Genomic DNA, 57,671 nt, shown 5'->3' with positions numbered 1-57,671 from the left:
GCCGGATCTCGTCAAGCTCGGAGAATTCGCCGGCAAGTACGGTTACGTCATGAACGGCGGCACCTCGGCAAAGGCGCTCTCGGTCTACGAACTGCAGGCCAAGGAGTTCACCGGCTATTGGTCCGGCCAGCAATCGATCGACGATGCGCTGGCCAATACCGAAAAGGGCATGGCCGAATTGCTGAAATGAGCGAAATGCACCGGCGGCAGGACTGCCGCCGGTGCATTTCGGCGAGATCGACAGCCATGCGATTGAGACGCCCCCGGGCGTCCGACCCATCGCGGAGCCGTCGATGATCATAGGAAAGCCAGATACAGATTGGTCCGATGACGAAAGCCCAGCAACGCCCCCTTATCCAGGAATTCAGGCTTCTCGCCACGCCGGTGGTGCTGTTTCTCCTGGTCTTTCTCGGCTTTCCCGCGATCGTCAACCTGATCTATTCGGTCTCCGACGTCTCGTTCGAGACGTTGCGCCAGCCCGAATTGTCCGGCCTCAAGAACTTCGCCGCCGTGTGGAGCGACAGCGCCTTCTGGCAGGCAAGCTGGTTCTCGTTCCGCTTCGGCCTTCTGACCGCCGTGCTCGAATGCACGCTCGGGCTTTTCCTCGCCATCTTCCTGTCGCCGCTGATCGAGCGACGCAGCTGGCTGATGGCAATCCTGATGCTGCCGTTGATGGTGGCGCCGGCGCTGGTCGGCCTGATGTACCGGCTGGTGCTGCACGAATTCGTCGGCCCCGTACCCTACTATCTCTGGACCTATTTCGGTGCGAGCCTGTCGTTTCTCGGCCCCGGTTCCGCCTTCTGGACGCTCGTCGTCGTCGAGACCCTGCAGTGGACGCCCTTTGCGCTATTGCTGTTCTACATGGCCTACCAGGCAATCCCATCCGAGATCGCCGAAGCCTCGGCCATGGACGGCGCCAAGAGCCACCATCGGCTGTGGTACATCGAGCTGCCCTTGATGCTGCCGACGATCGTCGTCGCCCTGCTCATCCGTTTCATCGACGGCTTCCGCGTGTTTGACAACGTCTATGTGCTGACCGGCAGCGGCCCGGGCGGCTCGACAGCATCGCTGTCAATCTACATCTACGAGGCGTTCTTCAAGCAGGGCGCCATCGGCAAGGCGGTCGCCGCCTCAGTGATCCTGTTCGTCGTTTCCTTTGCCGTGCTCTACGGCCTTAATTTCATTGCCAGCCGGCGAAAGGGAGCCATCCGATGATCACCGCTCTTCGTTGGTTGGCGTTTGCGACCGCCGCATTCGCCATGAACTTCCCGATCCTGGTGACGCTTTCGACCTCGCTCAAGAGCACCCGCGAGCTGTCGACCAATCCGGGCCTTTGGGTCCAGGCGCCGACGCTCGACAACTATCTCGCGGTCTTCCAGGTGACGGACCGGTTGAACATCTTCCTCTATCTGTTCAACAGCCTCTCGGTCGCTCTGATCGGCACCGTGCTGGCCGTGGCGCTCGCCCTTCCCGCGGCTTACGCGATTGCCCGTGGCCGGCTCGGCGAGCGAACGCTGCTGCCGTTCATCGTCAATCTGCGCGCCGTTCCGCTCATCATCTTCGCGATCCCGCTCTACATGATGTTTCAGTGGCTGGCGCTGCTCGACACCCGCCTCGGCCTCGGGCTGATCCTGACCATCGTCAACCTGCCTCTGGCGCTCGTCATCCTCGTCAACGCCATCCACGACCTGCCGGCCGAACTCGACGAGGCAGCCCTCATGGATGGCGCCAGCCGGACGCAGATCCTTTTCAGGGTGATTGCCCCCGTCTGCCGACCGGCCATCGTCACCAGCCTGATCTTCGGCTTCATCACGGCCTGGAACGAGTTCCTGTTCGGCCTGATGCTGACGACCTCCAAGGCCGTGCCGATCACCGTCGGCGCCTCGTTCTTCTTCGCCGCCAGCGGCGGCGGCGTTCAATGGGGCATGGCGTCCGCCGTCATGATCGTCGGCGCACTCCCGCCTGTTCTGCTCGGCCTCATCATGTATCGCCAGATCAGCGGCTCGATGACAGCAGGCGCGGTCAAGGGCTGACCCCATATTTCGGAGAGAACCATGGCTACGATTTCGCTGAAAAAGGCCGGCAAGCAGTACGGCAATCTGGAGATCATCCGGGAACTCGATCTCGACCTTGCCGACGGCGAATTCGTCGTCATCGTCGGTCCGTCAGGCTGCGGAAAATCCACGCTGCTGCGGATGATCGCCGGGTTGGAAGAAACCACCTCCGGTCAGATCTTCATCGACGGCCGCGACGTAACCGCGGCCTCACCGGTCGAGCGCAAGCTTGCCATGGTGTTCCAATCCTACGCGCTCTACCCGCACATGACGGTTCGCCGCAACATGGGTTTCGGGCTCAAGCTTGCCAAGCTGCCTGCCGACCGGATCAAGGCTAAGGTCGAGGCTGCGGCCGAGACATTGAAGCTCACGCACCTGCTCGAACGCTACCCCAAGGAGCTATCCGGCGGCCAGCGTCAGCGCGTGGCGATCGGGCGAGCCATCGTTCGCGAACCGGTCGGCTTTCTCTTCGACGAGCCGCTCTCCAACCTCGACGCGGCACTGCGCGTCGACATGCGGCTCGAAATCGCCAAGCTGCATCGCACCCTCGGCGCGACGATGATCTACGTCACCCATGACCAGGTGGAGGCAATGACGCTTGCCGACAGGATCGTGGTGATGAAGGACGGCCGCATCATGCAGCAGGGCAGCCCGCAGGCGCTCTATCAGACCCCGGCAAACCTGTTCGTCGCCCAGTTCATCGGCAGTCCGAAGATGAACCTTCTGCCCTGCCGGCGCAGCGCAGATGGGCTCGATCTATCCGGCGAAGGCAGCATTCGATTGCCGCTGTCCGGCCCGGCAGCGCCGGCGCACCTCGGCGCCCGGCCCGAGCATCTCTCGCTGGTCTCGCCCGACAGCGGCGATTGCCGGGGCACCATCGAGGTTAGCGAATATCTCGGCGGCAACACCAGTGTCTTCGTGCGCGCCGGCAAACTCGGGCTGATCAATGTCAGCGCGCCCGCCGACACGCCCTATCGCATCGGCGAGACCGTCGGCATCCGGATCGATGCGGCGAGTTCATCGCTGTTCGACGACGCAGGCGCAGCGATCGCAGCGAACCGATAAGGCTCGCTGCGTGATCTGCCTTACGCGCCCCAGGTCGTTTCGAGCACCCGGATCCAGTTGCCGTGGCAGATTTTCGCCAGCGATGCCTCGTCGTAGCCGCGCTCCAGGAGCAGGTCGACCAGTAGCTGCAGGTCGGCTGCGTCTCGCATCGCCGCGGGGATCGTGGTGCCGTCGAAGTCCGAGCCGAGCGCGACATGATCGATGCCGATGCGGTTGGCGATGTAGTCGATATGGTCAGCCAAAAGGTCAAGGCTGGTATCCGGGTTCTTGATGCCGTCCGAACGCAGGAACAAGACACCGAAATTGATGCCGGCGAGACCGCCCGTATCCTTGATCGCGTCGAGCTGGCGATCCGTGAGGTTGCGGCTGTGCGGGCAGAGCGCATGCACATTGGAATGGGAGGCGACCAGCGGCGCGTTGGAAAGAGACGCAATGTCCCAGAAGCCCTGTTCGTTCATGTGCGACAGGTCGACCATGATGCGCAGCTCATTGCAGGCCCGGATCAGATCCTTGCCGCTTTCAGTGAGGCCCGGACCGATATCCGGCGACGACGGGAAACGGAACGGCACCCCATAAGCAAAGATGTTCGGCCGGCTCCAGACCGGGCCAAGCGTGCGCAGGCCGGCGGCGTGCAGCACGTAAAGCGCATCAAGATCGGCGGCTAATGCTTCCACACCTTCGATGTGCAGCACCGACGCGAACACGCCGTCGGCGATCGCCTGACGGATATCGGCTGCCGAGCGGCAGATCTTCAAACGGTCGCCTGCCTGCCGCTCCAGACGCATGAGCAGGCTCGCCATGCCGAGCGTGCTCTTTAGCGCATCCTGTTGATCCGGCGTTGCGAAATCGCCATTGGCATCCTTCTGCATGTTGGGCGACGCGACATAGACGGCGCAAAGACCGCCGGCGAGCCCGCCATTCTCCGCCTTGACGAGATCGATATGGCCGCTGCCGCCGCCGTCTATGAAGCCGGCCTCTGCATCTGCCTGCTGCGAGTGCCACAAGCGCGACAGCACATCATTATGCCCATCGAAGACCGGAATTTTCGCCTGTGTTGTCAACTGGGGATCGCCTTTCAATCTTTTTGCCGACCATGGCGGCCGGCTGCGCACGACTCAGCTCGCCGCCGCGCGCGACCATAATCACCTGACAGCCCTAGGGGAAAGTCGTCCATCGGCGCAAATGCAAACCATGCATAGGCCCTGCCGAAATCGGAATTGGTAGCACCAAGCCATGTTGTGCTTAATCCGGGCCCTAACAAGGGAACACGGCTGACGGTGAGGTGAAGTCAAAAAACCTCACAACGGCCGTTCGCATGACGTTAAGTCCGAGAAGGGGATATTTCCGATGATTTCCAGACGCAACCTGTTGATCGGCGGCGCTGCCGTACCGTTTCTGTCCTATGTCAGCCTGGTGCCGGCCCTCGCCGAAACACCGAAGGACATACTGGTTGTCGCTCAACAGCTCGACAACATGACGAGCCTCGATCCACATGAGAGCTTCGAGGCGGTCGGCAGCGAAATCTGCGGCAATATCTACCAGAAGCTGGTTCACCCCAACCTGGACGACGCCAACAAGGTCGATCCGATCCTGGCCGAATCCTGGGAAGCGGATGCCGACAGCAAGGTCTTCACCTTCAAGCTTCGCACCGGCGCCACCTTTGCCAGCGGCGCGCCGGTGACGGCGGAAGATGCGGCCTTCTCGCTGCAGCGCGCCATCAAGATGAACAAGGGCCCGGCTTTCATCGTCGCCCAGTTCGGCTTCACGCCCGAAAATGTCGAGGAGCGCATCGTCGCCGTCGACGGCTCGACCCTTCGGCTCACGCTCGAGCAGCCGGCATCGCTTGCCTTCCTGCTCTACTGCCTCTCGGCCAACGTCGGCAGCATCGTCGAAAAGAAGGTCGCGCTCAAAAACGAAGTCGATGGCGACCTCGGCAACGCCTGGCTGCAGAAGAACACCGCCGGTTCGGGCGAGTTCGCGCTGCAGTCCTGGAAGCCGAGCGAGAGCGTCGCGCTGACGGTCAATCCGAACGGCCCCTACAAGGGCAACATCAAGCGCATCATCCTGCGCCACGTCGCCGACCCGTCGTCGCAGCTCCTGATGCTGCAGAAGGGCGACGTCGACATCGCCCGCAACCTCAGCTCCGAACAGCTGCGCACCCTGCAGGGCGACGAGAACTACACGCTCGTTCGCAAGGGCGTCGCCTCGCTCGTGCTGATCTCGCTCAACCAGAAGCAGGCGAACCTCGCAAAGCCTGAGGTCTGGCAGGCCATCAAGCATGCACTCGACTACAAGGGCATGCAGGAAAACATCGTGCCCCTCACCCACAAGATCCACCAGAGCTTCCTGCCCGAAGGCTATCCGGGCGTTGTCAACGATACGCCGTTCGTAAAGGACGTGGCCAAGGCCAAGGCGCTGATGGCCGAGGCTGGCCTCGAAGCCGGTTTCGAGATCGTCATGGATCATTATTCGGCACAGCCCTATCCGGATCTGGCGCAGGCGATCCAGGCAAACCTCGCCGAAATCGGCATCCGCGTGCAGCTGCAGGCGGCCGAAAACCGCCAGGTGCTGACCAAGATGCGCGCCCGCGAGCACCAGATGGCGCTCTCGGCCTGGGGATCGGACTATTTCGACCCGCACGCCAATGCCGACGTGTTCAACATCAACCCCGACAATTCCGATGACGCCAAGTCGCGGCCCTTCCTGTGGCGCTCGTCCTGGCAGGATGCCGAGATGGCGAAGAAGGCCGAGGCCGCCCGCGACGAGAAGGACCCGGCAAAGCGCATCGCGCTTTACGAGGAGCTGCAGCGCGCCCATATGGCGCACAGCCCCTTCGCCTTCATGCTGCAGACAACGACCACGGCCGCCTGCCGCAAGGCCGTTGCCGGCATCCGGCTCGGCACGCTGTCGGACTCCCACTCCTATGCAGAGGCGTCCAAGGCTTGAACAAGCGTATCAGAAGCTTTTCCGCCACGTTGAGCAGCGTCTTCCTGACGCTGCTCGGCCTGACGATCGTCACGTTCATGATCGGGCGCGTCATGCCGGTCGACCCGGTGATCGCCGCGGTCGGCGACAACGCCTCCGAAGCCGTCATCACCCGCGCCCGCATCGAGATGGGTCTGGACCAGCCGCTGATCATGCAGTTCATCCGCTATCTCTGGCAGTTGCTGCACGGCGATCTCGGCATGTCGATCCTGACGCGCAACCCTGTCTCGACCGATATCGCCCGGTTCTTCCCAGCGACGCTGGAGTTGGCAACGGCGGCGCTGCTTTTGTCGGCTGTCATCGGCATTCCGCTCGGCGTCTGGGCTGCCGTCCGGCAGGGCAAGCTCGTCGACCAGGCGATCCGCGTCGTCTGCCTTGCCGGTCACTCCGTTCCGGTCTTCATGCTGTCGCTGATCTCGCTCTTGATCTTCTACGCCACGCTTGGCCTGGCGCCGGGACCCGGCCGTCAGGATATAATCTTCGACGGCATGATCGATCCGGTCACCGGCCTTTTGACAATCGACACGCTGATATCAGGCGACTGGGATGCCTTCCGTGACGCCGTCGCGCATATGGCGCAGCCGGTCTGTATCCTCGCCTATTTCAGCATGGCCTATATCACCCGCATGACCCGGGCCTTCGTGGTCGATGCGCTGAAGGGCGAGTTCGTCATCACGGCGCGCGCCAAGGGGTTGTCGGCTTCGACAGTCATCTGGAGCCACGCCTTCCCGACGGTTGCCGTACAACTGGTGACGGTGCTGGCGCTGACCTATGCCGGGCTTCTCGAAGGTGCCGTCGTCACCGAAACGGTGTTCAGCTGGCCGGGCCTCGGCCAGTATCTAACGGTGTCGCTGATGAACGCCGACATGAACCCGGTGGTCGGAGCAACGCTGCTGATCGGCCTCATCTATGTCGGCCTCAACCTCATCGCCGACCTTCTCTATCGTGTACTGGATCCCCGCGTCCGATGATGCTTACGACCTTTCGAAACTGGGCGCTCGACGAAACGCCCGCCTCGCGCACCCAGGCCTCCTGGGGCCATCGCTACCACATCTGGCTGAAGCTCAAGTCCAACCCGCTGGCGATGATCGGACTGACGATCATCCTCGTCTTCGCCCTGCTCGCCGTGCTTGCGCCGGTGCTCGCGCCGCACGACCCGGCAATCCAGGATCTGGCAAACCGGCTGGCTGCTCCGAGTGCGGCGCATTGGCTCGGCACAGACGAACTCGGCCGTGACATCTTCTCGCGCATCCTCTACGGCGGCCGCGTGACGCTCGGCATGGTCGTCGCGGTGGTTGTCCTGGTTGCACCGATCGGCCTTGCCGTCGGCTGCATCGCCGGCTATTTCGGCGGCATCGTCGATACGGTGCTCATGCGGGTAACCGACGTGTTCCTCGCCTTCCCGCGGCTCATTCTGGCACTTGCCTTCGTCGCGGCGCTGAAGCCGGGCGTCGAAAGCGCGGTTCTCGCCATCGCGCTCACCGCCTGGCCGCCCTATGCCCGCCTTGCCCGCGCCGAGACCATGACCGTGCGCCGCAGCGATTTCATCGCCGCCTGCCGGCTGACCGGTGCTTCGCCCTGGCGCATCATCATGCGCCATGCAGCGCCGCTCTGCGTGCCGAGCCTGATCGTGCGCATCACGCTCGACATGAGCTCGATCATCATCACCGCCGCAAGCCTCGGCTTCCTCGGCATGGGCGCACAGCCGCCGTCGCCGGAATGGGGCGCGATGATCGCCACGGCCAAGCGCTTCATCTTCGAGCAATGGTGGGTCGCAACCGTCCCTGGCATCGCGATCTTCCTGGTGTCGCTGGCCTTCAACTTCCTCGGCGACGGATTGCGCGATGTGCTCGATCCGAAGGGGGACTGAGCCATGCTGGTCGATATCCAGAACCTTCGCATCGCCTTCGAGAACCGCTCGTCCCGGTTCGAGGCGGTCCGCGGCATATCGCTGTCGCTCGGTGCGGAGAAACTCGGCATCGTCGGTGAATCCGGCTCGGGCAAGAGCCTGACGGCGCGGGCGCTGATGAAGCTGCTGCCTTCCAATGCCGCCATCACAGCCGATCGGCTTTCCTTCAACGGCATCGACGTGCTGAGCGCTTCGGAAAAACAGATGCGCCAGATCCGCGGCAAGCGGGCCGGCTTCATTCTGCAGGATCCGAAGTACTCGCTGAACCCGGTGATGAACATCGGCCGGCAGGTGGCGGAAGCCTGGCGCGCCCACAAGGGCGGCAGCAAGAGGCAAGCGCTGGAAGCAGCGATCCATCTTCTCGACCAGGTCAAGATCCGCAACCCGCGCGATGTCGCCGCCGCCTACCCGCACGAGGTCTCGGGCGGCATGGGCCAGCGGGTGATGATCGCAATGATGCTGGCGCCTGATCCGGAACTCCTGATCGCCGACGAACCGACGAGTGCGCTCGACGCGACCGTGCAGGCAGAAATCCTGCGGCTGATCGAGGAGCTGGTCTCCGAGCGCAACATGGGCCTCATTCTGATCAGCCACGACCTGCCGCTCGTTTCGCATTTCTGCGATCGCGTCGCGGTGATGTATTCCGGGCGGGTCATGGAAGAACTGAAAGCCTCGGACCTGCTGAACGCCCGTCACCCCTACACGAAGGGGCTCCTCAACTGCATGCCTTCCCTTACGCATCCCAGGGACCGGCTGCCTGTTCTCAACCGCGATGCATCGTGGCTCACCGCATGATCGACGTTGAAAATCTCCGCATCAAATTCGGCGACCGCGAGGTCGTCAAAGGTGTGTCGTTTTCGGTGAGGAAGGGCGACAGCTTCGGCATCGTCGGCGAAAGCGGCTCGGGCAAGTCCACGATCCTCAGGGCAATGGCCGGACTCAACGAAAGTTGGGAAGGCCGCATCGCCTTTGGTGGAGAGGCGGCTGCGCTGAAGCGTCCGTCGGGATTCTTCCGCCGGGTGCAGATGGTATTCCAGGACCCTTACGGCTCTTTGCACCCGCGCCAGACGATCGACCGCATTCTCAGCGAATTGCCGCTGGTGCACCGCATGGACAACATCGACAAGCGCATCGTCCAGGCGCTTTCCGACGTGGCGCTGCCGCAGGCGGCCCGGTTCCGGTTTCCCCACCAGCTTTCCGGCGGCCAGCGCCAGCGGGTGGCGATCGCCCGGGCGCTGATCGCCGATCCGCAGGTGCTGCTGCTCGACGAACCGACGAGCGCGCTCGACGTTTCGGTGCAGGCGGAAATCCTCAACCTTTTGTCCGACCTTCGCGAAGCGCGAAACCTCACCTACATTCTCGTCAGCCACAACCTCGCCGTGATCGCCCATCTCTGTGGTCAGGTCGGCGTCATGCTGAATGGCGAAATGGTGGAGCAACTGAGTGCACAGGACCTTCGAGCGGGCAAGACAAGCCATGCCCATACGACGGAACTGCGTATGCTGAGCGTCGGGCTGGAAGAGCCCGCCTGACCTCGTCCCTGTCGTGACAACAAACACAATGGAAGACAACATGCCGGTACATTTCGATTGGCACGCCGCATCCGCCACCGCCGAAGGTTTCGCCAAGCAGTGGGCCGAGAACGAACCGGGCGGCGCCATCGTCGGTTTCGATGAGAGCGGCATCCGCTTTTCGCATGCGCGCGGCGTCGAAAGCCTGGCGACGCTCGCGCCGTTCTCGGCCGAAAGCGTCGTTCGCTATGCCTCGGTCACCAAGCATTTCTTCTGCGCAATGGTTCTCGGCCATGACGACATCATCAAGCTCGACGACCGGCTTGGGCAACATCTGCCCGAACTTGCCTCGCCGCTTGCCGACGTGACGGTCGGCCAGGCGCTCGACATGAGCGGCGGCCTGCCGGACACGCGCGAATGCCTGTCGCTGCTCGGCCTTTCCGTCTACACGGAAACCCAGGCCGCACCGCTCCTGGCGTTTCTCGCGCGTTTGCGCCGGCTGAATTTCGATGCCGGCAGCGAAGTCTCCTACTCCAACAGCGGCTATCGCCTCGTCGAGGCGGCACTGGAGCGTAAGGGCCTTGTCTTCGACGACTTCATCCAGTGTGACGTTGCCGGACCACTTGGGGTCACGTTCAAGGCGCCCGATGTCTGGAACGATCCGGTCGTGGGTCTGGTGCCGGGCTATTGGCATAACGGCGAGCGCTGGCAGCTGTCCGCCGCCGGCCTGCATATTTCCGCCTCCGGCAGCCTGACGGGAAGCGCCAACGCGCTGGTTGCCTGGCTGCAGGCATTGATGAGAAGACAAGGCCGTTACGAAGGTGTGCTGGAGAGGCTGCGGGCAACGCGTTTCCTGGCGGACGGACGGCCAAGCGGCTACAGCCTTGGGCTGCGCCTGTCGGCGCTCGGCGAGCGCAGCTTCGTCGGCCATGGCGGTTCGCATCCAGGCTACAAGACCTACCTCCTGCTCGATCCGGAAAGCCGGTCAGGCTTCGTCGTCGTCTCCAACCGCGAGGACACGAACGGCAACAAGATCGCGCTCGAAAGTATGGCGGCGCTCACCGGCTTGCCGCTGCCGAAACCGGCGACCGGCATTCCCGACGGCCTCTATGCCACGGAGCAAGGTCCGTGGTGGCTCGAGATCAAGGGCAGCGCCTGCACCTATCTCGATGCCGATGACACGCTCTACGATGACGGCGACGACTGGGTTTCCTCGCGCTCGGCCTCCTCGCCGATGCGGTTGCGACTGGAGGGGTCGGCGCTCGTCGGCGAGGCGGGCCATGCAGCGCGGCGCTTCCTGCCCGTCACCAAGGAACACGCGGTGCCGGCATCGTTTGCTGGAACGTGGCAATCCCCGGAGGGGGCCGAGTTCGAGATCCGCGATGGGGCGGTGCTGATGGGGGTTGGTCCGGTGCGCCATGCGATGCCGCTGACGGCGCTCGGCAACGGCCGCTTCCTTTTCACGCTCCATGACGGGCCGTGGACGAAACGTGTCTGCCTTCATGCCCTCGGCGACAACAGGGTGGAACTCGTGCTCAGCCGCGCGCGGATGATGGAATACCGCCGTCGGGCCTGATTTTTCTTGAAGCCGGTCGAACTGTGCCTAAAAGGGGGTCAGGTTGCCGCTGCAAGGCGGTAAGTGACGCTTTTCAGGAGTGCATGCTTTGGAAATCAAGTGGCTCGAAGACTTTCTGGCGCTGGCGAGCACGCTCAATTTTTCAAAGGCAGCCGACGAACGGCACGTCACCCAATCCGCCTTCAGCCGCCGGATCAAGCAGCTAGAGGCCTGGGTTGGCGCGAGCCTCGTCGACCGCGCCACCTACCCCTCGCGGCTGACCGAGGCGGGTCAGAAATTCGTGCCGGTGGCGCAGGAGACCCTCAAGCACCTCTACCAATCCCGGCGCAACCTGCAGAAGGAAGAAGGCTCCGACGCCAAGACGATCAAGGTGACCGCGCTCCACACGCTCTCCTTCACCTTCTTTCCCGACTGGATGAACCGGATCAACAAAAAGGCCGGCCCGGTCTTCTCGCGGCTGCGCCCGGATTCCGGCAGCATGGAGGAGAACCTCAATTCGCTGGTCGACGGCTCATGCGATTTCCTCCTGACCTATGCCCACACCCAGGTGCCGCTGCTCCTGGATCCACAGGCGTTCGAACACCGCTCGCTCGGCCACGAAAAGATCATTCCGGTTTCGGCACCTGATGAAGCCGGGGCGGCCGCGCACCTGCTGGAAGGCGGCGCAAAGCCCTTCCCCCATATCAGCTACGAGAAATCGTCTTTCTTCGGCCAGCTGCTGGGGGAGTTGGTCGGCGCTGACCTGCCGCCTTTTCAGCGTGTGCATGAAGGCAGCATGTCTGTCGGCCTGAAGGCGATGGCGCAGGCCGGCTGGGGCATCGCCTGGGTGCCGGAAAGCCTGATGACCACGGAGCTTGCGACCGGGGCGCTGGTGCGTGCCGCCGACCCACGCTGGGATATCAGCGTGGAAATCCGGCTCTACCGCGCCAAGGACAACCGGCGCCCCGTCGTCGGGCGCATCTGGCAATCGCAGGAGGCGGTTGCCTAAAGCATCTTCGGGAAAGGTGCGACGCGGTTTTCGTCAGGAAGCGCTTCAGGCTCGTATGCCACCGACCAGCGCTCACACAAACCGGCCGCTAGATCGCGGTGCGGCGAGCATTCTCCAGGTAGAGTTCACGCAATCGCTTGACCATCGGCCCGGGCATGCCGTCGCCGACAGGCTTGCCGTCGATGCGCGTCACCGAAACGATAAAGTTCGACGCGCTCGTCAGGCAGGCCTCGCGGGCGCCGAGCGCCTCATCGAGCGAGAACGGCCGTTCCTCGATCGTAAGCCCCTGCTCCCGCGCCAGTTCCAATGCGGCAAGTCGCGTGCAGCCGGGCAGCGTCGCATTGCTGTTGCCGCGGGTAACGATTCTGCCGTCGTCGGTGACGATATAGGCAGTCGAAGATGCGCCTTCGGTCACAAAGCCGTCCTCGATCATCCAGGCTTCGTCGCAGCCTTCGGCCTTGGCGATACGCTTCGCCATCACCTGCGGCAAGAGACACACGCTCTTGATATCGCGTCGCGCCCAGCGCTGGTCGGCGACCGACTTGACGGAAACACCCCTGTCGACCGCCGCCACATGCTCAAGAGTCTTGACCTGGGTGAAGAGGAGCAGCGTCGGCTTGATCTCGCCTGAAAACAGGAAGTTGCGATCCTCGGCGCCCCGTGTCAGCTGCAGATAGACCACGCCCTCGACGAGGTTGTTTTCGCGCACCAGTCGGCGCTCGATCTCGACGATCTCGGAAACGGACACCGGAAGCGGCACGTCGATCTCGCGGGCGGAGCGTTCGAGCCGCGCCATGTGCAGCGCGCTGTCGATGAGCTTGCCTTCAAGCACGGCGGTCACTTCATAGATCCCGTCGCCGAACAGGAAACCGCGGTCGAAAATCGAGAGATGCGCCGCGTTCTCGGAAACGAACTCGCCGTTCAGATAAACGATACGGCCGGTCGGGTTGGGCATGGTAACTCCGTCTGAGGGAAAAGAATTCAGGAGGCTTTGTGGACAGCGAGCCGGTCGAGCGAGATCGCTTCCACCGAACTGGCCTTGCCGGTGGCGGCATTGAAGCCGCTCGTGGATTGCGCCGCGACCAGCGAATTGAGGATCGCCTCTTCGGTCGCCTCGATCGTCGCTTCGAACAGCGGCGACATCAGGTCGTTCGGGAGGTCAGGATAGCTGGCGATCGCTGCGCGCCGTTCGCGGGTGCGACGGACGGTTTCCGCAGTCGAGAATGCCAGCGCATAGTCGCCGGAACCGTTGCTGAGGGCGGCACCGGTGCGGGCAAGGCCGCCGAAGGCGCGCTCGGCCAGACGCTTGAGGTTGCGCGACGACAACGGCGCGTCGGTGGCAACGACGATGACGATGGAACCGTCTCGGTCATGGCCGGAAGGCGCATCGTAGGGCTGGCCGCAGATGAGCAGGCGGCCGCCATAATTGGACTGTACCAGCACGCCGACGGTGAAGGTTTCGCCTGCGGTCTTGACGCGGCGCGAACTGGTGCCGATCCCGCCCTTGAGACCGAAGGCGACCGTGCCGGTGCCGGCGCCGACGGCACCCTCCTCGACCGGGCCGGGCGTTGCGGCGGCAAGCGCCTTGCCGATCTCATCGATCGTCGGGCGACCGGCGCGGATATCGTTCAGCCTGGAATCATTGGTCTCGCCGACGACCGCGTTGAGCGACACGACCTTTTCGTTGCCCGGCTGGGCCAGCGTAAAGCGGTTGATCGCCTCGATCGCCCGCCCGGTCGCCAGCGTGTTGGTGAGAACGACAGGGGTTTCGAGCTCGCCCAACTCGGCGATCTGGGTCGAACCGACGAACTTGCCGAAGCCGTTCAGCACCGCGAGCGCCGCCGGCACCTTGTCCTGGAACAGATTGCCCGGGTGGGGAAGGATGGCGGTGGCACCAGTGCGGATCCTGTCGCCCTCGATGACGGTCGCGTGGCCAACGGCAACGCCGGCAACATCGGTGATCGCGTTCAACGAACCGGTCTCGTAAACGCCGGGGTGGAATCCGAGATCGCGAAGCCTTTGACGCGTGTTTGCCGACATGTAGCCTTTTCCCCGTGCTGCCAGGTGGCGATCCGCCGCAAACGACCGTCGCCCTATTTGGCTGGAAGCTACTCTTCCCCGCGACAAAACGGCATCTCAAAAATGGAATAGTTCTATGAGAAGTCCGCAAGACGGTGGGATACGTCTTTGCTCATCGTGGCCGCAGACCTCCGACGCCCCGACAAAGCAGGTCTAGTTTGTCGGCAGCTTGCGGCTCTTCCAGGCCATTTCCGGCACGATGCCGCCGATCGCGTAGCTGAACGAGATAACCTCGACCGTCTCGAGATCGACCTCGCACTTGAAGTTAACGTCGTACCAGTTGCCCTTGCTGCGATAGGCGCCGCCGCTCGCATCGATCTGATCTTTGCCGATAAACCCGCCTGATGGCCCGAAGGGCACGAGCATATCCGGAAAATCCTTTGGCCGCTGGTGGCGGATCTGCTCCAGGGCTTCGATGCTGCAGAGCTGGAGGATACGCTTCTTGACCGGCAGCTGGCTCATCGCCTGCTTGACGCGCGGATCGGCTATCGATTTGGCCGAGAAAAGCTCCTCGGCCTCGACGAACCTGTCGGACGGCAATTTCGCCTTTGCCTCGGCCCTGCCTTCGGCTTCTTCGCTTTTTTCCTTGCCATCGGCGGGTTTGCGCACCGGCACCGGATCGGATTTCGGCAGCGCCTTGTTGGCATCCGCCTCGGCAGCCGGCTTCTTTTCAGCAGCGTTTTTCTCGCCGTTGGCGGTGCTCGACAGGACGGCAAGCTGCTGCGGCGCGCGCTCTTCGGTCTGCGGCTGCTTCTGCGCCTTCGCCTCGTCTTTTTCCAGCTTCTCCGCGGCATTAGCCGCGGCCGCCTTCTTCGGCTCGTTCACCACATCCTTCTTCTCGGCTTTCGCAGTCGGCGGAAGCTGAGCGACCTTGGCCTCCTGCTTGGTCTTGGCGGCGGCCGATTCGAAGGCCTGCGGCTGTTGACGGGCAGGCGCCGGCTGTGGCTTCGGCTGTTCCTTCTTCGGCTGAGCCTCCTGCTTGGGTTTCTCCTCCTGCTTCGGCTGTGGCGGAGACACGATCTCGACGCTGATGCTCTGTTCGCCCTGCGGCTTGGGCGTTTCATGCGGCAAGCGAAACAGCACGAGGAAGATCACGAGCAGGTGCAGCGCGACCGAGGTCGGCGTGCCCCATCTGATCTTCTCCCACCACTTTTCGGAAAACAGCTGCATCGCCTACGAGATAATGGACCACATGGGCGGAAGCTAGGTGCTTGAGCACGTCTCAACAAGGGGGCGCACTATGTCTTGGCCAAGGTCCGCATTGCGACGAGCGAAGAAACGTTCGTCACCCGAAGAGCCGATGCAGGCTAATCCGAGCTGACCGCGCAGCCAATGGGTTGTGAATGGCTGATGGGGCGACGGCTCCAAGCCACCGCGGTCATTCCGCTGACGCTGAAAGGCGAGAAATTTCTTCCCGCAACGGCAGAAATTCCGCACGAACATCTCTATTCTATATTTTCTATAGATTTAAAACATAACTTAGTTGCGGCCTTGAGTTTGACGGGCGGCGCGACGGACGAACATCACGGCCAGGAGCCTCTTCATGCAGCGAAATTCTATCGGAAGCAGATTTTTCACAAAGGCATTTGCGGTAACGGCAGCCCTGACCGCCGCCCTGATCGCCTCTTCAGCACTTGCGGGCGAAACCCTCGACAAGATCAAGGCGCGCGGGCTCATCAAGGTGGGCGTCGGCACGACTCCGGGCTACTTCACGCCCGATAGCAGCGGCCGCTGGCAGGGTTTCTTCGTCGATTTCGGTCGGGCGCTGGCGGTCACCGTCTTCAACGATGCCGAGAAGGTCGAGTTCACCAACTCTTCGCCGCAGCAGCGACTGCCCGCCCTGCAATCGGGTGAGTTCGACATTCTGCTCTCCGGCGTCACCCAGACGGTGACCAGAGCGTTCAAGCTCGGCTTCCATTTCGGTCCGGTGGTCTTCTACGACGGCCAGGGCCTGCTGGTGCGCAAGGATCTCGGCGTCGCCAAGGGCGAGGAGCTCGACGGCGCAACGATCGGTGTGCAGAGCGGCACGACCGGCGAACTGAACATCGCCGATTTCTTCCGCAAGACCGGTAAGGCCTTCACGCCTGTGACGATCGAGGAAACGGGCGAATTCCTGAAGGCACTCGATTCCGGCCGTGTCGACGCGCTCACCCAGGACGCCACCGACCTTGCCGCCAAACGCACGCAGCTATCGAAGCCGGATGACTACGTCCTTCTGCCCGAGCGCCTGTCGAAGGAGCCGCTGGCACCGGCCATCCGCGCCGGCGACGACCAATGGCTGGAGATCGTCAACTGGACCGTCTACGCCACGATCCAGGCGGAAGAATTCGGCATCACCCAGAAGAACGTCGACAGTTTCCTCACCAGCGAGGATCCGGGCATCAAGCGCTTCCTCGGCGTCGATCCATCACTCGGCGAAGCCATCGGGCTTGATCCGAAGTTCGCCTATAACATCGTCAAGGCGGTCGGAAACTACGGCGAGATCTTCGACCGCAACGTCGGCAAAGGCACGCCGCTCAACTTCGACCGCGGCTACAACCAGCCCTGGACCGCCGGCGGCCTTCTCTATTCGCCGCCGTTCCGTTGAGCCTTTGCCGGTACCTGCGATGACATCCACTTTTCGACCGGGCCCACAAGGGCCCGGATTGCCCTCCCGCTTAAGCACCTGGCTCGGCCCCTTGCCCTTTGGGCAGATCTTCCTGTTTGCCGGCGTGCTTGCGATCTTCGCGCTTTTCGGCTCCAACACCGTCGACAGCATGCAACGCACGGGTCTCTCTCCGGGTTTCGGTTTCCTCTTCCATCAGGCGAATTTCGAAATCGGCGAGACGGTACTGCCCTATTCGGCGGGAGACACCTACGCCCGCGCGCTTGCGGCGGGCCTTGCCAACACCATCAAGGTCGCCATCGTCGGCTGCGTACTCGCGACTGTTCTCGGCGTTGCGCTCGGCATCGCCCGGTTGTCGGGCAACCTGCTGCTGGCAACTTTCGTGCACACCTATGTCGAGTTGCTGCGCAACACGCCGCTGCTGCTGCAGCTCTTCCTCTGGAGCGCGATCATCCACGCGCTGCCGCCGCCACGCGGCGCCTATGTCTTCCTCGAAAGCGTCTATCTCAGCAATCGCGGCGTCCATGTCCCGTCCGTTTCGCTGCAAGGGCTATCCTGGGCGATCTGGCTGCCCGCAATCCTGCTGACAGCCTATGCTTCGCTGTCGCTTGCCCGGCGTCTTCTGACAGGTTCCACCTTCTATATACCGAAGGCCGCCATGACCGTGCTCGGTTCGCTTGTCGTCTGCTACCTCGCGCTCACCTCTTTCGGCCTTGCCGCCACCATCGATTTGCCGGCCAAAGGCGGCTTCAACATCAAAGGCGGCCTCTCGCTGACGCCGGAATTCTTCGCGCTTTTGATCGGCCTGGTCGTCAACGCATCCGCCTCGATTTCCGATATCGTCCGCAGCGGCATCCAATCGGTGAAATCGGGCCAATGGGAAGCGGCACGTGCGCTGGGCTTGAAACCCGCGCAGATCATGCGCCTCGTCGTCCTGCCGCAGGCGTTGCGTGTCATCACGCCACTGATGATCTCCAGCTTTCTCGACCTCACGAAGAACTCCAGCCTCGCCGTCGCGATCGGCTATCCCGATATCGTCAGCGTCGCCAATACCACCGCGAACACCACCGGCCAGGCACTCGAAGCGATCTGCATCATCGCCGCCGTCTATCTCACACTGAGCCTTTCGGTCTCCGCACTGATGAACCTCTATAACCGGCGCATCGTCCTGCGCGGGGAGGCACGGCGATGAGCCACATCGAATTGCCGCCACCGGTCGCGCCGGATTGGCATCGCTGGCGGAGCGGTCTTTTCGGCGGCTGGGGCAACAGCCTCATCACGCTTGCCGCTCTCGGCGCCTTTGCCTGGCTATTCCATCCGCTCTTGCGCTGGGCGGTCATCGACGCCGTCTGGACGGGAACGGCAAAGGATTGCGCGGTTGACGGCGCCGGTGCCTGCTGGGCCTTCATCGGCGCCAAGCTGCGTTTCATCCTCTTCGCGTTCTTTCCACCGGACCTGCAATGGCGCCCCGCCCTGGTCGTTGCAACGGTGCTCGCTTTGCTGGTGCTATCCGCGCTTCCTCGCTTCTGGAGTTTCAGGCTGGTGCCGCTGTGGATCGCGGCCCTCGTCTTGAGCTGGCTGCTGATGGCGGGCACGCTGACGCCGCCTCAGGTATCGACCAACAACTGGGGCGGACTGCCGATCACACTGGTCGTCTCGATCGCCGGCCTGGCCTTTGCGTTCCCGATCGCGCTTTTACTGGCGCTTGCCCGGCAATCGAACATGGGCGTCGTCCGAACGCTGGCGATCACATTCATCGAGACGCTGCGCGGCGTACCGATGATCGCCGTGCTTTATGTCGCCATGCTGATCGTTCCGCTCGCCTTGCCGAGTGGTGCCGCCATCGACAAGCTGTTGCGCGCGCAGATCGGCGTGACGCTGTTCTTCTCGGCCTATCTCGCCGAAGTCATTCGCGCCGGGCTGCAGGTTGTGCCCTGGGGACAGCGGGAAGCAGCGCTTTCCCTTGGCCTTGGCTATATCCAGACGATCCGCCTCATCGTCCTCCCCCAGGCGCTTCGCGCCGTCATCCCGGCGATCGTCAATCTTTCGATCGGCATCGTTCTCAACACATCGCTGCTGGCGGTGATCGGCATCTACGACCTCCTGAATGCGGCCAAGACCTCGGCCACGGATCCGACATGGCTCGGCTTCCATACCGAGGCCTATGTCTTTGCCGCGGCCGTCTATTTCGTCATCTGTTTCACCGGCTCGCGCTACAGCATCTGGCTCGAGAAACGCCTGAATGCCGCCACCCGGCATTGAAGTGGCCGCTCACGCCGCCTTGCGCGAGACGTCCTGACGGGCCAAGAGTGGCCGCAACGGAATCGGATGCCGGACGGGCGCATGAAACGAAGCGAAATCGCGATCATCGGCGGCGGGCCGAGCGGGCTGATGGCGGCGGAGATCCTGTCTCTGCAGAACCATTCGGTGACGGTTTACGACAGCATGCCGACCGTTGCGCGCAAGTTTCTGCTGGCCGGAAAATCGGGTCTCAACATCACCCATTCCGAAGATTTCCAGCGCTTTGCCGATCGCTTCGGAGCCTCATCGGAGCGATTGCGCGCGGCACTCGACGCCTTCACGCCCGCGGATGTGTGCGCCTGGGCGGAGGGTCTCGGGACGGAAACCTTTGTCGGCTCGTCCGGCCGCGTATTTCCAAAGGCGATGAAGGCGTCGCCGCTGCTGCGCGCCTGGATCAGGCGGCTGGATGCGCAGGGCGTCCGGATCCTGACACGGCATCGATGGACGGGCTTTGACGGCCGAGCACTGGTCTTCGACACACCGGATGGGCGTAAGGTCGTGCACAGCGATGCCACGCTTCTAGCGCTCGGCGGCGCCAGCTATCCGCGGCTGGGGTCCGATGCCGGCTGGCTGGCGGTTTTGAATGACGTGGGTGCCGACGTCGCCGAGTTCCGCCCCGCCAATTGCGGTTTCGATGTCGACTGGAGCGCTCCGTTTAGCGAACGTTTTGGCGGCGAAGCGCTGAAATCCGTAACCGCCACTTCAAAGGCGGGGACGATCCCCGGCGAATTCGTCATCACCCGTCACGGCATCGAGGGCAGCCTCGTCTATGCCCATGCGGCACATTTGCGCGACCCCCTGCAGACGCAGGGGACTGCTGCGTTGCAGATCGATCTCGTCCCCGGACGAACCGGCGACCGGCTGGCCAAGGACCTTGCGCGCCAGGACAGCAAGATGAGCTTTTCCAATCGCCTGCGCAAAGGCGCTGGGCTCGCGGGGGTCAAGTCGGCACTGCTGCGCGAGATTGCCCCCGAGGCGCCACGCGCCGATCCGAAGGCGCTTGCCGAACTCATCAAGTCACTGCCAATTGCCGTTCTTCGTCCCCGCCCCATCGCCGAGGCGATTTCATCGGCAGGCGGTGTGCGTTGGAGCACCATGGATGACGCCTACATGCTGAAGGCGCTGCCGGGCATTTTCGTCGCCGGCGAGATGATCGACTGGGAAGCGCCGACCGGCGGCTATCTGCTCACCGCCTGTTTCGCCACCGGCCGCGCCGCGGCGCGCGGCATCAACGCATGGCTGCGCCGGTAGGTGTCGCATTCACAAGGCGGCATCGATGGCGCCCCGGCCAAGGAAAGCGAAACGCAAGACGCCGGCACACTTACAGCGCCGCGCGTCTATCTAGACGCGCAAAGGTCGCTGTAACACTTTGAGCTGCTGCATAATTTTGTCCTTAAATCGATTCCGATTTAAGGAATTATGCAGTAGGTACCGGCGTCCGTGCATTTCACCGTTTGCGGCTTGCGCCTGACCTCAGCTGTCGTTGAGCACGAGGCCCTTGGTCAGTTCCAGCGCCTGCCGCTCGAACAGCCCCCGGTAGATGCCGCCGTCGAGGCGGATCAGCGCCTCGTGCGTGCCCTCCTCGGCGATGCGGCCGTGGCTGAACACCAGCAACCGGTCGAGCGCGCGCACGGTCGACAGCCGGTGCGCGATCACCAGGGTTGTGCGCCCCAACATCAACCGCTCCATCGCCTGCTGGATCAGTACTTCCGATTCCGAATCGAGGCTCGAGGTCGCCTCGTCCAGAATGAGGATCGGTGCATCTGCCAGGAAGGCCCGGGCGATGGCGATGCGCTGGCGCTCGCCGCCCGAAAGCTTGACCCCACGTTCGCCGACCAGCGTGCCGTAACCTTTCGGCAGCGCGGTGATGAAGTCGTGGGCGCTCGCAAGCTTTGCCGCCTTCTCGATCTCCGCTTGCGTGGCCGTCGGCCTGGCATAGGCGATGTTCTCCGCAAGCGACCGGTGGAACAGGATCGGCTCCTGCTGGACGATCGCGATCTGCTGGCGCAGCGAAGCCTGGGCAACGCCGGCGATATCCTGACCGTCGATCCGGATCTGGCCGGACTTCAGGTCGTGCAGGCGCTGGATCAGCTTGACGAAGGTCGTCTTGCCCGAGCCGGAGTGTCCAACAAGACCGACACGTTCCCCCGCCGGTATCGTCACCGAGAACCGATCGTAGAGCGGCTTGCGATGCGCGCCGTAGTGGAAGGTCACATCGTTGAATTCGACGCGGCCATCGGTGATGCGGATCGGCTTTGCATCGGCCTTGTCTTCGATACCGAGCGGCTGGGCGTGGATGTCCACCAGCTCTTCCATATCGTTGACGGATCGCTGCAGGTTGCGGATGTGCATGCCCACTTCACGCAGGTAACCCTGCAGGATGAAGAAGGAGGTCAGCACGAAGGTGATATCGCCCGCAGTTGCCTGTCCGCGCGACCAGAGGAACAGCGCAAAGCCGATGACCGCCGCCCGCAGTACGAGCAACAGCGCGCCCTGCGTCGTTCCGTTCACCGTTCCGCGGACCCAGGTCCGGCCCGTGCGGTCCCGCCATTTGGCCAGCACCTTGACCAGCCGGGCATCCTCGCGCTTTTCCGCCCCGAAGCCCTTCACGACGTTGTTGCAGCTGACGGCATCGGCAAGCGAACCGCCGAGCTTGGTGTCCCAGCTGTTGGCCAGGCGCGCCATAGGCGCGACGTAGCCCAGCGACAACGTGACCGTTGCAGCGATGAAGATGAGCGAGCCCACGCCGATGATGACACCCATCATCGGCCAGTACCACGCCATCAGAGTGGTCGAGCCGACCAGCATGATGACCGACGGAAACAGCGCGATCAGCAGCGTATCGTTCAACAGATCCAGCGCCCACATGCCGCGCGTCACCTTACGCACCGTCGAGCCGGCAAAGCTGTTGGCATGCCAATCAGACGAGAACCGCTGAATGCGGAAGAAGGCCGCCGAGGCGATGTCGGACATCATCTTGAGCGTCAGATCGACGACACCCATGAAGGTAAAATGCCGGAAAATGATGGCACCGAGCGACAGGGCCGTCATCATCCAGAATGCTGCAAGTGCCGCATCCCAGGCCACCTGGTCCGAGGCAGCACCGGTCACGACCGCGTCGACAAGCCGACCGGAGTAAAGCGGCGTCAAGACATCCGCGAGCGTCGAAAACAGAACGGCGCCGAGGATGAAGCAAAGGCGAAGCGGCTGGCGCTTCCAATGGACCCAGGTGAAACCGAGAACGCTGCGGAACGCACCGCCGCGCAAGGCGAAACGAGTAAAAGCCATAACGATTGCCCAATGCCAAAAGCACTGGCCTCAAAATTCTAATCAATGAAACATGCCGAGAAAGGGAAACGGTTTTCCTATCGGCATCAATGGATTGGTAGCTTCCGCATCAAGGGAAGACCAAAGTCAGCGAAACAGGTCCTGACTTGAACAGCTAAAGAGCGCGAATGCTCTCAAGCGTCTACTTCAGAACTGCACGCCGCCCCGTAGGGAGAAAGAATAAGCTGGCATCTGAAACCTCCCTGATCTGTTGCCGGAAGTCGGGTTATAGGCGAATCGCCCGCAACCGCCAAGCGAGGAAATCTAGCCATGCCGCCAAAGCACAACCGGTGCGGCTCGTTTGCAACAGTGTACAGGCCGCGTCAGGGTTTACGGCGACACGGTCTTCATAGCAGAGTAAACCGTCGGCCGATGGCGGGATCAACCCGCGGGATGACGGCAACGAGGGAGGGACCGCGCGCGCATGCTTCCCAAAGGGAGCAGGCGCTGGTCGTGGTGGCGTGAAGTGTTGAAGGTCCGGTTCGTCATTCTTGCGGCATTGCGGCTGCTGGCTCTTGCCTGCGTCACCATGCTCGTGTCCGCTGCGCAGGCGGCCGAAAAACAGGATCTGGTGGTCGTCACCTCGTATCCGCCGTCGTTCTTCGAGCCGTTTCGGCAGGCGTTCGAGACCGCGAACCCTGATATCCGCATGTCGATCGTTCAGCGCAACACGGCAAGCGCGACGCGCTTCGTCATGGAAAAAGCCGATGTCCCGGCCGACATATTCTGGGCCTCGGCCGCCGATGCTTTCGAGCTGTTGAAGCGCAGCGGCGATCTGCGCCCGATTGCGCCGCGCCACACCGGGGCTGCCGAAAAAGTCTTCGGCTATCCGGTCAACGATCCCGAGGGCTATTACCTGGGCTTTGCTCTCTCCGGATACGGCTTCGTCTACAATCAGTCCTATCTCGCTCAGAACAAGCTGCCGGTGCCACGAGACTGGCAGGACCTGCTGAAGCCCGTCTATTCCGGTCAGATCGGCATCACCACCCCCTCGCGGTCGGGCACGACGCATCTGATCGTCGAAGCCTTGCTGCAGACCTATGGATGGGAAAAAGGCTGGGCGATGCTGTCCCAGCTCGGCGGCAATCTGTCGACCGTCACGGCCCGCAGTTTCGGTGTTGCATCCGGTGTCGCCCAAAGGCGCTTCAGCATCGGCATCACCATCGACTTCCTCGCCAATGCGCCTGATTTCGCCGATGCGGGCAACGTGTTCATCCTGCCGCCCGACACCGTGTTCGTACCGGCCAGCATCGCGATCCTCTCACGGGCGCGCAATGTTCGAGCTGCCGAGCGGTTCATCGATTTCGTTCTGTCGGAAGACGGCCAGAGGGTGCTGTTGCTGCCGGCCGTGGCCCGCATTCCCCTCAACCCGGCGCTCAACAAGGGCCTGCTACCGCAGGAAAGCGGTGACGGCCTGTTGAAATACAGCGGTTTCGACGCGGCGCTGTCGGCACGACGTTATGGTCTCGTCAACCTGATCTTCGACGACTATATCGTGCGCCGCCGGGCGACGCTTGCCCGGCTTTGGAAGAGGGTAGCGGACCTGGAAGCAACCGAGATCGAGGATGCGCAGCAGCGCAGCATGCTTGCGAGAGCCCGGCGTCTGCTGGGCACGCCGCCGCTTTCGGCAAGCGACGTCGAAAACGCGGACGAATCCCTCAAGGCCGAGTGGCCGCGCAGCATTGCCCGCTCGCCGGCGCATACCGCGCTGACGCAGAGGTTGCGCGCCACGATCGAGCGGAATCTGGCGACAGCCGAAATGCTTCTGTCCTCCGTCGGACGACCGGCGGCAAACCTGCAGCCATGGCGGCAATAATGAACCCAGCCATGGCCCCTGCTTCCGCCGCGCGCCGCTGGCGGTTCGGCATCGGTGCGCGGCTCGTCCTGGCCTTCGTCGCGATCGTCGGGCTCGCCGTCGGCGCCTGCCTTGTCGGCTGGCTGTCCTATGAGCGGCTGTCCGGCGAACTGTCGCGGATCGCGGAAGACCAGATGCCGCAACTCGCTTTCGCCTCCCGGCTGTCGAAGGCGGGCGCCGACATCGGTTCGGTTACGACGGTTCTCGCCGGTGCCGAGACGCGTTCCGAGTATAACGAGATCCGCAGCAGCTACGCGGCTCGCCTCACCACGTTGCGCTCGCTACTTGGGGAAGGCGGCGCGAAGTCGGATGCGACCGATCTGCTGCCGCTGGCAGAAGCGATCGGCGAGAACCTCGACAAGATCGACCTTGCTGCCGGCAAGCGCTTCACCCTTCGCGAGGCGATGCGCTCCGACATCGACGAACTGCGGTGGGTCCAGGCAGACCTGCTTGAGGAGGCAGACCCGCTCGTCGACGACATTCGCTTCAACATCGAAGCCGAGACGCGCAACGGGCACGAGGCGGCAGCGCTCGCGGAACAACAAAAGAGCGAGGCGTTGCTGACGGCCGTATCGCAGGCGAACCTGGCGACGGGGCTGATCGGCCGGCTCGTCAACGCCGCCACGCAAGAGGAAATCCAGGAAACCAACGCCTTCCTCGGCGACAGTGCCGACGAACTCGCAAGCCGCATTGCCAGTCTCGAAAACTGGCCGGACAGCATCACCGTTCGGCAACTGGCGCGCCGTATTCTCGACCAGTCAGACGTGCTGACGGGCATCCCCAATCGCAAGCGCTCGGAAATGATCGAGGCGGCAAAACTCTCCGAGCTCGCCAGCCAGAACGGCCGCCTGGTGGACGACCTCGGACGCCGGATCGAAACCGAAGTGGTGGCGATAGAGGCCAGCGCCGCCGCAGCTGCACAGCGCGCTGCCGCCGCGATCGAAACCGGACGCAGCCTGCTCGTCGCCATCGCCATTCTTTCGGTGCTGCTCGCAACCGCGATCGGCTTCTTCTACGTCTACCGCAATCTTCTGGCGCGCATCCGGCTTCTGTCGGCAGCGGCGGGCGCGATCAGCAGCGGGCGCCCGGCAACCGCGATCCCCTCACCCGAAGCAGATGAACTCGGCGATCTTGCCCATGCCCTGGTCCTGTTCCGCCAGACGCGCGACGAGTTGATACAGTCGGCAAAGCTCGCGGCTCTCGGGCAGATGGCAGCCGGCATCGGCCACGAACTCAACCAACCGCTGGCAGCCCTTCGGGCACACATCCACAGTGCCACGACCCTGATCGGGCGTAGCAAAGGCGAGCAGGCGTTGCTCAATCTCGACAAGATGAAGGGATTGACCGGACGCATGGCCGACCAGATCAGCCATATCCGTCGCTTTGCGCGCCGGCCCGACGCGCAGTTGCGGCCCGTCGACCTTGCAGCCGCCGTGCGCGACGCGCTCAGCCTGCTAGAGCACCGCTTCGAGGAAGAAGCTGTCGAGATGCAACTGCGCCTGCAGGGGGACGCCACCGTCATGGTAATGGCCGAGCCGGTGCGGCTCGAACAGGTGGCGGTCAATCTCATCGGCAACGCGTTAGACGCCGTCAAAGGCAGGCCGGTGCGGCAGGTGAGCGCAACGATAGGACAGGTCGGCACCGATGCCCGGTTGATCGTCGGCGATACCGGAAACGGCATTGCTGTTGCCGACATCGGCGCGGTTTTCGACCCATTCTTCACCACCAAGCCGGTTGGTTCCGGCCTCGGGCTCGGCCTCTCCATTTCCTACAACATCGTCAAGGACTTCGGCGGCGAGATCTCGATCCTCGAAACCAGTGCGCACGGCACGCAATTCCTCGTATCCCTGAAAGGCCCGCAATGACGTTGGACCCGGATATCATCCTCATCGACGACGATGCCAGCGTGCTTGAAGCCTGCTGTCAGGTGCTCGAACTGGAAGACCTCAGCGTATCGCCGCACGGTTCGGTGACATCGGTGCTCGCCGGCCTTCGCGCCGACAGCCGCGCCGTCATCGTTTCCGACGTGCGGATGCCGGATCACGATGGCTTCGATCTGGTTGCCGCCGTGCGCAAGATCGACCAGGAAATCCCGATCATCCTCATGTCAGGCCACGGCGACATCCCTATGGCCCTTCGCGCCATGCGCGACGGCGCCTGGGATTTTCTGGAGAAGCCCGCAGATCCCGTGCATCTGATCGAGACGGTGCGCCGCGCCCGGGACCATCGCCGCCTGCTGCTCGAGAACCGACGACTGCGGTTGTCGGTGGAAGACGACGGCTGGGAAACGCGCCTGATCGGACATTCCACGCCGATGGTTGCACTGCGGGAGAAATTGAAGCGCATCGCTGCGGCGGCGACCGACGCGCTGATTATCGGCGATACCGGCACCGGCAAGGAAGTGACGGCACGTGCGCTCCACGATTTCAGCGGACGCAAGGGGCGGTTCGTCGCCGTCAATTGCGGCGCCATTCCGGAAACCATGCTGGAATCGGAACTCTTCGGCCATGAAGCCGGCGCCTTTACCGGCGCACGCGAAAAGCGCATCGGCAAGATCGAATACGCCGACGGCGGCACGCTGTTTCTCGACGAGATCGAATCGATGCCGCTTGCAGCCCAGGTGCGGCTGCTGCGTGTGCTGCAGGAGCGCGTCATCGAACGGCTCGGCTCCAACGTCGAGCTGCCGGTCGACATGCGCGTCGTGGCGGCGACGAAAGCGGATCTGCACGAGGCCGCGAAGAAGGGCGATTTCCGGGAAGACCTCGCCTATCGCCTCGACATCGCCCGTGTGGAGCTGCCGCCGCTCGCCCAACGCAAGGGCGACGTCGGCCTCTTGTTCCAGCATTTCCTTGGGCTCGCCGCCAAGCGGCAGGGCCGGACGCCGCCACGGGTGAGCGCCGAGCTGCTGGCCGAACTCAATGGCAGGCCATGGCCGGGCAACGTTCGCGAGCTGCGCAACGTCGCGGAACGCTTCGTGCTCGGGCTTGAAGACCACCGCGATAGCGACCGGGCAGCGCAAAGCCGCGAGACTCTGGAGGTGCAGATGGACCGGCTTGAGCGCGCCATCCTTCTCGACAGCCTGGCCAGGCACGACGGCCGCGTCGGGGCAACCGCCGATGCGCTCGGCATCTCCCGCAAGACGCTTTACCTCAAGATGCGCAAGTTCGATATCGCCGCCCAGAACGATGGCGAGGCCGGCTGATGTTACCGATTTGACCCGGCCATTCTGCTAGATTGTTACCGTCTCTACCCATCAGGCAGCCATGAACCCCTGACCTCCTGCTGTTTTCAGTCTGGCACGGCGCTTGCTCTCGATAGATCGGACACCAAACGCTCGGTGTCCCTATTGGGAGGAGATACCTATGTTGAAGACCATTGCTGCGGCGATGTTGATGTCGGCTGCCTTCGTTGTGACGGTCCACGCCCAGGACGGCGGGAAAGTCACGATCGTGACGTCGTTTTCCAAAGACGTGACCGATCCGTTCAAGGCGGGTTTTGAGGCCGCCAACCCCGGCTTCACCCTCGACGTCCAGAACAAGAGCACGAGCTCGGGCGTCAAGTACATCGATGAGACCAAGGCGAACAACCAGGTCGATCTGTTCTGGGCATCGGCCCCGGATGCGTTTGACAGCCTCAAGAGCCGCGAACTGCTCGCCAAGTTCAGCCCTTCGGTCACCGGCCTTCCCGAAAAGGTCGGCTCCTATCCGGTCAACGACAAGGACGGTTACTACTTCGGCTTTGCCGCGTCGGGTTACGGCATCATGTCGAACGACCGCTACCTTGAAGCCAACGACCTGCCGAAGCCGGTCGAGTGGAGCGACCTGACCAAGCCGGAATACCACGATCACATCGCGATTGCCGCGCCCTCGCGTTCGGGCACGACCCATCTGACGATCGAAACGATCCTGCAGGGCGAAGGCTGGGACAAGGGCTGGGCGACGCTGAAGGGGATCGGCGGCAACCTGCAGCAGGTGACCGAGCGCTCCTTCGGCGTGCCTGACGCCGTTAACTCCGGCCAGACCGGTATCGGCATCGTCATCGACTTCTTCGCCTTCTCGGCGCAGGCGAGCGGCTTCCCGGTCAGCTTCGCCTATCCCTCGGTCACAACAGTCGTTCCGGCCAACATCGGCATCGTCGCCAATGCGCCGAACCAGGCCGGCGCCGAAGCCTTCGTCAACTACCTGCTCTCGGAAAAAGGCCAGGCCGTTCTGCTCGAACCGGCGATCCGTCGCCTGCCGATCAACCCCGCGCTTTACGAGAAGGCACCGGAAGGCTTCCCGAACCCGTTCAAGGATCCGCGCTTCCAGTCGATGATCACGTTTGATTCCGACGTATCGAAGAAGCGCACCGATGTCGTCGATACCCTCTACGACCAGCTGATCTCGTTCCAGCTCGACAACATCAAGGGCGCCACCAAGGCGATCCATGAAGCGGAAAAGGCCGTTGCCGCCAACGAGCAGCAGCCGGCCCGCGCGCTCCTGACGGAAGCCCACGCCCTGATCGCCGCCATGCCGATCACGGCGGAAGAGGCTGCCAGCCAGCAGGTCCGTGACGCCTTTACCGGTGGTGAGGAAAAGACCGCCCGCCAGGCGGAACTCGAGCAGAAATGGGCCGCCTTTGCGACCGAGAAGTACGCCGCTGCCAAGGCCAAGGCCGAAGAAGCGCTGGCCCTCGTCGACTGACATCGGATCCAAGAGGCCGCCTGCCCCGGGGCGGGCGGCCATCCCCGAAAACTCATGTCATCGCCAAGCCTGACGCGCCTGCAGGCGAGCCCCCGGAGATCGGAATCGATCCGGAGGCACGCCGTCCAGCAGTCGAAAGCGTTGTTGCGACCCTCGTGATCGAGCGGTACGCGGCTCTGTAAACGCGTCAGGCTTGCCGACCACAATTCGGAGTCTGCCCATGGCGCTCGTTCAATCCATTCCCATAAGACGCGTTTCGGCCAAGCCCGGACAGATCTTTGCGATCTCCCTGATCGCGCTTTTCCTCGCCATCTTTCTGGTCATTCCGGCCGGTACGGTGATCTACACGGCCTTCACCGAGAAGGGCACCGGCGCGCTGACGATCGTCAACTTCGTCGATTTCTTCAACACAGACCTCTTCCGGCGGTCGTTCTTCAACTCCGTCTACGTCTCCGGGATGTCGGTCGTATGGGCGAGCGCCATCGCACTGCCGCTCGCGGTTTTGACCACGCGCTTCGACTTCCGCGGCTCGCTGATCATCCAGACGCTCGGTTTCGTACCGCTGATCATGCCGCCTTTCGTCGGCGCGGTCGCCATGCAGCTGCTGTTCGGCCGCAACGGCACCGTCAACCTCATCCTGAATGACTGGTTCAGCATCCGCATTCCCTTCATGGAAGGGCTGAACGGCGTCATCTTCGTGCAGTCGCTGCACTATTTCCCCTTCATCCTCATCAATCTGTCGACCAGCCTGCGCAACATCGACCGCTCGATGGAAGAAGCTGCCCAGAACCTCGGCTCGTCGGGCTTCCGGCTGTTCCGCCGCATCGTCTTCCCGCTGGCGATGCCTGGCTATCTCGCCGGCGCGTCGCTGGTCTTCGTCAAGGTCTTCGACGACCTGGCAACGCCACTGCTTCTCAACGTCAAGGACATGCTGGCGCCCCAGGCTTACCTGCGCGTCACGTCGGTCGGGCTCACCGATCCGATGGGCTACGTCATCTCGGTCATCCTGATCGCCGTCTCGATCTTCGCCATGTGGCTTTCAGCGGTCGCCATGCGCGGCAAGGACTATTCGACGACGCAGCGTGGTGGCGGCGGTCTTTCCCGCCGCAAGCTCAGCCGCGGCGAAAGCGTCATCGCCTATGGTGTCGTCGGCCTGATCCTGCTGCTCGTGCTGTCGCCGCATATCGGCCTCCTGCTGCTGTCGCTTGCGACGGTGTGGTCCTTCAGCCCGCTTCCCGACGCCTACACCGTCGCCCACTACGGACGGGTGTTCGGCGAAAGCTCGCTCTACATCAAGAACACGCTGATCTATGCCAGCCTTGCGGGCCTGATTGACGTCGTCATCGGGGGCGCCATCGCCTATCTCGTGCTGCGCACCAAGGTCGTCGGCCGCCGCTGGCTCGACTGGGCGGCGACCGCCGCTCTGGCAATCCCCGGCGTCGTGCTCGGCATCGGTTATCTCCGCACCTTCTACGGCATCACGCTGCCGGACGGCACACCGCTTGCGACCCTCTGGGTCATGGTCGTGCTGGCACTCGCCATCCGCCGGCTGCCCTACGCCCTCAGGGCCTGCTACGCGGCACTGCAGCAGGTTTCGGAATCGCTGGAAGAGGCGGCTGAAAACCTCGGCGCCACCAAGCAGCGAACGATCCGGCGCATCGTCCTGCCGTTGATGACCGGCGGCCTGCTCGCCGGTTTCGTCACCAGCTTCTCGACGGCCGCCGTCGAGCTGTCGGCAACCCTGATGCTGATCCAGAGCAACTCGGACGCACCGATCGCCTACGGGCTTTACGTCTTCATGCAATCGCCGGCGGGTCGTGGCCCGGGTGCAGCCCTCGGTGTCATCGCCGTGATCATGGTCGCGCTCTGCACCCTGCTTTCGCACTACGTCATCGAGCGCCGCCAGAAGGCGCTTGGCGTGGCGAAATAGAAACTCGGGAGGAACAATATGACTGTCAACATCAACAGCGCCGCGCTATCGGTCGGCCCCGCCAAGGCGATCAGCATCAGCGACGTCAATCTCTACTACGGCGCGCTTCACGTGCTGAAGGATATCAATCTCGAGATCCAGCCGGGCGAATTCTTCGCCTTTCTCGGCCCATCCGGCTGCGGCAAGACCACGCTTCTCAGGCTGATTGCCGGCTTCAACAATGCCCGGCAGGGCAAAGTCGTCATCGGCGGCCAGGATGTGCTCGACATGCCGCCGTGGAAGCGTGACATCGGCATGGTCTTCCAGTCCTATGCGCTCTGGCCGCATATGACTGTTGCCGCCAATGTCGCCTTCGGCCTGGAGGAGCGTCGCCTGCCCCGCGCCGAGGTCGAACGCCGCGTCCAGGCGGCACTCGAACTCGTCGGGTTGAAACATCTCGCCGACCGGCGCCCGTCGCAGCTTTCCGGTGGACAGCAGCAGCGTGTCGCGCTCGCCCGCACCATCGCCATCGAGCCGAAGGTACTGCTGCTCGACGAGCCGCTCTCCAACCTCGACGCCAAGATGCGCGTCGAAGTACGGCGCGAGCTGCGCGAGTTGCAGCAACGGCTGAAGCTGACGACGATCTTCGTCACCCACGACCAGGAGGAAGCCAACACCGTCTGCGATCGCATCGCCGTCTTCAACGAAGGGCGCATCCAGCAGGTGGGAACGCCGATGGGGCTCTACGAGAAGCCTGCCAACCTGTTCGTCGCCAACTTCCTCGGCACGGCCAATATCCTTGACGGCACCGTCTCGGGTTCCGGTACGCAGCGCACCTTCGAGGTTTCAGGAGCGGGCTCCATACCGATCCCGGCGGGTGCGACGGTACCGGCGGGCGCCAAGCTCGTCTTCCGGCCGCAATATGCGACCCTCGGTGCGCTGGAGCCAGGTGCCGTTGCCTTGACCGGCACGATCGCGCATCGCGAGTTCCTGGGCGCCACCGTGCGCTATGGGGTGCAGGTCGGGACGGCGACGGTACTGATCGACGCGCCGTTCCATTCGGGCAACGCCCTGCTCGAGACCGGCGCGACGACGACGCTCGGCCTCAAGCCGTCCTCGGCGCTCTGGCTTGCCGAGTGAGCAACCGGGCATCCACCGGCCATTCTCCGGTGGGTGCCCTTCCTTCTTCAATTCCGGCCGGTACGCCAGCCCGCAGAATCTCGAGCATGTCATGACCTCTCCTCTGCCCAACATCATCCTCATCCGTCACGGCGAAACCCAATGGAATGTCGCCGGTCGCCTGCAAGGCCGAAAGGACACGCCGCTGACGGCAAACGGCGTCCGGCAGGCGCTTGCCGTCGGGTTGCGGTTGGCCGAAAGAATAGCCGGCGAGACGAGGCTCAAATTCTGGGTCAGTCCACTCGGGCGTGCCCGCCAGACGGCATCGATCCTCGCCGACACGTGGTCGGTTCCGTTCGAGCAGTTCACCCATGACGAGACGCTGGTGGAAAGGGCTTACGGCTCCTGGGAGGGTCGCTCGCACGACGAGATCGAGCGGGAGCTCGCGCATGAATACGAGGCGCATAGCGCCGACCCGTGGGATTACGCCATGCCCGGCGGCGAAAGCCGGACCACGCTCGACGCCCGCCTGCTCTCCTGGCTCGCGACACTCGACCACGAGAACACACACGTGGTGGTGACCCACAGCGGCTGTGTACGCGCCCTGCGCGGCATCTATACCAGAGCCTCCCGCGAAGAGATCCTTGCCTATCGCGAACCGCAGACTGCCTCGTTCCTGCTTTCGGCCGGCAAGGAAACCGTGATCGGCATTCCACTCAGCATTCTGCGTGCGCTCGGCTGCGAAGGCGAAGGGCGAACCGTCTGGATCTAAACAGTGACGGTCCATTCCAGCTAAAGCGAACCCCGCCGGCAGGCGGGGTTCGTCTTTCAGCAAGGGCGGCAGAAAACCGCCACGGCAATCGCTTTCTGGAGTATTCCGTCCTGAACGGCGTCACAGAAACGCACTATCTCTTTGTTTTTACGCATTTACTCACGGAATCCGCTTCGCACTTTTCCAGTAAATGCTTTAGGTGACGACCAGGCCCGACGAGCACACCGTCATGTTCCGCCCCCGCGCCTTGGCGTCGAGCAAGGCGGCATCGGCCCGCGTCAGAAGCGTTGCCATCGTGCCTTCGCGCGGCGACGATGCAATGCCGATCGACACAGACACGGAGCCGAGGATGCGGCCGCGATGGGAAAGCGGCGTCGTGCCGATTTTGTCGCGCAGGCGTTCGGCGAACTCGAAGCCTGCCGCCTCGCTCATTTCAGGCAGAAGCATCGTGAACTCCTCGCCACCGAAACGATAGGTGGTTCCCAGCTCGCGGGCCGCGTCGAGCATGATCTGGGCAACATACTGCATCACCACGTCGCCGGCGTCGTGGCCGAACTCGTCGTTGAAGCGCTTGAAATGATCGATATCGATCATGAGGCAGACGAGCGGCCGGCCCGCCTGTTCCCGCAATTGCTTGTTCAAGGCCTCATCGAGGCAGCGGCGGTTGAGGAGCCCCGTCAGCGCATCGCGGACCGCCAGGTTGGTCAGCTTCTCCCGCAACTGCAGGTTGGCCACGGCCAGACCGATGTTTTCCGCGATCAGTTCGAGATAAAGCCGTGACGTCTCGACGGCCGGCTGCTCGGGCGAGCGCTCCTCGAAATAAAGCAGCCCGATCGTGTCGCCTTGCGCCGTCAACGGCACACACAGCCCGGCGACATCGCTCTCGTCCAGATGCTGGCAGGCGATATCGCTCAGCCCACCATTGCTGACATGCGGCCTGCCGCGGCGCAGCCCCCAGCAGGCACTTGACGGAAAGGTATCGGCCGAATGCTGCGGGTCGAGCCAGGTGCCGACAAGCGTCAGCGACATCCTGTTGTCGTTCAGCACATAGAGGTGGCCGGCAAGGTTGGGGAAGATCTGCGGCGCGAACCGTGCCACGACTTCGGCCAGTTCCTCTTGGATCTGGCACGCCTGCAGCCGGTGCATCATCTGCAGGATCAAGTCCTTGGTCTGCTGGTCCAGCCGCCGCTCGGCATCGAGCCGATCCCGCTCAAGCCCGTTCGTACGAAAGATATGGATCGCCTCGTTCATCTCGCCGATCTCGTCACGACGGCGGTCGAGCGGGACTTCCACCGCGTAATCCTGCTTGGCGAGCCGCGTCACGATGCCCGTCATGCGCACGAGCGGCATGGCGACGCGCCGCTTGAGCACGAAATAAAGGACGCCGAGGAAGAGCGCCGCGGTCATGGCGAGCATGGTCCTGGCGGCGATGCCGAACCAGTCGCTCCGTTCCTTCGCCTGTTCCAGCGCCGCACCAGTTCTGGCCTTGGTCAGTTCCCGGAAGCGGACCACCGTTTCAAGCAACGCGGTCTGGAGACGGTCGTGCTCCGGACCGAAGAGCATCTGTTGCGCGGCCGCCTGGTCACCCTTCTGATAGGCAGCGATCGCCGCCACCTCGATCTTGTCGAGGGCCTCCGCCTCGCGTTCGACCTCCTGGAGCGCCGCGAGTTCGGCCGGTGACGCTCCGAATTCCCGCACGTTTCTGATCGCCGCCTCGTGGGTACGCTCTGCCTCTTCCTTGCCATGGAAGCGTTCGAGGTGGCGCAGATCGCCACGCATCACGTAAAGGCGGGCGGCATCGCTTCGCTCCTCCGCGCCGAGCGCGAGATCCTCGCCAAGCGTATCGAGCACAAGATGCTGCTCGGCCGCCTGCCGCTCCTCGATCGCGCTGTTCGTCGACAGGATGAACGCCGCACCGGATAGTCCGGTCAGGAGGACCGTGACGCCGTAGGCCCAGTTTGTAATCGCGTTGATTCTCATTGGATGAACACTAGCCGATGCCGATTGCGAGCGGGTTAAGCGCTTCGTCTGCTTTTGGCGACAGTTTTCTTCAGAGACCGGTAGGCGTTAGACCCTAACTCTCCCTGGAAGCCGTTTGTCCGCTGGCCAGTGTCTTCGCATCCGGGCAGTCGACGTCATCAAACGCGACGATCCCCGACGGGGATGCCCAGCCCCCGACGGTCATGCGAGTTTCTCCGTGCGATTGAGCAGCCAGATGAGGTATGGCCCGCCGACCAGCGAGGCCAAGAGCCCGACGGGCAGCTGGTAGGGATAGATAATCAGCCGCGACAGCCAGTCGGCGCCGGCAAGCAGCCCTGCCCCCAGCAGGATGCTCGCGGCCAGATGCTGAAGGACGCGCTGGAACCCGAGCAGCCGGGCGACATGCGGGGCCACCAGTCCGATCAGGCTGAGGGGGCCGACGATGAAGCAGGACATGGCCGTCAGCAACGCTGCGAACAGCGCGATCAGCAAACGGCAGCGGCCGAGCGCCAAACCGAGCGCACGACCTGCGTCGTCGTCAAGCGGCAGGATGGCGAGCCAGCGCGCGAAGAACGGCAGCGGCGCGATGAGGGCGATCGCCGAGACGACGGCGATCCAGGCTTCGAAGGCGCCGACGCGATTGGTCGACCCGGAAAGCCAGGTCAAAAGGACGAAGCCGCGCATACCGCCGCTCGATAGCACGACCGTCACCAGCGTCATCGAGAAGGCTCCGATCGCCACACCCGCCAGCAGCAAGCGCTCCGGGCTGAAGCGGCTCTGTGCACTGATGGCGAGCATCATGAGGAAGGCCGCAAGGCCGCCGAGCGCCATGCCCGTGAGCATGATCGGCGGTGCGGGAAATGGCACAAAGAGCAGCGCGATCGTCAGTCCCGCGCCGGTGCCGGCACTGACACCCAGCACCTCCGGGCTTGCGACCGGGTTTCCCGTCATCTTCTGCATCAGGAAACCGGCGGCGGCCAGCATGGCGCCCGCAGCGCCGGCTGCGACCGTGCGCGGACCGCGAAAGACAAGCAGGTCCTCAAGCAGGCGGCCGGTTGCGACCATCCAGCCATCGGCACCCCCGCCGATGACGACAGCGCCCAGCACCAAAAGGACGACGCCTGCTGCAAGCAACGCCAACGCCAGATGAGGGCGGCGAAGTTCGCGAGCAGGCGCGGCAGCAATGCGCCCAGGCGCTCCGAGAGCCCCGCGCAGGCGCGACAACAGGAAAAGCAGAACGGGTCCACCGAGCAGGGCGACGGTAGCGCCTGCCGGTGCGAGATCAGAAAAGCCCGGAGACAGGAGTTGCATCGCGCAGTCGGTGACGAGCAATAGTGCGGCACCGGACAGCGGCGCCGCGAAGATCATCTGCTTCATGGTGCGGGCACCCAGCATCCGGGCGATTGCGGGCGCGGCCAGACCAAGGAAACCGATGACGCCGACTTCCGCGGTGACGGACGCCGACAACCAGACGGCCAGGGTCAGCACGCCGAGACGGGCGAAATTGACAGAAAGCCCGAGGCTCGAGGCGCCGGCATCGTCGAGGCCAAGCAAGGTCAGCGGCCGCAGCAACATAGAGGCGATGGCGAGGCCGACAACAAACCGCGGTGCAAGCGATAGCGCCGTGCTCCAGTCCTGTTGCGCAAGTGATCCCGCCCCCCAGATGAAGATCGACATGGCGTATTCGCCCCGCGCCAGGATGATTGCGACCGCAAGCGCCGATGCCATAAGGCCAACCATCATGCCGGACAAGGCAACGGCCACCGGGTCGAGCCCACGTCGCCAGTTGAGGCCGACGACGATGGCAACGGTGGCAATCCCGCCTGAGAAAGCGACCCACTCCCGCGAGACGTCCAGAGCGGCAGGCGCAAGGCCGAGCGCCGCCGTCAGGGCGAGCTCGGAGCCCGACGCTATCCCGAGCGTCGACGCATCGGCAATCGGATTGCGCAGGATACGTTGCAGCAGCACGCCGGAAAGGCCGAGCGAAGCACCGGCAACGATCGCCACGACGAGGCGCGGCAGCAGGCTGTGCCAGAGGTAGAGCTGGTCGAGCCTGGCGGCCAACTCGGTGCTCCCCGGCGCCTGCGGACGCGTCAGAAGAACCAGGGCAACCGCGCAGATGCAGACGAGTGCAACGCCGGCGCGCGCCCAGTTTGCCAGGGGCCGACCCGGAAGGACGGCGCCACACCTAACCGTTCCGTGCATCGAGCATTCCTTCGACCAGCAGATTGGCAAAGCGCAACGCGGCGGGAAGTGCGCCATAGGGATTGACCGGGCCGAGCGTCAGCACGCGCCCGCCCGCCACCGCCGGTAGGGCATTCCAGAAGGCGCTTTGTTCAAGCCTTCGAAGCGCATCGAGCGGATGGGGCGGAATGAGAATGATCCAGGCGTCCGGGGCGGCGGCCAGGGCCTCGATCCCGACCGGAGCGTTTGCGGAATAGCTGGTTGCTTCCTTCCATGCATTTTGGAGGCCGAGCCGCGCCAGCACATCGCCGAAGACGCTGTCGGCGCCAAAGGCGCGGAAGTGTCGGGCGTCGCCGAGATTGATCGGCATGACGGCTCTGCCATCGCCGCCTCCGAGCCGATGACGCAACCGTTCCAGCTCGGCCCTTGCCCCATCGACGAAGCGCCTGGCGCTGTCGAGCTTCAACCGTTGGCCGAGCGCGAGGGCGGCGCTTTCCGACAGCGCATAGGGAGATTGCCCTGGGACATAGACCGAGTGGGTCTCGACCGGGGCGATCCGCGACATGCGTTCGTTCGCCCACTGATAGAAATTGGAGTTGACGATGAGATCGGGCGCCGCCAGCCGCAAGGCCTCGAAATTCGGCGTGCCGCGCAGGCCGAGATCGGCGACCCCTGCGGGGATATCAGGTTTGACGGCAACCTCGCGAAACTGCAAAAGTTCCGTCGCGGCGACGACATTGGCCCCGATCGCCAGCAGGGTTTCCAGAAGCGCCCAGTCGAGCGTCGCCACCCGGACGCCCGTTTGCGCGCGAAGGCTACGCGGCAGCAGGGTGGCCGCGGCACCGAGTGCGAGAAACTCCCGTCGTGCAAGTCGCCTACCGGTCATACGCATCAAAGCAGGTAACTGACGGGGCTGCCGGTCACCGGATGGGCAAATACGCCCATCTGAACACCGAGGATCGCCTGCAGCACATCGGTCTGCATGATGGCATCCGGCCCGCCGCGATGGGCGATGCGTCCCGCATTCAGCGCGAAGAGTTCGTCGCAGTGGCGCGCGGCGAGATTGATGTCATGAAGCACGATGACGATGGTGAGCTGCCGTTCCCTCGCAAGCGATTGCAGAAGCGATAACATCGACGACTGATGCGCGAGGTCGAGCGCCGACGTCGGTTCGTCCAGCAGCAGGCAACGGGCATCCTGCGCCAGCATCATCGCGATCCAAGCACGTTGCCTCTCGCCACCGGACATGTTGGCGACCGGGCGGTCGGCAAAATCGCCGAGCTCGGTGCGCGCAATCGCCGCGTCGACCAGAGACCGGTCATGCGCAGTGAAACGGCCAAGCGTGCCGTGCCAGGGGAAGCGGCCAAGCGAGATGAGTTCGCGCACCGTCATCCCGTCGGTCGCGGGCGTGAATTGCGGCATGTAGGCGATCTTGCGGGCGAAGGCCCGCCCAGGCCAGTCGCCAAATTCCTTGCCCTCCAGCAGGATGCGGCCACTCTCCGCCGTCAGCTGGCGGGCAAGGATCTTAAGCAGCGTGCTCTTTCCCGATCCGTTCGGACCGACCAGTCCATAGATCCTGCCGGCTTCAAGCGAGAGATCGATCCCCGCCAGAATGCGCTTCGAACCAATGGAATGGCGGACATCGGAAAGGGCAAGCAGCGGTGACGACAACGGTTCGTTTCCTGAGGGCTGAGTGCGGATCCGGGCCGACCACGGCCGGTCCCGAACGGTCCATATAAACTATACTGTTTCAGTCAGCATTACCATTTCTTGCTGAGCTTCAAGGTCAGCGTCCGGCTTTCGCCATATCCGCAAACCGATAGCCCCTGGCACCCCTTCACATATTCCTTGTCGAAGAGGTTGGAGACGTTGAGCGATGCCGCCCAATCGTTCTTCTCGTAGCGGATTGCCGCGTCGATCAATGCGGCGGCGGGTACTTTCCGCGTATTGGCTGCGTCGGCCCAGGATTCACCCTGGTATCTGACGCCGGCACCAACGCTCAGTCCCTCAAGCGCGCTCGAGGGCACGGTGTAGTCGAGCCATAGCGACGCCTGCGTTCCCGGCACGATGACCGGCGACTTGCCGATCAGGCTGGCGTCGAGTTCTTCGGTAACCTCAAGATCCGTATAGGAAAACCCACCGATCACCTTCCAGTCATTGTCGATGTTGACCTTGCCCTCGAGCTCGACGCCGGTCGACTGGACCTCGCCAAGCTGCGCGTTGACGAAGAAGCCGGGCACGGGGACTGAGACGTTCTGCTTGGTGATCTGGAACACCGACGCAGTGAACAGGCCATCGACGAAGCTCGGCTCGTACTTGACCCCGGCCTCGTACTGATAGCCTTCTTCCGGCTGCAGGGGCGCAAGCTTGGCGGGATTCAACGGATCGCTCGCATCGGTCGTTCGCGTTCCGACAAGAGGGCTGAAGAAGGTCGCGACGCTGACGTAGGGCGTCACGCCATTGTCGAACTCATAGGCAAGGCCGGCACGGCCGCTAAGCGCGCCGTCGTTCGAATCGAAGCTCGTTCCGATGGCCGCTTTCGAAACCGTATCGACATAGTCGTAGCGACCGTTGAGGGTGACGAGCCAGCCGCCGCCGAAGCGGATCTGATCCTGGACGTAGAGACCGACCTGCTGCTGCCTGACGACCTGGTCGAGATAGACGAAGTTCGGGTTCTGCGGCACGCCATAGACCGGATCGGTGGCGCTGATCGGCGTTGCGCCGCAGCAGGCCTGAATATGGTCGAGGCGATAGTACTTGTAATCGAGACCGGCGAGGAACGCATGGTTCGCACCGCCGAGGTCGAATTCATTCTCGGCGCGATTGTCGATCGCAAAGGTGTCGACCTTGGACGTCGCCTCGAAGCCGATCCGATTGAGCAGATAATCCGGTCCGGTCGGCGCACCGCCCACCCAGCCGAAGGTATAGGGCCCTGCCTCGTGCTTGTAGAGGTGGCTGTAGCGGGCGTTCTGCGTCAGGCTCCAGCCGCTTTCAAGCTCATGCTTGGCTTCGTAGCCGATCATCTGCTGGACATAGGTGCCCGTGTCCAGATCCGGTTCGCCATAAAAAGCATAGCGATCGATCTTGCCGAAGGGCGCATCGACGACCGTGCCGACATAGGGCAGAAAGCCGTTGCCGACATGCACCTGGTCGAGGCCCTGCAGAACGCCGTAAACCGTCAGGCTCGTCGCATCGTCCGGGGCGTAGGTGATCTGCGGAATGATGACGCCGCGCAGATCGTTCGAGAAGTCGGTGTAGGTGTCCCCGCCCGAAACCTTGCCGGTGACGCGGTACCGGATTGTGCCATCGTCGGTCAGCCTGTCGTTGATGTCGAAGCCGGTGAAGGCATTGCCTTCGCTGTTGATGCCGATCTCGGTGTAGTAGAGCGGTTCATCGAGCGGCCGCTTGCTGATCAGGTTGATGATACCACCGGGGTTGGCGCCGCCGTAGAGCACCGAAGCGGGGCCCTTCAGCACCTCGACCCGCTCCAGCATGAAGGGATCGATCTGGAAACCGCCGAAGCCAAAGCTGAAGAGCGTCAGACCGTCGAGGAACACGCCGGTCTGCGTCGCATCGAAGCCGCGGATATAGAACCAGTCCGTATCCGCATCGGTGCCGAAAGGCTCAGTGGTGACACCGGGCGTGTAGCGCAGGGCCTCGTCGACCTTGTTGACCACGCCGCGATCGTCAAGTTCGTCGCGACCGATGACGGAGACGGATTGCGGGATTTCGGTGATTGGCGTGGCTGACTTCGAGCCCGTCGTCGTGGCCTTGGCGACGTAGCCGTCAACGGGCCCCGTGGCTTCGTCGCGTGCGCCCTGTGCCTGCACTTCGATCTTTTCGAGCTTCGTGGCGCTGCCATCCTCGGCAGCCGCCGCCGTCGACACCAGCAACGCGATACCGGCGACGCCGCTCGCAAGCAGTTCTCTCAAACGCACCCTGTCACCATCACGCTGCATCGTATCGTCGCCCCTGCTTGCCGGACCCGCCATCCCGACAGCGTACCGCCCGGCTTTCTGACCGCTGATAAGATGAGCGTTTATATCAACTATAGGGGCGAGGCTTGTTTCGATCCCCGAAAATTGAACGCTCTTGGGCAAATATGTGCGGGCAACTGTTCAAAGCCGAGGGCATTTGCTCAGGCGAGACGGCTTCTTTTCCAAAGCGCCGGCGTTGTTCCGACCGCCTTGCGGAAGACGCGGGTTAAATGTGCCTGGTCCGAGAAGCCGGTTTCGGCAGCGATCGCGGTCAGCGACGCTTCATTCCTCAGGAGCAGATGCTTTGCCCGCTCGATCCGGGCGTTCGTCTGCCATTGATGCGGCGCCACCCCCGTCGATGCCTTGAAGGCGTGGCTGAAATGGGACTGCGAAAGGCCGGCCAGGTTCGCCAGTTCCTCGAGCCGGATGTTGCGAACGCTGTTTTCCTCGATGTACTCCACCGCCCGACGCAGCTGCCAGGACGCGAGCTGGCTGCGCTTGCGGGTGCTTGCGCGGTTGAGCTTCATCAGATCGATGAACAGCGCGAGCGTCAGGCCGTCGCCGTAGAGATCGTGGAGAGGCTCAGGATTGAGGCACTCCGAGGCGATCAGCCGGGCGAGCTGGAGAAACCGCTCATCCTGGAACATCAGCCGCGGCACGTCGCACCGGTCTGCGTCGAGATCCTCCATCAGCCGCCGGCTGAGGATGTCGATGTTGAAGTGCAGATCGAGATGACGGATATATTTAACATCGACCACATCCGCCCAGATCTCCATGCCGGCCGGGATGTAGGATATCGCCTGCTCCCGGTAGTTCTGGACGGTGCCGTTTCCCTGTGAAGAAAGCTTGACGTTGCAGCTGCTCCCGCCCTGCGCATCGAGAACGATGAACATCCGCGGATCATTCGAGACGTAGTAGCCCCCGGCATGCGGGGCGCACTCGACGTCCCACACATCGGCAATGATCCCGTTCCATTCCCGGCGATGCAGCTCGCCCAGGATCTTGAAACCGGCAATCTTGTTCTGCATCCGCGGCTGAAACGTCATTATCGCTTTGCCCGTCTTTGCGACGGCCTGTCTTCCGGATTTTATTCCCTCCTTCAATACTCATCTTTAAACCGCAACGGAAGTCCCCCACCGTTGCTTTCGGAAAAGGCGTCACCAAGCGGTCCTGACCGTGAAAAATCGCACCGCGGCGCGATTATTTCTGGGATTCCACACCAAAGGAGCACGCGGACGGTCCCCTGTGCGGCCGATATGGGTATAAGGCTTCACTCGAACAGATCAGGAGCCTGCCATGGAAACCGTCGAAATCGCAGACCGCAGCGAATTTGCCCTTTGGGCAATCCAGCGCGCACAGGAAATCGTCGTGACTGAAGGCGCGTCTTTCGCCATGGCGGCACGCGATATGGACGATGGGGCCCTGACTGCGGCGGCAACGGCACTCGGCAAGGCGATCAGCGACGCCATGCTCGAAGTGTTCGACGGCCTCGTCGCCGACTGAGGAGCCAAGCGCAGATGGCCGCGCCGAGCGCGGTCCTTTCTCTCATTTTCTTGCCTTCTGCGTTGCAAGCTCCTTCGCGAAGGCGGCGCTGGACCTTTCGAGGATCTGCCCCAGCAGGTCCGGATCGACGAAGGCATCCTTGTCGCCTGCATCCCGCCGTGCGGCTCGGCCGAGAATGTCGGCAATATCCGGATGAGCTGGCAGAACCACATCCGCCTTCATGCCTGCGAGCCGGTCGAAGCTGGTCTCGAAGTCGGCAACGATGCCGGGATAGCGCTGGTTGCCGAAGAGCTTGTTGCCGGCGACGGTGACGCTGCAGGGAAAGACCACCTTGAGCGCGCGTCCGGCCTCGGTCACCGATGTTGACCAGGTGGTGCAGCCGGGCGTGTGGCCGGGCGTCAGCGTCGCCTTCAGGCTGGCGTCACCGAGTGTGACGACGTTGCCGTCGTCAAGCACATGATCGACCTTCACCGCCGGAAACCTTCCGCGCTTATAGGTGGTCTCGCCATCATGCAGGCCGTTTTCCAGCGACCAGCGATCCGTCGCGATGGCATAGAGCTTGGCGCCGCTGTCACGCTTGATTTGGGCCACGCCACCGACGTGATCGAAATGCGCATGGCTGGTGACGATGATCTTGACATCGGAGAGCTTGAAGCCGAGCGCAGTGATGTTGCTCTCAACAAGGGATGCGGTGCTCGTCAGCGTGCCGTCGAGCAGAATGGCCTGCTTGCCTGATGTGATGAGGTAAGCGGCCAGCCCCTTGGTGCCGACGTAATAGATGTTGCCGACGACGCGAAATGGCTTTGTCGGCTGCGACCACTCGGCATTGTCGGCCATTGCCACACTGGCCAGACATACCGTGGCGACCAGCGTCGCCACAGCGCGCCGCATCAACTTTCTCATTTAAGCCTCCGCATCTCGAACCTCGGATGCACCTTGCCTAAGCAGCTGCGACACGGTCGGCAAACGACGATAATTTGCAGCAGACATTAGAATAATTTGCATTTCGAACGGCAAGGCAACCAACACAGACGGCCATCAGCCGGGGCCTGCCGCTCGACGTGACGGGAGCGAGAAAATCTCGAGCACGCAATGCTCCTGCAACCCTTGCGCACGAGGGTCGTTCTCATCTCGATCGGCAGAAGAGGAATGATAGTGAAGGAAGCCGGGCTTCACGGTGCCTGCGGCAAGCAGCCGCCGGAATGGATCGTCAGCTACGGCGAATAGCTCCGAACTGACTGTGTCGACTTGGCCGCCCCCATCGAGCCAGCCCAGACATCCGCTGACGACAGCGCCCCTCGCCGACGCAGTGCGGCCTATGCCGAGTTGCTCGCCTCCGGCTCATGCAATTGAGCAGAGCGGTCTTCCTTCGCTGCCATCAGCCAGTCGTGGAAGGCTGACATCGCCAGCGTCGGCGCGCGCGACTTCAGCCGCGTCAGCCAGTAGCTCCCCATCGAGGTATAGACGTCGAAGGGTTGGCGCACCGTTCCGTTCGAAAGCAGCCGGGAAAACATCAGTGGCGGCGCAAGAGCCACGCCAATGCCCTGCGCGGCCGCCTCCATCATCGCAAGCGACGAATCGAAGACGACACCTTTGAGAAGCGGCGCCGGATAGGTGATGCCGGCAGCGGCGAACCAGTTCACCCATTCATCCGCCCGGTAGGACCTGAGCAGCGTCTGGCTGAGAAGGTCGGCCGGACGACGCAGCGTATCGGCAATCTCGGGCACGCACAGGACCGAAAGCGGCGCCTCGAACAGCCGCGTCGCCTCGATGTTGTGCCACGAGCCACTGCCGAAGCGAACGGCGTAGTCGAGCCCTTCGGCAGCCATGTCGACACGATTGTTGTTCGTCGACAGCCGGACATCGATGAAGGGGTATTTTTCCTGAAAGTCCGCAAGGCGGGGCAACAGCCAGCCGACGGCAAAGGTGCCGACGGCGCCGATCATCAGGACCTCCCGGAGATGGCCGCCCTCGAACCGCTCGAGCATATCGGCCATGCGATCGAAGGAATCCTGCAGCACCGGCAGCAACGCCTCGCCCTCGGCGGTGATCATCAGGCCGCGCGGCAGGCGCTTGAACAGCGTCACGTTCAGCCGGCTCTCCAACAACTTCACCTGGTGGCTGACGGCAGCCTGCGTCACGCAAAGCTCGATCGCCGCGCGGGTGAAGCTCAGATGTCGTGCGGATGCCTCGAATGCCCGAAGCGCATTGAGAGGAAGATACGGCCTGACCATGAATGCCCTAATTCAGCTAATGGGTCCTGCAAATAAACGTGGTTTGCCGCTACGGCACAACCCCTTTACGGTGAACTCACGTCGGTACCCTGTTTCGTCGGGGCGAGGCCGTAAACGCATCGAGGATCAGGCCGCTCAAACACACGTCCCTGTGGAGGATCCAACCATGTGTCGTCTCGACTGAACGCCCTTTGGCACGTGCCGCAAAAATTTTGCGCCATCACATCTGCGATCACCGCAGCCGCGAGCCACGGCCGCATTTCACCGCCTTTGATGGCGAAACGGAGGCGACAGATTACCCCTAGCTGCATAGGCGAAACATCAGGCGCCTGAGCCTCGCCCGCCACCGCAAACCGCCTTCACACAACAGACCCACGCGCGCCAGCCGCTCCCTCGGATCGGATGGCGAAGCCATGTCCTCCCAACCTCGAAAGTGCCTGACATCCGCATGAAGCTCATCGCAAACCTGCTCGCGACCCTGATCAACCTGGCAACGCTTCTCGGCATCGGGCTGGCGTTCTGTGCCGCGGCCCTGACGCGAGACCTGCCGGATCATCGGACGCTGGCGAACTGGGAGCCGGCGGTCACCACCCGGCTTTACGCCGGCGACGGCGCCATGATCGCGCAATATGCGCGCGAACGCCGACTGTTCCTGCCGATCGGCGCGATGCCCGTCCGGGTCAAGCAGGCATTCCTTTCGGCCGAGGACAAGAACTTCTACCTTCATCCCGGCATCGACCTCACAAGCCTTGCCACCGCGCTCTGGTCGAACGTCGCCAACTATGGCTCGGGGCGGCGGATGATCGGCGGCTCGACGATCACGCAGCAAATCGCCAAGAACTTCCTTTTGTCCTCCGACCGCACGGTGGAGCGCAAGCTGCGCGAGGCGATCCTTTCGATCCGCATCGACCAGACCTATTCCAAGGACCGAATCCTCGAGCTCTATCTCAACGACATCTATCTGGGTCTTGGCGCCTATGGCGTCGCACAGGCGGCGCTGACCTATTTCGACAAGCCGGTCGATCAGCTGACGGTGGCCGAAGCGGCGTACCTCGCCGGTCTGCCGAAAGCTCCGAACAATTATGACCCCTACCGGCATCCGGGCCGGGCCGTCGCCCGGCGCGACTGGGTCATCGAACAGATGCGTCGCAACGGCGTCATCGATGCTGAAGTTGCGGCAGCAGCGACCGCCTCGCCGCTTGGCATCAAACCGAAACCACAGGAGACATCGGCGGACAAGGCGGACTACTTCACCGAGGAAGTGCGCCGCCAGCTGGGCACCCGCTATGGCGAAGCCGCGCTTTACACGGCCGGGCTTTCGGTGCGCACGACGCTCGATCCGCGGTTGCAACAGGCGGCCATGCAGGCGTTGCGAAAGGGCCTCGTCGCCTACGATCAAGCGAATGGATATAGAGGCCCGCTCACCCGCCTGCCCTCCCTTGGCGGATGGCGGCAAGCGCTCGCCAAGCGCCAGCCGCTCGTGGACGTGCCGGAATGGCAGCTCGCCGTCGTCCTCTCTGCAGCCAAGGACAGCGCCGCACTTGGCCTCAGGCCAGCAGGGACAGACGCGTCGACAGCGCCCGCGCAGACGGTCACGATCGACCGCAACGGCTCAGCCTGGGCTTTGTGCCGGCTCACCGACGGCAAGCGCCGTTGCGGCTCATCCCTCAACGGCATGCTGTCGCCGGGCGACGTCGTCTATGTCGAGAAGCTGGGGAACGGCTATGTCCTGCGCCAGCCGCCCCAGGTGCAGGGAGCGCTGGTCTCGATGGAGCCGAACACCGGGCGGGTGCTTGCGGTCGCTGGCGGCTTTTCCTACGCGCAATCCGAATTCAATCGCGCGACCCAGGCCTACCGCCAGCCCGGCTCGTCGTTCAAACCGTTCGTCTACGCCGCCGCACTCGATACCGGCTATGCGCCGACCACGCTTGTCATGGACGCGCCGATCGCCATCCCTGATGGTACCGGCAAGACCTGGCGGCCGAAAAACTACGATGGGCGCTTCAGCGGCCCTTCAACCTTGCGCACGGGGCTGGAAAACAGCCGCAACCTGATGACCGTGCGCCTTGCCCGCCATCTGGAAATGGATCTTGTCGCCGACTACGGCAAGCGCTTCGGCATCTACGACGAGCTTCGCACCTATCTGCCGATGGCGCTCGGCGCCGGCGAAACGACCCTGCTGCGGCTCGTTTCCGCCTATGCCGTCATCGCCAACGGTGGCAAGGCCATCACCCCGTCGATGATCGACCGCATCCAGGATCGATATGGCCGGACGATCTACCGGCAGGACAGCCGTCAGTGCGCCGACTGCAACGCGCTTGCCTGGGACAACCAGCAAGAACCGGTGCTTGTCGACAACCGCGACTACGTGCTCGATCCGATGACCGCCTACCAGATCACTTCGATGATGCGCGGCGTGGTGGAACGAGGCACCGCCAGAAATGTCGCCACCCTCGGCGTCCCCATCGCCGGCAAGACCGGAACGACCAACGACGAGAAGGACGTCTGGTTCGTGGGCTTCACCCCCAACGTCGTCACCGGCGTTTTCCTCGGCTACGACACGCCGAAGCCGATGGGGTACGGCGAAACCGGCGGCGGGTTGGCCGCTCCGATCTTCATCGACTTCATGAAGGTCGCGCTTCAGGGAAAACCGGCAGCCGAGTTTCACCCGCCGCCCGGCATGACCTTCCAGGCGGTCGACCGCAGGACGGGACGGCCGGCTGAGGACGGCGCGCCCGGCGCCATCGTCGAGGCCTTCAAGCCTGGGACCGGCCCGTGCGAGGGCAGCTGCACCGTCATCGACGATAACGAAATGGCCGAGTTGCCCTCCGATGATGCCGACAAGGGCCTCTCTCCTGAGTTGCGGCAGAAACTGCTCAGCAATACCGGCGGGCTTTACTGATATGGTTCAACGCGTTTCATCGCGCGCGGATCGCCGCAAGCGCATCCTCTTTCTGATCGCCGTGTTTATCGTCGTATTCCTGACGATGCTCGCGCGATTGATCCAGCTGGGCACCGCCGAAATCGAGACCACCGGCTATGTGCCGAAGCGCCCGACGGTCGGCCGCCCTTCGATCCTTGACCGGAACGGCAATCTGCTCGCGATCGACGTGCCGAGCTCCGGCGTCTATGCCGAGCCGCGCTTCATCGTCGACGTCGATGAGGCCGTCGAAAAGCTGACGGTCATCTTTCCCGATCTCGATGCCCGCGAGTTGCACCAGCGCCTGAAGAGCAAGGCGCCCTTCGCCTGGATCAGGCGCCAGGTCACACCGGCTGAAGAACAGGCGCTCTGGGATGCCGGCATTCCCGCGGTCGGCTTCCAGGGGGAGAAGCGACGTGTCTACCCCAACGGTTCGCTCGCCGCCCACGTGCTCGGCACCGTCGATATCGACAATATCGGTATTGCCGGAATTGAAAAATGGATCGAGACCCAGGGTCTGGACGTGCTGCGCCAGACGGGAATGGATCTCTCGCACCAGAACCTGCAGCCTGTCACGCTGACGCTCGATATCCGGATCCAGCACGCGCTGCAGATCGAGCTTGCCAAGGCGATCGAAAAATTCGGGGCAAAGGCCGGCGCTGGGCTCGTGCTCGATATCACCAACGGCGAAGTGCTCGCCCTTGCCTCCGCTCCGGATTTCGACCCCAACACCCCCGCCGATGCCCTCAAGCCCGATCGCATCAACCGCATTGCCGCCGCCACCTTCGAGATGGGTTCCACCTTCAAAGCGCTGACGACGGCGATGGCGCTCGATTCCGGACAGTTCACCGTCCGCTCCGTCATCGATGCCAGCAAGCCGCTGGCCTTCGGCCGGTTTCGCATCCGCGACTATCGCGGCAAATACCGGCCGCTCAGCCTGCCGGAAGCCTTCATCTATTCCTCCAACATCTCGATGGCGAAGATGGCAATCGCGCTCGGTCCAGAAAATTTCCGCGCCTTTCTCTCCCGTTTCGGCCAGATGTCGCGGCTGACGACCGAACTGCCGGAAAGCGCCCATCCGCAACTGCCGCGCTCCTGGCACGAGATCGACACGGCAACCGCATCCTACGGCCACGGCATTGCAGTGACGCCGTTGCAGGCGAGCATTGCCGTTGCCGCGCTCGTCAACGGCGGGCGCCTGATCAGGCCGACTTTCATCAAGGGTTCAGCGATCGAGGACCGGGTGCTTGCCACAGATCTCGTCAAGCCGGAAACCGGTGAAGCCATGCGCTTTCTGCTCCGCCTCAATGCCAGGACCGGATCGGCACGACGGGCCGAGGTCAAAGGCTATTTCATTGGCGGCAAGACCGGCACAGCCGAAAAGGTGGTCGGTGGGCGCTATGCCAAGGATCTCAATCTCACGTCCTTCATGGGCGTCGTGCCGGCCGACAATCCGCGCTATCTGCTCCTGACCATTCTGGACGAACCCAAGGGATTGCCGGAAACCTATGGCTTTCGCACCTCCGGCTGGAATGCCGCTCCGCTCGGCGGCGCGGTGTTCGAGCGCATCCTGCCGATGATGAACCTGATGCCGACCTTCGACCTGCTCGACGTCACCTTTCCGTCGATTGTCGCGCAACGGGCCTATGGTTCTGAGCTGTTTTCCGGCGTGAACCTGCGCGATGCCCCCAGCCATGATGCCGCTGTCGAGGAGCCGCTTTGAGATTACAGCGCCGCGCGTCAAATCTGACGCGCAAAGGACGCTGTAACACTTTAAACTTACTGCAATCGCGACCTGCCGAATGCATTCGCCGAGGACAAGGTTAGCCCTCGGCGTGGTCACTGGTGTCGGCGTGTTAAGACCGCTCGAAGTGGCCTTCGGACGAGATCTCCGAAAGGGATTTCCGTGGGCTCGGCACTTCGCGCTCCCGCAGCCCCTCGGGCAGTTGCGCCTTGTCGCCGATCCTGCCAATCGCGACGGCGGCTTCAACGCGATAATCGGACGGGACGCCAAGGTCGGTCCGCGCCCTGTCGTAGTCGAGGCCGGCCATGCCGTGCGCCTGCCAGCCTGAATAGGCAGCCTGCAGCGCCAGCGCACCCCAGGCGGCGCCGGTATCGAACGAGTGCGTGTAGGACGGGACTTCCTCGCTGGCGCCCGGTGGCAGCAGCGATGTTTTCGACAACACGAAGATCAGCGCCGAAGCGTCCTTCGCCCAGCTTTGGTTGAACGTGTTGAGGATGCCGAACAGCTTGTCCCAATGCTCGCTGCCCCTGCGGGCATAGATGAAATGCCAGGGTTGGGCGTTATAGGCCGAAGGCGCCCAGCGCGCCGCCTCCAGAATTCCGAACAATTCGGCTTCGGAAATATCCGCTCCAGCATAGGCGCGTGGTGACCAACGCTCGAGGAACAGCGGGTTGATCGGGTGGCCGGCGATACGCGAATTGATTTCGATGGTCATGGTTTTCCTATGTCGTGGTTGATCCGGCTTTGGGTCGCCGTCGATATCACCAGTTTTCGTAGCGCTCGCGGCGCTGTTTGAGGTTGGTGATCTCATCCGAAAGTTCGGCTATGCGGTCGCGAAGCTCGTTGGTCGTTCCGTCTTCGAAATCGTCTATTCCGAAACAATCCCGGGCTTCGTAGAGCTCGAGCTTGCCTTGTAAAACATCCCGGATCGCACTCAGACGTTCATATTGTCGCAGGACACTCATGGCACACCTCGTCAAGAAACGACGTTATTTAGAAATGCATGAACCACGGGAAAGGTTTCATTCGTTTGCTCGAGATCAAGCACCATGAAGTTATCGAGTTAAATAGTGGATTGAAGAAACCTCGCCCCAAAGATCGTATCGATCTTGGAAAAGTGATCCGGTGCGAGCGCCCCCCGGTAGCCAGAGATCCACCCAGAGCCGCTCCGGCGCAGCCACCCCTAAAGCGTTTCTCCGTCGAGATGCCGCTCCAGAAACGGCAGGTTGTCCTGACCCCAATAGATCTCGCCGTCATAACCGAAAGTTGGGAAGCCGAAGACGCCGCTCTTGACCGCATGCTCCCGATCGGCGACCCATTTCTCGGCGACGTCGGTCGCATTTTCCCGCGCCAGCAGTGCGCCACCATCAAGGCCCGCACGGGTCGCCACGTCCTGGCGCACCTCTGACTTGCCGATATCCTCGGCCCCAACCCAAAAGGCTTCCTGCAAAGCAAGCGTCAAGGCGAGCCAATCCTTGCCGTCGAGATAGGCGGCAATCACCATCCGCGACGCAGGCGACGGATCGGCGAGCGGCGGGCGGCCGTCGAGAAGAAGGTTCTTGCCCCGGGCACGGCTCCAGCGCTTCAGGTCGCGCGTCCCGTATGCCCGCCGCACGTCCGGACGGTTGCGCGAAAAGATGCCGCCGTTCTCTTCGACCACCGTCGCCAGATAGGGTTTGATCTCGGCGTCGTGCTGGCGCGCAAGCGCGACAAAGGCTTCAAGTCCGATGAACGACCAGGGTGAGCCGATCGAGAAGAAATAGTCGATTCTTTTTGTCACTGCAGGAATTGCCTTATCGCGTTGAGATCTGAGGTTGCCCGAACGGCTCACGCGGCCGCCGGATTTGTGGAGGCTGCCTTGCCGATCTCGTCGTTTGTCCGTGACCATCCGAACTCCGGCGCGATGCGCGCCACGACATCGTCGAGGATCTGGCGATACTCGTCCTGCTCGAATTCGTAGGGCAATTCGAGCCGGAGCTCGCGCACATGCGGCAGGATTGGATCGGCCAGCAGTCGTTCAAGGATCTGCTCGGACGTGCCGACGAGGTCGCGGGCAAACAGCGTGCGCCGCTCGCCCTGCGGCGTCAGCGTGCGCTCATGCCGGCCGGCGGCATAGTCAAGATACCGGCGGCGGGTGCTGGCGTCCGCGCCATCGAATGGGACGATCACGCGGCCAAGCGCAACGCGCCTGCTTGTCCCGCCAGCCTGCCGATAGGTTTCGAGTTGGCGTGCCTGTGCCTCAAAGAAGTCGTCCGTCTGCTCGCCGGTCGTGACGTTGCCGATCAGCAGGTTGAAACCGTTCTCGCCAGCCCACCGGGCCGAGCGCAAGGAGCCCCCGCCGTACCAGAGCCTGTCGGCAAGCCCCTTGGCATGGGGCTGTAGCCGCGGACGCTGTGGGCCGAACGGCGTCTTGATGACGGTGTACTCATCGCCGAGAAACTCCCCGCGCAGATTACCGGCAAAACGCAGAACCCGCTGATGCGAGAAATCGTAGGCGGACCAGTCCCCATCGAAGGCGAGTGGTCCGATGAGATCCACATGCGGCGGGCGCCCCGCACTCAAGCCAACGTTCAGGCGGCCACGCGACAGGACGTCAACAGTCGAAAGGTCCTCTGCCAGACGGTAGGGGTTTTCGTAGCCGATCGGGATAACCGCCGTGCCGAGCTGAATGCGGTCCGTCCTCTGGGTCGCCGCCGCCAGAAAGGCGGCCGCCGACGAGATGCCGGGTTCCAGATGGCGCTGTCTCACCCAGGCGCTGGCGAAACCGATCGTCTCGCCATATTCGAGCAGGCGCAGCGTCTGCTCAAGACCCGCCAACGGATCGTCGCTCGCATAGTTTCCCGGCGTCAGAAAGCCGATGTGATCGATCGAGATCTTGTGGTTCGTCATCGTTGCACGCCTTCCTTCGGCTCCTTGATCGAGGTGACCGCGCTGTCAGCCCTCACGAAGAAGCCGTGCAATCCCTGGCGGTAGCTCGAAAAGTCGAACTTCTCCTTGCGCTGTTCCGTCACGCCGACGTTGGAAATCACCGCATCGTATTTGCCCGACGTCAGGCCGAGCGGCCAATCGATCCAGGCGATCGGCACGAGTTCCAGCGTCAGTCCGAGACTGTCGGCGACCGCCTGGGCGTAGTCCGGATCCGCACCGATCACCGTTCTTGCGTCCGTCGCGTAGGTCGCAAGCGGCGGCCCGCCGGGGCTGACGGCGACGGTGAATTTACCCGGGGTCACGAATTTGAAGCTTGGCGGTATCACCGCAATCGCCGCTTCGTTTCGCTCGGCACGGATGCGTCCAGGTTGCTCCGGACTGAAGTCGAAGCCATCGGCTGCCAGCGCAGGGCCGAGATGGACGAGTGCCGTCGCAAATGCTGCGATGAACGAGGGGCGTAGTGCGGCTAAACCGAGCATATCTGTCGTCTCCGGAAGAGGTGTTGGACGAGCGGGCCGGCGGCACGTGCACATGCCGGCCCGCAAAGGGTTACGGTCAGGAGCCGCTCTTCGGCAGGCCCGGAGGGTTGGTCTGCGACGCATCCACAGCCTCGTCGGTCAGGCTCCAGCGCTTCAGCACTTCGCCGTATTTGCCGTTCTTGATGAGGTCGTTGACGGCAAGGGTAATCGCGTCGGCAAGCCCGCCGCCCTTGCGGGTCGTCACCGCGATCTCGGCGGTGAGCGGCCAGCCGCCGCTGGCGATGCCGACGACCTTGGTATCGTTGCGGATCGAAGCGGCATAGGCGCGTGTCGCATTGGGATTGAATTCGACGTCGGCACGACCGGATTGCAGCGCCAGGTCGCCAGCCGCGCGATCGTCGTAATACTGCACCTCGATCGGCTTCAGCCCGGCGGCGACATTCTGCCTGTCCCATTCCAGGATGATCTTTTCCTGGTTGGTGCCGGCGCCGGTGATCACCTTGAGGCCCGCCACGTCCTTCGGCTCCTTGATCGAGGTGATCGGGCTGTCGGACTTGACGAAGAAGCCGAGCACGTCGCGGCGGTAGGTGGAGAAATCGAACTTTTCCTTGCGCTCTTCGGTTACGGTCACGTTGCTGATCACCGCGTCATACTTGCCCGACGCGACGCCGAGCGGCCAGTCGGCCCAGGCGACCGCCACGAGATCCAGCTCGAGGCCGAGGGAATCGGCCACCAACGAGGCGAGGTCAGGATCGGCGCCGACGACGGTCTTCGAGTCCGATGCATAGGTCGCGATCGGCGGATCCCAGGGGTTGACGGCAACGGTGAACTTGCCGGGGTTCACGAACTTGAAGTCAGGCGCGATCGCCTTGATCGCCGCTTCGTTTCGCTCAGTGCGCACACGGTTGGACGTATCCGGGCTGAGGTCGAACTTCTCCTCAGCCCGAACCGAGGCTGTGCCGAGCGTCGCGACGGCGACCGCCCCTGCCAAAAGCAGCTTTGCTCTGTCGAAGAATGCCATGTGTTTTGACTCCATTTCATCTTTGGGTTGCAGATTGTGTCGGTTCGATTCAGCGTGCCCGTGCGTGGCCGGAATTTTCAGAGAACCTTGGCGAGGAATTCGCGGGTGCGCGGATGTTCCGCGGCGGAGAAGATGCGGGAGGGCGGCCCGGCCTCGAGAATCCGCCCGGCCTCCATAAAGACCACGGTGTCGGCAACCTCGCGGGCAAAACCGATCTCGTGAGTGACGATCAAGAGCGTCGTGCCGGTGCGCGCCAGTTCCTTGATGACATCAAGCACTTCGCCGACCAGTTCCGGATCGAGGGCCGAGGTCGGTTCGTCGAAGAGCAGGACCTTCGGCCTGAGGGCGAGAGCCCGGGCGATCGCCACGCGCTGCTGCTGGCCGCCGGAGAGTTGTCGGGGATAGGCGTTGATCTTGTCGCTGAGGCCGACCCGCGCCAGCAGCTCCTGCGCCAGCCGGACCGCGTCGTCGCGCTTCAGGCCGCGCACCTGTATCGGCGCTTCGACAAGGTTTTCCAGCACCGTCAGATGCGGGAAGAGATTGAAATTCTGGAACACCATGCCGATATCGGCGCGGCGCTTCAAAACATCCTTCTCCTTCAGTTCATAGAGCGTGTTGCCCTTCTGGCTGTAGCCGACGAGATCGCCGTCGATCGAGATGAAGCCGTCGTCGACCCGCTCCAGATGGTTGATGGCGCGCAGCAATGTCGATTTACCGGAACCGGACGGCCCGAGGATCGCCGTAACGCTGCCGGCGGGAAGGCTCAGCTCGACGCCATCAAGCACTTTCAGCGGGCCAAAACTTTTGGAGATTCCGTGGATGCGAACGGCGCCGCCGGCGCGGAACGCAGCGGCGTCCTGAAAGCCGGCCTTGCGGGCGGCAACGCCACTGCTCGCAACCTCGGCCAGCGGACGTCGAAACCGCGAGAAAAACGCCTGGAACGGCAGCGGAACCGGATTACGAACGGCACCCTTGGAAAAATGGCGCTCGATATAGTGCTGGGCGATCGACAACCCGGTCATGATCACCAGATACCAGACGGTCGCAACCATCAAGAGCGGAATGACTTCGAGATTGCGGCGATAGATGACCTGAACGGTGTAGAAGAGTTCGGGCAGCGCCAGCACGTAGACCATGGACGTGCTCTTTGCGAGACCGATGATTTCGTTGAAGCCCGTCGGCAGGATCGAGCGCATCGCCTGCGGCAGCACGATCCGGAACGCCTGGCGGTGACGGGGAAGGCCAAGTGCGGCAGCGGCCTCATGTTGCCCGTGATCGACGGAGAGAATGCCGCCACGCACGATCTCGGCAAAGAAGGCCGACTGATTGAGCGTGAGCCCGAGAAACGCTGCGGCAAACGGCGTCAGCAGCTGGGTGGTCGGGTAGTTGAAGAACGTGGTGCCGGTAAAGGGAATGCCGACCGAGATCGTCTCGTAGAGATAACCGAGATTGTTCAGCACAAGCAGCAGCACGATCAGCGGAATGGACCGCAGCAGCCAGATGTAGCCGAAGGACAGGCCGCCGAGCAGCGGCGACTTCGAAACCCGGGCGAGCGCCAGCGCCGTTCCCAACAGCGAACCGGAAACCGTGGCGAGCGCCGTCAGCAGCAATGTCCGCCCGAGGCCTGCGAGCACCGGCTCGGCAAAGAACCACTCGGCAAAGACCGGCCAACCCCAGCGTGGATTGGTCAGCACCGAATAAAGCACGCCGGCAATGACGAGTGCTGCAAACAGCGTGCCGAGCGCGCGGCCGGGATGGCGGGCCGGCACGACGCGGTAATGCGCATAACCCGGATTGGGTTCGCTCTTTCGCCCCGCATCGGCAACGCCGGCATAATCGGTCAGAATGGCCATGATGCATCCTCTCTGGAAGTGGTTTGTGTGCCGGTCGAATGCCGGCGCTACACGTGATTGGCTGCCTGCGGATGCGATGGGCGCGGTTCGCCGAGAAGGGCGAGCGACGCGACGAGATGGGTGATGTCCTTCTCGAACGGCAGCGTCTTGTAGACCTCCGGATCGGCGTCGACATCGAACAATGCGGTGTAGCCGTTGACGAGATAAAGGCCGACAGCCTCCGGCTGCCGGAAACCGGTCGTGAGATAGATGCGGGAATAGCCTTGGCGTGCGGCTTGCGCTTCAAGTTCGAGCAGAACCTTGCGCGCCAGCCCCTGGCGACGAAGGTCGGAGCGAGTCCAGATGCGTTTGAACTCCGCAGTGCGGTCGTCGTAGTGCTTGAAGGCGCCGCCACCGATCGTTTCGCCGTTGCGGATCAGCAGCACGAAATTGCCATGCGGCGGCGCGAAAGCCTCCGGCGGATAGCGGTTGAGTTCCGCCGCAGCGCCCTCGTCGCTGAAGTAGGTGCCGTAACGGCTGTCATATTCGACGATCAGTTCGTCGATCAGCGGCTTGGCGCGCGGATCGAGAGGGCTGGTGTAGAAGAACGTATCGCTCATGGTTTCGCCAATCCCGTTGTCGTCATCATGCGAGGAAGGTTTCGGCCAACCGCACCCAATAGCGGGCGGCAGGCGCGATGATTGCGTCGTTGAAGTCGTAGTTGGCGCTGTGGAGCGGCGCGCTGTCGCCATTGCCGACGAAGAGATAGCTGCCGGCCTTCTCCTCCAGCATGAAGGCGAAGTCCTCGCTTGCCGTGCGCGGCTTGAAGTCGCTTACGACCTGGCCGGGGCCGAAGGCTTCAAGCGCAACGCTGCGGGCAAGCTCCGTCTCGGCGCGGTGATTGATCAGCGCCGGGAACCCACGGCGGTAATCCACCTCCGCAACCGCGCCGAAGCTGTCCGCCTGCGCGCGCGCCAGCGCCGGAACGCGCTCACCCAAAAGCCCGCGCGTGGTCTCGTTGAAGGCCCGCATGGTCAGCTTCAGCGCCACGCTTTCGGGAATGACGTTGGAAGCCGAACCGCCATGGATCGAGCCGACAGTGACCACTGCCATTTCCTGTGGATCGACGTTGCGCGAGACCACGCTTTGCAGGGCCGTGATCAGCGACGCGGTTGCCAGCACCGGATCGACGGTCAGTTGCGGTTCCGCCCCATGGCCACCCTTGCCGACAATCCTGATATTGCACTGATCGACCGAAGCCATGGCCGCTCCAGTGACGAAGCCGAATTGCCCGGCCGGCACGCCCGGCCAATTGTGCAGGCCGAACACGGCATCGACGGGAAAGCGCTTAAACAGCCCTTCCGAAAGCATCTTGCGCGCGCCGGCACCGATCTCCTCGGCAGGCTGGAAGATCAACCGCACGGTTCCCTCGAAGCGGCCCGCCTCAGCGAGGTAACGGGCGGCGGCAAGCAGGATTGCCGTATGGCCATCGTGCCCGCAGGCATGCATGACGCCGCGATTGAGGCTGGCATGGGCAAGCCCGGTTGCCTCCTCGATCGGCAAGGCATCCATGTCGGCGCGAATGCCGATGCTGCGTGCGCCTTTGCCCCGGCTCAAGGTGGCGACGACGCCCGTCCCGGCAATTCCGGTCGTCACCTCATAGCCCCACGAAGAGAGCCGACTGGCGACGATTTCGCTGGTCCGGTGTTCGTGAAACGCAAGCTCCGGATGTCGGTGGAAGTCACGGCGCAGGGCGATGATCTCATCGAGATAGGCGCCGATGCCTCGCTCGACCGGATCCGCCGCCTGAGTATCCTTGACGATCATGTTCATGGGCGGCCCCGTCGGCGCCTCAAGCGCCGACGGCCCTTCCCTGCTCGATTTCTTCCGTCGGCACTGCGTAGCGAGACTGGCGGTAAGGCAGCCCGAGATGGTCGCGCAGCGTCTCGCCCTTCAGATCCGGGTGGAAATAGCCGCGCTGTTCGAGGATCGGCAGCACGTGGGCGGCAAAGTCCTGCAGGCCTTCGGCAATGACCGGGAAGCCGAGGATGAAGCCGTCTGCGGCATCGGTATCGACCCATCGGATGATCTCGTCGGCGATGTGCTCCGCAGTGCCGATGAAGGCGGTTCGC

Annotated in this window: 48 protein-coding genes and 1 pseudogene (2 of these 49 cut by a window edge); 26 read left to right on the top strand and 23 right to left on the bottom strand. The window is 63.2% G+C overall.

Annotated features, from left to right (window positions below):
* The 4 genes from BC360_RS03960 to BC360_RS03945 all read left to right on the top strand — a co-directional run.
* On the top strand, positions 1-190 hold the end of the coding sequence (locus BC360_RS03960) for an extracellular solute-binding protein (protein ID WP_065794357.1). 1,139 nt of this gene lie to the left of the window's left edge; 190 of the gene's 1,329 nt are visible here — the last part of the coding sequence; its start codon lies beyond the left edge, outside the window; it ends in the stop codon at positions 188-190.
* A 137-nt stretch (positions 191-327) separates the two neighbouring features.
* On the top strand, positions 328-1,215 hold the full coding sequence (locus tag BC360_RS03955) for a carbohydrate ABC transporter permease (RefSeq protein WP_065794356.1): 888 nt from the start codon (positions 328-330) through the stop codon (positions 1,213-1,215).
* Positions 1,212-2,033, top strand: coding sequence for a carbohydrate ABC transporter permease (locus tag BC360_RS03950; protein WP_065794355.1), 822 nt, complete (start codon positions 1,212-1,214; stop codon positions 2,031-2,033). The genes BC360_RS03955 and BC360_RS03950 overlap by 4 nt, the downstream gene beginning before the upstream one ends.
* 21 nt (positions 2,034-2,054) lie before the next feature.
* A complete protein-coding gene (locus BC360_RS03945) occupies positions 2,055-3,119 on the top strand; it encodes an ABC transporter ATP-binding protein (RefSeq protein ID WP_065794354.1) in 1,065 nt (354 codons plus the stop codon).
* 20 nt (positions 3,120-3,139) lie between these two features.
* On the opposite strand, the gene BC360_RS03940 is transcribed toward BC360_RS03945, so the two are convergent.
* Positions 3,140-4,180 carry a dipeptidase gene (locus tag BC360_RS03940; protein ID WP_065794407.1) on the bottom strand — a complete coding sequence of 347 codons (1,041 nt, stop codon included), beginning with the start codon at positions 4,178-4,180 and terminating at the stop codon, positions 3,140-3,142.
* 286 nt (positions 4,181-4,466) lie between these two features.
* On the opposite strand from BC360_RS03940, the gene BC360_RS03935 reads away from it, so the two are divergent.
* The 7 genes from BC360_RS03935 (at position 4,467) to BC360_RS03905 (ending at position 12,088) form a co-directional block, all read left to right on the top strand.
* Positions 4,467-6,065, top strand: coding sequence for an ABC transporter substrate-binding protein (locus tag BC360_RS03935; RefSeq protein ID WP_065794353.1), 1,599 nt, complete (start codon positions 4,467-4,469; stop codon positions 6,063-6,065).
* On the top strand, positions 6,062-7,075 hold the full coding sequence (locus BC360_RS03930) for an ABC transporter permease (RefSeq protein WP_065794352.1): 1,014 nt from the start codon (positions 6,062-6,064) through the stop codon (positions 7,073-7,075). The genes BC360_RS03935 and BC360_RS03930 overlap by 4 nt, the downstream gene beginning before the upstream one ends.
* Positions 7,072-7,974: a nickel transporter permease gene (gene nikC / locus BC360_RS03925; protein ID WP_065794351.1), complete on the top strand. Its 903-nt coding sequence runs from the start codon at positions 7,072-7,074 to the stop codon at positions 7,972-7,974. Before BC360_RS03930 ends, nikC begins: the two co-directional genes overlap by 4 nt.
* Before the next feature lie 3 nt (positions 7,975-7,977).
* A complete protein-coding gene (locus BC360_RS03920) occupies positions 7,978-8,808 on the top strand; it encodes an ABC transporter ATP-binding protein (protein WP_065794350.1) in 831 nt (276 codons plus the stop codon).
* Positions 8,805-9,545: an ABC transporter ATP-binding protein gene (locus BC360_RS03915; protein WP_065787428.1), complete on the top strand. Its 741-nt coding sequence runs from the start codon at positions 8,805-8,807 to the stop codon at positions 9,543-9,545. The genes BC360_RS03920 and BC360_RS03915 overlap by 4 nt, the downstream gene beginning before the upstream one ends.
* 40 nt (positions 9,546-9,585) lie before the next feature.
* Entirely contained in the window at positions 9,586-11,100 is a 1,515-nt protein-coding gene (locus BC360_RS03910) for a serine hydrolase domain-containing protein (RefSeq protein ID WP_065794406.1), read from the top strand.
* Positions 11,101-11,188: 88 nt separating this feature from the next.
* A complete protein-coding gene (locus BC360_RS03905) occupies positions 11,189-12,088 on the top strand; it encodes a LysR substrate-binding domain-containing protein (RefSeq protein ID WP_065794349.1) in 900 nt (299 codons plus the stop codon).
* An 88-nt stretch (positions 12,089-12,176) separates the two neighbouring features.
* Here BC360_RS03905 and BC360_RS03900 read toward each other — a convergent pair whose 3' ends face one another.
* The 3 genes from BC360_RS03900 to BC360_RS03890 all read right to left on the bottom strand — a co-directional run bounded on the left by BC360_RS03900 (position 12,177) and on the right by BC360_RS03890 (position 15,337).
* A complete protein-coding gene (locus BC360_RS03900; protein WP_065794348.1) occupies positions 12,177-13,043 on the bottom strand; it encodes a D-amino-acid transaminase in 867 nt (288 codons plus the stop codon).
* Between the two features lie 26 nt (positions 13,044-13,069).
* Positions 13,070-14,128: a P1 family peptidase gene (locus BC360_RS03895; protein ID WP_065794347.1), complete on the bottom strand. Its 1,059-nt coding sequence runs from the start codon at positions 14,126-14,128 to the stop codon at positions 13,070-13,072.
* A gap of 192 nt (positions 14,129-14,320) precedes the next feature.
* Positions 14,321-15,337: a DUF930 domain-containing protein gene (locus BC360_RS03890; protein WP_065794346.1), complete on the bottom strand. Its 1,017-nt coding sequence runs from the start codon at positions 15,335-15,337 to the stop codon at positions 14,321-14,323.
* Positions 15,338-15,710: 373 nt separating this feature from the next.
* On the opposite strand from BC360_RS03890, the gene BC360_RS03885 reads away from it, so the two are divergent.
* The 4 genes from BC360_RS03885 (at position 15,711) to BC360_RS03870 (ending at position 20,324) form a co-directional block, all read left to right on the top strand.
* Entirely contained in the window at positions 15,711-16,754 is a 1,044-nt protein-coding gene (locus BC360_RS03885; RefSeq protein ID WP_065794345.1) for an amino acid ABC transporter substrate-binding protein, read from the top strand.
* Between the two features lie 58 nt (positions 16,755-16,812).
* On the top strand, positions 16,813-17,964 hold the full coding sequence (locus tag BC360_RS03880; protein ID WP_244512661.1) for an amino acid ABC transporter permease: 1,152 nt from the start codon (positions 16,813-16,815) through the stop codon (positions 17,962-17,964).
* Positions 17,961-19,034 (top strand): amino acid ABC transporter permease, encoded by a 1,074-nt coding sequence (locus BC360_RS03875; protein WP_065794343.1) that lies wholly within the window; start codon positions 17,961-17,963, stop codon positions 19,032-19,034. Before BC360_RS03880 ends, BC360_RS03875 begins: the two co-directional genes overlap by 4 nt.
* An 81-nt stretch (positions 19,035-19,115) precedes the next feature.
* Complete coding sequence (locus BC360_RS03870) at positions 19,116-20,324, top strand: TIGR03862 family flavoprotein (RefSeq protein ID WP_065794405.1); 1,209 nt, start codon at positions 19,116-19,118, stop codon at positions 20,322-20,324.
* A gap of 222 nt (positions 20,325-20,546) precedes the next feature.
* Here the strand turns inward: BC360_RS03870 and BC360_RS03865 are convergent, their stop codons facing one another.
* Positions 20,547-22,361 (bottom strand): ABC transporter ATP-binding protein, encoded by a 1,815-nt coding sequence (locus tag BC360_RS03865; RefSeq protein ID WP_065794342.1) that lies wholly within the window; start codon positions 22,359-22,361, stop codon positions 20,547-20,549.
* Between the two features lie 463 nt (positions 22,362-22,824).
* On the opposite strand from BC360_RS03865, the gene BC360_RS03860 reads away from it, so the two are divergent.
* The 7 genes from BC360_RS03860 to BC360_RS03830 all read left to right on the top strand — a co-directional run bounded on the left by BC360_RS03860 (position 22,825) and on the right by BC360_RS03830 (position 32,737).
* A complete protein-coding gene (locus tag BC360_RS03860; RefSeq protein ID WP_083222435.1) occupies positions 22,825-24,216 on the top strand; it encodes an ABC transporter substrate-binding protein in 1,392 nt (463 codons plus the stop codon).
* Between the two features lie 11 nt (positions 24,217-24,227).
* Positions 24,228-26,120: an ATP-binding protein gene (locus tag BC360_RS03855; RefSeq protein ID WP_065794404.1), complete on the top strand. Its 1,893-nt coding sequence runs from the start codon at positions 24,228-24,230 to the stop codon at positions 26,118-26,120.
* Positions 26,117-27,457, top strand: coding sequence for a sigma-54-dependent transcriptional regulator (locus BC360_RS03850; RefSeq protein ID WP_065794340.1), 1,341 nt, complete (start codon positions 26,117-26,119; stop codon positions 27,455-27,457). The genes BC360_RS03855 and BC360_RS03850 overlap by 4 nt, the downstream gene beginning before the upstream one ends.
* A gap of 160 nt (positions 27,458-27,617) precedes the next feature.
* A complete protein-coding gene (locus BC360_RS03845; protein ID WP_065794339.1) occupies positions 27,618-28,937 on the top strand; it encodes an ABC transporter substrate-binding protein in 1,320 nt (439 codons plus the stop codon).
* A gap of 220 nt (positions 28,938-29,157) precedes the next feature.
* Entirely contained in the window at positions 29,158-30,867 is a 1,710-nt protein-coding gene (locus BC360_RS03840) for an ABC transporter permease (protein ID WP_139109905.1), read from the top strand.
* An 18-nt stretch (positions 30,868-30,885) separates the two neighbouring features.
* A complete protein-coding gene (locus BC360_RS03835) occupies positions 30,886-31,986 on the top strand; it encodes an ABC transporter ATP-binding protein (RefSeq protein ID WP_065787415.1) in 1,101 nt (366 codons plus the stop codon).
* A 91-nt stretch (positions 31,987-32,077) separates the two neighbouring features.
* Positions 32,078-32,737, top strand: a complete 660-nt coding sequence (locus tag BC360_RS03830) for a histidine phosphatase family protein (protein WP_065794338.1) — start codon at positions 32,078-32,080, stop codon at positions 32,735-32,737.
* Positions 32,738-32,932: 195 nt separating this feature from the next.
* Here the strand turns inward: BC360_RS03830 and BC360_RS03825 are convergent, their stop codons facing one another.
* From BC360_RS03825 to BC360_RS03800, 6 genes are all read right to left on the bottom strand, one after another.
* Positions 32,933-34,717 (bottom strand): diguanylate cyclase, encoded by a 1,785-nt coding sequence (locus tag BC360_RS03825; protein ID WP_065794337.1) that lies wholly within the window; start codon positions 34,715-34,717, stop codon positions 32,933-32,935.
* A 201-nt stretch (positions 34,718-34,918) separates the two neighbouring features.
* Entirely contained in the window at positions 34,919-36,922 is a 2,004-nt protein-coding gene (fhuB, locus tag BC360_RS03820) for a Fe(3+)-hydroxamate ABC transporter permease FhuB (protein ID WP_083222434.1), read from the bottom strand.
* On the bottom strand, positions 36,906-37,787 hold the full coding sequence (locus tag BC360_RS03815; RefSeq protein WP_065794401.1) for an ABC transporter substrate-binding protein: 882 nt from the start codon (positions 37,785-37,787) through the stop codon (positions 36,906-36,908). The genes fhuB and BC360_RS03815 overlap by 17 nt, the downstream gene beginning before the upstream one ends.
* Positions 37,788-37,792: 5 nt before the next feature.
* Positions 37,793-38,572, bottom strand: coding sequence for an ABC transporter ATP-binding protein (locus tag BC360_RS03810; protein WP_065794336.1), 780 nt, complete (start codon positions 38,570-38,572; stop codon positions 37,793-37,795).
* Positions 38,573-38,661: 89 nt separating this feature from the next.
* Positions 38,662-40,860: a TonB-dependent siderophore receptor gene (locus tag BC360_RS03805; protein WP_065794400.1), complete on the bottom strand. Its 2,199-nt coding sequence runs from the start codon at positions 40,858-40,860 to the stop codon at positions 38,662-38,664.
* Between the two features lie 179 nt (positions 40,861-41,039).
* Positions 41,040-41,924 carry a helix-turn-helix domain-containing protein gene (locus tag BC360_RS03800; protein ID WP_065794335.1) on the bottom strand — a complete coding sequence of 295 codons (885 nt, stop codon included), beginning with the start codon at positions 41,922-41,924 and terminating at the stop codon, positions 41,040-41,042.
* A gap of 250 nt (positions 41,925-42,174) precedes the next feature.
* On the opposite strand from BC360_RS03800, the gene BC360_RS03795 reads away from it, so the two are divergent.
* Positions 42,175-42,381 (top strand): hypothetical protein, encoded by a 207-nt coding sequence (locus tag BC360_RS03795; protein ID WP_065794334.1) that lies wholly within the window; start codon positions 42,175-42,177, stop codon positions 42,379-42,381.
* A gap of 42 nt (positions 42,382-42,423) precedes the next feature.
* Here the strand turns inward: BC360_RS03795 and bla are convergent, their stop codons facing one another.
* Entirely contained in the window at positions 42,424-43,284 is an 861-nt protein-coding gene (gene bla, locus BC360_RS03790) for a subclass B3 metallo-beta-lactamase (protein WP_083222433.1), read from the bottom strand.
* A gap of 189 nt (positions 43,285-43,473) precedes the next feature.
* Here bla and BC360_RS32950 point away from each other — a divergent pair, with 189 nt between their 5' ends.
* Positions 43,474-43,608 (top strand): hypothetical protein, encoded by a 135-nt coding sequence (locus BC360_RS32950; RefSeq protein WP_274533902.1) that lies wholly within the window; start codon positions 43,474-43,476, stop codon positions 43,606-43,608.
* Positions 43,609-43,697: 89 nt separating this feature from the next.
* Here the strand turns inward: BC360_RS32950 and BC360_RS03785 are convergent, their stop codons facing one another.
* Positions 43,698-44,615 (bottom strand): LysR family transcriptional regulator, encoded by a 918-nt coding sequence (locus BC360_RS03785; protein ID WP_065794332.1) that lies wholly within the window; start codon positions 44,613-44,615, stop codon positions 43,698-43,700.
* 448 nt (positions 44,616-45,063) lie between these two features.
* On the opposite strand from BC360_RS03785, the gene BC360_RS03780 reads away from it, so the two are divergent.
* Positions 45,064-47,517, top strand: coding sequence for a penicillin-binding protein 1A (locus BC360_RS03780; protein WP_065794331.1), 2,454 nt, complete (start codon positions 45,064-45,066; stop codon positions 47,515-47,517).
* A 1-nt stretch (position 47,518) separates the two neighbouring features.
* Positions 47,519-49,258, top strand: coding sequence for a peptidoglycan D,D-transpeptidase FtsI family protein (locus BC360_RS03775; protein ID WP_083222432.1), 1,740 nt, complete (start codon positions 47,519-47,521; stop codon positions 49,256-49,258).
* Between the two features lie 133 nt (positions 49,259-49,391).
* Here BC360_RS03775 and BC360_RS03770 read toward each other — a convergent pair whose 3' ends face one another.
* The 10 genes and pseudogenes from BC360_RS03770 to BC360_RS03725 form a co-directional block, all read right to left on the bottom strand.
* Positions 49,392-49,994, bottom strand: coding sequence for a nitroreductase family protein (locus BC360_RS03770; protein ID WP_065794330.1), 603 nt, complete (start codon positions 49,992-49,994; stop codon positions 49,392-49,394).
* A gap of 46 nt (positions 49,995-50,040) precedes the next feature.
* Positions 50,041-50,244: a hypothetical protein gene (locus BC360_RS03765; RefSeq protein WP_065787406.1), complete on the bottom strand. Its 204-nt coding sequence runs from the start codon at positions 50,242-50,244 to the stop codon at positions 50,041-50,043.
* 218 nt (positions 50,245-50,462) lie between these two features.
* Positions 50,463-51,059, bottom strand: coding sequence for a 2-hydroxychromene-2-carboxylate isomerase (locus tag BC360_RS03760; protein WP_065794329.1), 597 nt, complete (start codon positions 51,057-51,059; stop codon positions 50,463-50,465).
* Between the two features lie 47 nt (positions 51,060-51,106).
* Positions 51,107-52,168 carry an LLM class flavin-dependent oxidoreductase gene (locus BC360_RS03755; RefSeq protein ID WP_065794328.1) on the bottom strand — a complete coding sequence of 354 codons (1,062 nt, stop codon included), beginning with the start codon at positions 52,166-52,168 and terminating at the stop codon, positions 51,107-51,109.
* 11 nt (positions 52,169-52,179) lie between these two features.
* Positions 52,180-52,686, bottom strand: a pseudogene (locus BC360_RS03750) (transporter substrate-binding domain-containing protein); the annotation flags it as partial.
* A 76-nt stretch (positions 52,687-52,762) separates the two neighbouring features.
* Entirely contained in the window at positions 52,763-53,707 is a 945-nt protein-coding gene (locus BC360_RS03745) for an ABC transporter substrate-binding protein (RefSeq protein ID WP_065794327.1), read from the bottom strand.
* A gap of 77 nt (positions 53,708-53,784) precedes the next feature.
* A complete protein-coding gene (locus BC360_RS32945) occupies positions 53,785-55,560 on the bottom strand; it encodes an amino acid ABC transporter permease/ATP-binding protein (protein ID WP_083222431.1) in 1,776 nt (591 codons plus the stop codon).
* A gap of 47 nt (positions 55,561-55,607) precedes the next feature.
* A complete protein-coding gene (locus BC360_RS03735; protein WP_065794326.1) occupies positions 55,608-56,159 on the bottom strand; it encodes a GNAT family N-acetyltransferase in 552 nt (183 codons plus the stop codon).
* A 25-nt stretch (positions 56,160-56,184) separates the two neighbouring features.
* Positions 56,185-57,372, bottom strand: a complete 1,188-nt coding sequence (locus BC360_RS03730) for a M20 aminoacylase family protein (RefSeq protein ID WP_065794325.1) — start codon at positions 57,370-57,372, stop codon at positions 56,185-56,187.
* A gap of 19 nt (positions 57,373-57,391) precedes the next feature.
* Positions 57,392-57,671: the end of an LLM class flavin-dependent oxidoreductase gene (locus BC360_RS03725; protein WP_065794324.1), read on the bottom strand. It continues 1,085 nt past the right edge of the window; 280 of the gene's 1,365 nt are visible here — the last part of the coding sequence; its start codon lies beyond the right edge, outside the window; it ends in the stop codon at positions 57,392-57,394.

Origin of the sequence: Ensifer sp. LC163 (genome assembly GCF_001695855.1) — a bacterium.
Lineage (GTDB): Bacteria > Pseudomonadota > Alphaproteobacteria > Rhizobiales > Rhizobiaceae > Ensifer.
This window is presented reverse-complemented; position numbering and strand designations above follow the sequence as displayed.

Coding starts and splice junctions, on each gene's coding strand:
- BC360_RS03900 (WP_065794348.1), bottom strand. CDS start 13,043: ATGCCCAACCCGACCGGCCGTATCGTTTATCTGAACGGCGAGTTCGTT.
- BC360_RS03890 (WP_065794346.1), bottom strand. CDS start 15,337: ATGCAGCTGTTTTCCGAAAAGTGGTGGGAGAAGATCAGATGGGGCACG.
- BC360_RS03755 (WP_065794328.1), bottom strand. CDS start 52,168: ATGACGAACCACAAGATCTCGATCGATCACATCGGCTTTCTGACGCCG.
- BC360_RS03735 (WP_065794326.1), bottom strand. CDS start 56,159: ATGAGCGATACGTTCTTCTACACCAGCCCTCTCGATCCGCGCGCCAAG.
- BC360_RS03805 (WP_065794400.1), bottom strand. CDS start 40,860: ATGCAGCGTGATGGTGACAGGGTGCGTTTGAGAGAACTGCTTGCGAGC.
- BC360_RS03855 (WP_065794404.1), top strand. CDS start 24,228: ATGGCCCCTGCTTCCGCCGCGCGCCGCTGGCGGTTCGGCATCGGTGCG.
- BC360_RS03835 (WP_065787415.1), top strand. CDS start 30,886: ATGACTGTCAACATCAACAGCGCCGCGCTATCGGTCGGCCCCGCCAAG.
- BC360_RS03935 (WP_065794353.1), top strand. CDS start 4,467: ATGATTTCCAGACGCAACCTGTTGATCGGCGGCGCTGCCGTACCGTTT.
- BC360_RS03800 (WP_065794335.1), bottom strand. CDS start 41,924: ATGACGTTTCAGCCGCGGATGCAGAACAAGATTGCCGGTTTCAAGATC.
- BC360_RS03870 (WP_065794405.1), top strand. CDS start 19,116: ATGAAACGAAGCGAAATCGCGATCATCGGCGGCGGGCCGAGCGGGCTG.
- BC360_RS03875 (WP_065794343.1), top strand. CDS start 17,961: ATGAGCCACATCGAATTGCCGCCACCGGTCGCGCCGGATTGGCATCGC.
- BC360_RS03785 (WP_065794332.1), bottom strand. CDS start 44,615: ATGGTCAGGCCGTATCTTCCTCTCAATGCGCTTCGGGCATTCGAGGCA.
- BC360_RS03825 (WP_065794337.1), bottom strand. CDS start 34,717: ATGAGAATCAACGCGATTACAAACTGGGCCTACGGCGTCACGGTCCTC.
- BC360_RS03910 (WP_065794406.1), top strand. CDS start 9,586: ATGCCGGTACATTTCGATTGGCACGCCGCATCCGCCACCGCCGAAGGT.
- fhuB (WP_083222434.1), bottom strand. CDS start 36,922: ATGCACGGAACGGTTAGGTGTGGCGCCGTCCTTCCGGGTCGGCCCCTG.
- BC360_RS03845 (WP_065794339.1), top strand. CDS start 27,618: ATGTTGAAGACCATTGCTGCGGCGATGTTGATGTCGGCTGCCTTCGTT.
- BC360_RS32945 (WP_083222431.1), bottom strand. CDS start 55,560: ATGGCCATTCTGACCGATTATGCCGGCGTTGCCGATGCGGGGCGAAAG.
- BC360_RS03860 (WP_083222435.1), top strand. CDS start 22,825: ATGCTTCCCAAAGGGAGCAGGCGCTGGTCGTGGTGGCGTGAAGTGTTG.
- BC360_RS03915 (WP_065787428.1), top strand. CDS start 8,805: ATGATCGACGTTGAAAATCTCCGCATCAAATTCGGCGACCGCGAGGTC.
- BC360_RS32950 (WP_274533902.1), top strand. CDS start 43,474: ATGCTCCTGCAACCCTTGCGCACGAGGGTCGTTCTCATCTCGATCGGC.
- BC360_RS03775 (WP_083222432.1), top strand. CDS start 47,519: ATGGTTCAACGCGTTTCATCGCGCGCGGATCGCCGCAAGCGCATCCTC.
- BC360_RS03780 (WP_065794331.1), top strand. CDS start 45,064: ATGAAGCTCATCGCAAACCTGCTCGCGACCCTGATCAACCTGGCAACG.
- BC360_RS03815 (WP_065794401.1), bottom strand. CDS start 37,787: ATGACCGGTAGGCGACTTGCACGACGGGAGTTTCTCGCACTCGGTGCC.
- BC360_RS03955 (WP_065794356.1), top strand. CDS start 328: ATGACGAAAGCCCAGCAACGCCCCCTTATCCAGGAATTCAGGCTTCTC.
- BC360_RS03830 (WP_065794338.1), top strand. CDS start 32,078: ATGACCTCTCCTCTGCCCAACATCATCCTCATCCGTCACGGCGAAACC.
- BC360_RS03765 (WP_065787406.1), bottom strand. CDS start 50,244: ATGAGTGTCCTGCGACAATATGAACGTCTGAGTGCGATCCGGGATGTT.
- BC360_RS03770 (WP_065794330.1), bottom strand. CDS start 49,994: ATGACCATCGAAATCAATTCGCGTATCGCCGGCCACCCGATCAACCCG.
- BC360_RS03865 (WP_065794342.1), bottom strand. CDS start 22,361: ATGGCTTTTACTCGTTTCGCCTTGCGCGGCGGTGCGTTCCGCAGCGTT.
- BC360_RS03885 (WP_065794345.1), top strand. CDS start 15,711: ATGCAGCGAAATTCTATCGGAAGCAGATTTTTCACAAAGGCATTTGCG.
- BC360_RS03950 (WP_065794355.1), top strand. CDS start 1,212: ATGATCACCGCTCTTCGTTGGTTGGCGTTTGCGACCGCCGCATTCGCC.
- BC360_RS03850 (WP_065794340.1), top strand. CDS start 26,117: ATGACGTTGGACCCGGATATCATCCTCATCGACGACGATGCCAGCGTG.
- BC360_RS03920 (WP_065794350.1), top strand. CDS start 7,978: ATGCTGGTCGATATCCAGAACCTTCGCATCGCCTTCGAGAACCGCTCG.
- BC360_RS03730 (WP_065794325.1), bottom strand. CDS start 57,372: ATGAACATGATCGTCAAGGATACTCAGGCGGCGGATCCGGTCGAGCGA.
- BC360_RS03840 (WP_139109905.1), top strand. CDS start 29,158: ATGGCGCTCGTTCAATCCATTCCCATAAGACGCGTTTCGGCCAAGCCC.
- bla (WP_083222433.1), bottom strand. CDS start 43,284: ATGAGAAAGTTGATGCGGCGCGCTGTGGCGACGCTGGTCGCCACGGTA.
- BC360_RS03745 (WP_065794327.1), bottom strand. CDS start 53,707: ATGGCATTCTTCGACAGAGCAAAGCTGCTTTTGGCAGGGGCGGTCGCC.
- BC360_RS03795 (WP_065794334.1), top strand. CDS start 42,175: ATGGAAACCGTCGAAATCGCAGACCGCAGCGAATTTGCCCTTTGGGCA.
- BC360_RS03895 (WP_065794347.1), bottom strand. CDS start 14,128: ATGTCGGCAAACACGCGTCAAAGGCTTCGCGATCTCGGATTCCACCCC.
- BC360_RS03945 (WP_065794354.1), top strand. CDS start 2,055: ATGGCTACGATTTCGCTGAAAAAGGCCGGCAAGCAGTACGGCAATCTG.
- nikC (WP_065794351.1), top strand. CDS start 7,072: ATGATGCTTACGACCTTTCGAAACTGGGCGCTCGACGAAACGCCCGCC.